Annotated in this window: 53 protein-coding genes, 1 other RNA gene and 2 pseudogenes (1 of these 56 cut by a window edge); 36 read left to right on the top strand and 20 right to left on the bottom strand. The window is 60.1% G+C overall.

Annotated features, from left to right (window positions below; translation table 11 throughout):
• On the bottom strand, positions 1–441 hold the start of the coding sequence (locus tag KGA83_RS06635; RefSeq protein ID WP_223529180.1) for an NADPH:quinone oxidoreductase family protein. Its footprint begins 537 nt before the window's first position; only the first 441 of its 978 coding nucleotides appear in the window; it begins with the start codon at positions 439–441; the stop codon falls past the left edge of the window.
• A gap of 150 nt (positions 442–591) precedes the next feature.
• Between KGA83_RS06635 and KGA83_RS06630 the strand changes: the two genes are divergently transcribed.
• On the top strand, positions 592–999 hold the full coding sequence (locus KGA83_RS06630; RefSeq protein ID WP_108217164.1) for a flagellar basal body-associated protein FliL: 408 nt from the start codon (positions 592–594) through the stop codon (positions 997–999).
• Positions 1,000–1,098: 99 nt separating this feature from the next.
• Here KGA83_RS06630 and KGA83_RS06625 read toward each other — a convergent pair whose 3' ends face one another.
• Positions 1,099–1,548 carry an EVE domain-containing protein gene (locus tag KGA83_RS06625; protein WP_108217163.1) on the bottom strand — a complete coding sequence of 150 codons (450 nt, stop codon included), beginning with the start codon at positions 1,546–1,548 and terminating at the stop codon, positions 1,099–1,101.
• Positions 1,549–1,743: 195 nt separating this feature from the next.
• On the opposite strand from KGA83_RS06625, the gene KGA83_RS06620 reads away from it, so the two are divergent.
• Positions 1,744–1,899 carry a hypothetical protein gene (locus KGA83_RS06620; RefSeq protein WP_007978897.1) on the top strand — a complete coding sequence of 52 codons (156 nt, stop codon included), beginning with the start codon at positions 1,744–1,746 and terminating at the stop codon, positions 1,897–1,899.
• Positions 1,900–1,934: 35 nt separating this feature from the next.
• Here KGA83_RS06620 and KGA83_RS06615 read toward each other — a convergent pair whose 3' ends face one another.
• The 4 genes from KGA83_RS06615 to KGA83_RS06600 form a co-directional block, all read right to left on the bottom strand.
• The gene (locus tag KGA83_RS06615; protein ID WP_223529177.1) at positions 1,935–2,540 is read right to left on the bottom strand and encodes a 5-formyltetrahydrofolate cyclo-ligase; all 606 of its coding nucleotides are present in this window, start codon (positions 2,538–2,540) and stop codon (positions 1,935–1,937) included.
• An 87-nt stretch (positions 2,541–2,627) separates the two neighbouring features.
• A non-coding RNA gene (gene ssrS / locus KGA83_RS06610) (6S RNA) lies at positions 2,628–2,806 on the bottom strand.
• Positions 2,807–2,836: 30 nt separating this feature from the next.
• Positions 2,837–3,154, bottom strand: a complete 318-nt coding sequence (locus tag KGA83_RS06605) for a cell division protein ZapA (RefSeq protein ID WP_039765346.1) — start codon at positions 3,152–3,154, stop codon at positions 2,837–2,839.
• Positions 3,151–3,360 carry a TIGR02449 family protein gene (locus KGA83_RS06600; RefSeq protein ID WP_007982902.1) on the bottom strand — a complete coding sequence of 70 codons (210 nt, stop codon included), beginning with the start codon at positions 3,358–3,360 and terminating at the stop codon, positions 3,151–3,153. Before KGA83_RS06600 ends, KGA83_RS06605 begins: the two co-directional genes overlap by 4 nt.
• 194 nt (positions 3,361–3,554) lie before the next feature.
• Here KGA83_RS06600 and KGA83_RS06590 point away from each other — a divergent pair, with 194 nt between their 5' ends.
• From KGA83_RS06590 to gcvH, 9 genes and pseudogenes are all read left to right on the top strand, one after another.
• Positions 3,555–4,112 (top strand): YecA family protein, encoded by a 558-nt coding sequence (locus KGA83_RS06590; protein ID WP_108217162.1) that lies wholly within the window; start codon positions 3,555–3,557, stop codon positions 4,110–4,112.
• A gap of 27 nt (positions 4,113–4,139) precedes the next feature.
• A complete protein-coding gene (gene pepP, locus KGA83_RS06585; protein ID WP_223529174.1) occupies positions 4,140–5,474 on the top strand; it encodes a Xaa-Pro aminopeptidase in 1,335 nt (444 codons plus the stop codon).
• Complete coding sequence (ubiH, locus tag KGA83_RS06580; RefSeq protein ID WP_108217160.1) at positions 5,471–6,658, top strand: 2-octaprenyl-6-methoxyphenyl hydroxylase; 1,188 nt, start codon at positions 5,471–5,473, stop codon at positions 6,656–6,658. Before pepP ends, ubiH begins: the two co-directional genes overlap by 4 nt.
• 38 nt (positions 6,659–6,696) lie before the next feature.
• Positions 6,697–6,807 (top strand): annotated as a pseudogene (locus KGA83_RS06575) (tetrameric acyl-CoA thioesterase); the annotation flags it as partial.
• Between the two features lie 9 nt (positions 6,808–6,816).
• Complete coding sequence (locus tag KGA83_RS06570; protein ID WP_177413316.1) at positions 6,817–8,034, top strand: 2-octaprenyl-3-methyl-6-methoxy-1,4-benzoquinol hydroxylase; 1,218 nt, start codon at positions 6,817–6,819, stop codon at positions 8,032–8,034.
• Positions 8,035–8,254: 220 nt separating this feature from the next.
• A complete protein-coding gene (locus KGA83_RS06565; RefSeq protein WP_108217158.1) occupies positions 8,255–9,259 on the top strand; it encodes an extracellular solute-binding protein in 1,005 nt (334 codons plus the stop codon).
• A 138-nt stretch (positions 9,260–9,397) separates the two neighbouring features.
• Positions 9,398–11,014: an ABC transporter permease gene (locus tag KGA83_RS06560; protein ID WP_108217157.1), complete on the top strand. Its 1,617-nt coding sequence runs from the start codon at positions 9,398–9,400 to the stop codon at positions 11,012–11,014.
• Between the two features lie 155 nt (positions 11,015–11,169).
• Complete coding sequence (gcvT, locus tag KGA83_RS06555; RefSeq protein WP_108217156.1) at positions 11,170–12,252, top strand: glycine cleavage system aminomethyltransferase GcvT; 1,083 nt, start codon at positions 11,170–11,172, stop codon at positions 12,250–12,252.
• A 49-nt stretch (positions 12,253–12,301) separates the two neighbouring features.
• Complete coding sequence (gene gcvH / locus KGA83_RS06550; protein ID WP_108217155.1) at positions 12,302–12,685, top strand: glycine cleavage system protein GcvH; 384 nt, start codon at positions 12,302–12,304, stop codon at positions 12,683–12,685.
• A 107-nt stretch (positions 12,686–12,792) separates the two neighbouring features.
• On the opposite strand, the gene KGA83_RS06545 is transcribed toward gcvH, so the two are convergent.
• The gene (locus KGA83_RS06545) at positions 12,793–13,932 is read right to left on the bottom strand and encodes a DegT/DnrJ/EryC1/StrS family aminotransferase (protein ID WP_108217154.1); all 1,140 of its coding nucleotides are present in this window, start codon (positions 13,930–13,932) and stop codon (positions 12,793–12,795) included.
• A 154-nt stretch (positions 13,933–14,086) separates the two neighbouring features.
• On the opposite strand from KGA83_RS06545, the gene gcvP reads away from it, so the two are divergent.
• Positions 14,087–16,960, top strand: a complete 2,874-nt coding sequence (gene gcvP, locus KGA83_RS06540) for an aminomethyl-transferring glycine dehydrogenase (protein ID WP_223529171.1) — start codon at positions 14,087–14,089, stop codon at positions 16,958–16,960.
• A 133-nt stretch (positions 16,961–17,093) separates the two neighbouring features.
• Here the strand turns inward: gcvP and KGA83_RS06535 are convergent, their stop codons facing one another.
• The 5 genes from KGA83_RS06535 to KGA83_RS06515 all read right to left on the bottom strand — a co-directional run bounded on the left by KGA83_RS06535 (position 17,094) and on the right by KGA83_RS06515 (position 21,157).
• A complete protein-coding gene (locus KGA83_RS06535; RefSeq protein WP_108217152.1) occupies positions 17,094–17,411 on the bottom strand; it encodes a DUF2388 domain-containing protein in 318 nt (105 codons plus the stop codon).
• Positions 17,412–17,480: 69 nt separating this feature from the next.
• Positions 17,481–17,930 carry an NfeD family protein gene (locus KGA83_RS06530; RefSeq protein ID WP_108217151.1) on the bottom strand — a complete coding sequence of 150 codons (450 nt, stop codon included), beginning with the start codon at positions 17,928–17,930 and terminating at the stop codon, positions 17,481–17,483.
• 8 nt (positions 17,931–17,938) lie between these two features.
• Complete coding sequence (locus KGA83_RS06525; protein ID WP_108217150.1) at positions 17,939–18,859, bottom strand: SPFH domain-containing protein; 921 nt, start codon at positions 18,857–18,859, stop codon at positions 17,939–17,941.
• Positions 18,860–18,943: 84 nt separating this feature from the next.
• A complete protein-coding gene (locus KGA83_RS06520; protein WP_223529168.1) occupies positions 18,944–20,728 on the bottom strand; it encodes a GspE/PulE family protein in 1,785 nt (594 codons plus the stop codon).
• A 90-nt stretch (positions 20,729–20,818) separates the two neighbouring features.
• Complete coding sequence (locus KGA83_RS06515) at positions 20,819–21,157, bottom strand: hypothetical protein (protein ID WP_108217148.1); 339 nt, start codon at positions 21,155–21,157, stop codon at positions 20,819–20,821.
• A gap of 126 nt (positions 21,158–21,283) precedes the next feature.
• On the opposite strand from KGA83_RS06515, the gene KGA83_RS06510 reads away from it, so the two are divergent.
• Positions 21,284–21,754, top strand: a complete 471-nt coding sequence (locus KGA83_RS06510; protein ID WP_108217147.1) for an Lrp/AsnC family transcriptional regulator — start codon at positions 21,284–21,286, stop codon at positions 21,752–21,754.
• A gap of 87 nt (positions 21,755–21,841) precedes the next feature.
• On the opposite strand, the gene KGA83_RS06505 is transcribed toward KGA83_RS06510, so the two are convergent.
• On the bottom strand, positions 21,842–23,209 hold the full coding sequence (locus tag KGA83_RS06505; RefSeq protein ID WP_223529166.1) for an inorganic triphosphatase: 1,368 nt from the start codon (positions 23,207–23,209) through the stop codon (positions 21,842–21,844).
• Positions 23,210–23,366: 157 nt separating this feature from the next.
• On the opposite strand from KGA83_RS06505, the gene argE reads away from it, so the two are divergent.
• Both argE and argA read left to right on the top strand, forming a co-directional pair.
• Positions 23,367–24,533, top strand: coding sequence for an acetylornithine deacetylase (gene argE, locus KGA83_RS06500; protein WP_108217145.1), 1,167 nt, complete (start codon positions 23,367–23,369; stop codon positions 24,531–24,533).
• 263 nt (positions 24,534–24,796) lie between these two features.
• Positions 24,797–26,095 carry an amino-acid N-acetyltransferase gene (gene argA / locus KGA83_RS06495; RefSeq protein ID WP_108217144.1) on the top strand — a complete coding sequence of 433 codons (1,299 nt, stop codon included), beginning with the start codon at positions 24,797–24,799 and terminating at the stop codon, positions 26,093–26,095.
• Between the two features lie 111 nt (positions 26,096–26,206).
• On the opposite strand, the pseudogene tauA reads toward argA, so the two are convergent.
• Positions 26,207–26,431: pseudogene (tauA, locus tag KGA83_RS06490) on the bottom strand (taurine ABC transporter substrate-binding protein); the annotation flags it as partial.
• Between the two features lie 432 nt (positions 26,432–26,863).
• Between tauA and KGA83_RS06485 the strand changes: the two are divergent.
• The 10 genes from KGA83_RS06485 to KGA83_RS06440 all read left to right on the top strand — a co-directional run bounded on the left by KGA83_RS06485 (position 26,864) and on the right by KGA83_RS06440 (position 36,613).
• Positions 26,864–28,204, top strand: coding sequence for an OprD family outer membrane porin (locus tag KGA83_RS06485; protein ID WP_108217142.1), 1,341 nt, complete (start codon positions 26,864–26,866; stop codon positions 28,202–28,204).
• 412 nt (positions 28,205–28,616) lie between these two features.
• Positions 28,617–29,960 carry an OprD family porin gene (locus KGA83_RS06480; RefSeq protein ID WP_223529163.1) on the top strand — a complete coding sequence of 448 codons (1,344 nt, stop codon included), beginning with the start codon at positions 28,617–28,619 and terminating at the stop codon, positions 29,958–29,960.
• A 292-nt stretch (positions 29,961–30,252) separates the two neighbouring features.
• A complete protein-coding gene (locus KGA83_RS06475; protein WP_223529154.1) occupies positions 30,253–30,891 on the top strand; it encodes a peroxiredoxin in 639 nt (212 codons plus the stop codon).
• 282 nt (positions 30,892–31,173) lie between these two features.
• The gene (gene ssuE / locus KGA83_RS06470) at positions 31,174–31,767 is read left to right on the top strand and encodes an NADPH-dependent FMN reductase (protein ID WP_223529151.1); all 594 of its coding nucleotides are present in this window, start codon (positions 31,174–31,176) and stop codon (positions 31,765–31,767) included.
• 91 nt (positions 31,768–31,858) lie between these two features.
• Positions 31,859–32,851, top strand: a complete 993-nt coding sequence (locus KGA83_RS06465) for a sulfonate ABC transporter substrate-binding protein (protein WP_223529148.1) — start codon at positions 31,859–31,861, stop codon at positions 32,849–32,851.
• A 25-nt stretch (positions 32,852–32,876) separates the two neighbouring features.
• On the top strand, positions 32,877–34,025 hold the full coding sequence (ssuD, locus tag KGA83_RS06460) for an FMNH2-dependent alkanesulfonate monooxygenase (protein WP_108217137.1): 1,149 nt from the start codon (positions 32,877–32,879) through the stop codon (positions 34,023–34,025).
• 9 nt (positions 34,026–34,034) lie between these two features.
• Positions 34,035–34,817 carry an aliphatic sulfonate ABC transporter permease SsuC gene (gene ssuC, locus KGA83_RS06455; RefSeq protein WP_223529145.1) on the top strand — a complete coding sequence of 261 codons (783 nt, stop codon included), beginning with the start codon at positions 34,035–34,037 and terminating at the stop codon, positions 34,815–34,817.
• Positions 34,814–35,620, top strand: coding sequence for an aliphatic sulfonates ABC transporter ATP-binding protein (gene ssuB, locus KGA83_RS06450; protein WP_223529143.1), 807 nt, complete (start codon positions 34,814–34,816; stop codon positions 35,618–35,620). Before ssuC ends, ssuB begins: the two co-directional genes overlap by 4 nt.
• 33 nt (positions 35,621–35,653) lie before the next feature.
• Positions 35,654–35,869, top strand: a complete 216-nt coding sequence (locus tag KGA83_RS06445) for a molybdopterin-binding protein (RefSeq protein WP_007967989.1) — start codon at positions 35,654–35,656, stop codon at positions 35,867–35,869.
• A gap of 126 nt (positions 35,870–35,995) precedes the next feature.
• Positions 35,996–36,613: an LpxA family transferase gene (locus KGA83_RS06440; protein ID WP_108217134.1), complete on the top strand. Its 618-nt coding sequence runs from the start codon at positions 35,996–35,998 to the stop codon at positions 36,611–36,613.
• A 4-nt stretch (positions 36,614–36,617) separates the two neighbouring features.
• Here KGA83_RS06440 and KGA83_RS06435 read toward each other — a convergent pair whose 3' ends face one another.
• Positions 36,618–37,256 (bottom strand): TetR/AcrR family transcriptional regulator, encoded by a 639-nt coding sequence (locus KGA83_RS06435; protein ID WP_108217133.1) that lies wholly within the window; start codon positions 37,254–37,256, stop codon positions 36,618–36,620.
• 200 nt (positions 37,257–37,456) lie between these two features.
• Positions 37,457–38,833 carry a glutamine synthetase family protein gene (locus KGA83_RS06430; RefSeq protein ID WP_218431613.1) on the bottom strand — a complete coding sequence of 459 codons (1,377 nt, stop codon included), beginning with the start codon at positions 38,831–38,833 and terminating at the stop codon, positions 37,457–37,459.
• A gap of 667 nt (positions 38,834–39,500) precedes the next feature.
• On the opposite strand from KGA83_RS06430, the gene KGA83_RS06425 reads away from it, so the two are divergent.
• The 7 genes from KGA83_RS06425 (at position 39,501) to KGA83_RS06395 (ending at position 47,902) form a co-directional block, all read left to right on the top strand.
• Positions 39,501–40,859, top strand: a complete 1,359-nt coding sequence (locus tag KGA83_RS06425; protein WP_108217130.1) for a glutamine synthetase family protein — start codon at positions 39,501–39,503, stop codon at positions 40,857–40,859.
• Between the two features lie 59 nt (positions 40,860–40,918).
• The gene (locus KGA83_RS06420; protein ID WP_108217129.1) at positions 40,919–42,283 is read left to right on the top strand and encodes an aspartate aminotransferase family protein; all 1,365 of its coding nucleotides are present in this window, start codon (positions 40,919–40,921) and stop codon (positions 42,281–42,283) included.
• 171 nt (positions 42,284–42,454) lie between these two features.
• Positions 42,455–43,564, top strand: coding sequence for a polyamine ABC transporter substrate-binding protein (locus tag KGA83_RS06415; RefSeq protein WP_108217128.1), 1,110 nt, complete (start codon positions 42,455–42,457; stop codon positions 43,562–43,564).
• Between the two features lie 243 nt (positions 43,565–43,807).
• Entirely contained in the window at positions 43,808–44,905 is a 1,098-nt protein-coding gene (locus tag KGA83_RS06410) for a polyamine ABC transporter substrate-binding protein (RefSeq protein ID WP_108217126.1), read from the top strand.
• A 50-nt stretch (positions 44,906–44,955) separates the two neighbouring features.
• The gene (locus tag KGA83_RS06405; RefSeq protein ID WP_108217125.1) at positions 44,956–46,098 is read left to right on the top strand and encodes an ABC transporter ATP-binding protein; all 1,143 of its coding nucleotides are present in this window, start codon (positions 44,956–44,958) and stop codon (positions 46,096–46,098) included.
• Between the two features lie 35 nt (positions 46,099–46,133).
• Complete coding sequence (locus tag KGA83_RS06400; protein ID WP_256594946.1) at positions 46,134–47,015, top strand: ABC transporter permease subunit; 882 nt, start codon at positions 46,134–46,136, stop codon at positions 47,013–47,015.
• A complete protein-coding gene (locus KGA83_RS06395) occupies positions 47,012–47,902 on the top strand; it encodes an ABC transporter permease subunit (protein ID WP_108217123.1) in 891 nt (296 codons plus the stop codon). Before KGA83_RS06400 ends, KGA83_RS06395 begins: the two co-directional genes overlap by 4 nt.
• Positions 47,903–47,954: 52 nt before the next feature.
• On the opposite strand, the gene KGA83_RS06390 is transcribed toward KGA83_RS06395, so the two are convergent.
• Positions 47,955–48,596 (bottom strand): HD domain-containing protein, encoded by a 642-nt coding sequence (locus KGA83_RS06390; protein WP_108217122.1) that lies wholly within the window; start codon positions 48,594–48,596, stop codon positions 47,955–47,957.
• 289 nt (positions 48,597–48,885) lie between these two features.
• On the opposite strand from KGA83_RS06390, the gene KGA83_RS06385 reads away from it, so the two are divergent.
• On the top strand, positions 48,886–49,851 hold the full coding sequence (locus KGA83_RS06385; protein WP_108217121.1) for a GlxA family transcriptional regulator: 966 nt from the start codon (positions 48,886–48,888) through the stop codon (positions 49,849–49,851).
• 145 nt (positions 49,852–49,996) lie between these two features.
• On the opposite strand, the gene KGA83_RS06380 is transcribed toward KGA83_RS06385, so the two are convergent.
• Together KGA83_RS06380 and KGA83_RS06375 are read right to left on the bottom strand one after the other, a co-directional pair.
• Positions 49,997–52,396, bottom strand: a complete 2,400-nt coding sequence (locus tag KGA83_RS06380) for a penicillin acylase family protein (RefSeq protein ID WP_223529140.1) — start codon at positions 52,394–52,396, stop codon at positions 49,997–49,999.
• Between the two features lie 103 nt (positions 52,397–52,499).
• The gene (locus tag KGA83_RS06375) at positions 52,500–53,081 is read right to left on the bottom strand and encodes a DUF6436 domain-containing protein (protein ID WP_108217119.1); all 582 of its coding nucleotides are present in this window, start codon (positions 53,079–53,081) and stop codon (positions 52,500–52,502) included.
• A gap of 96 nt (positions 53,082–53,177) precedes the next feature.
• Between KGA83_RS06375 and KGA83_RS06370 the strand changes: the two genes are divergently transcribed.
• Complete coding sequence (locus KGA83_RS06370) at positions 53,178–54,125, top strand: alpha/beta hydrolase (RefSeq protein WP_108217118.1); 948 nt, start codon at positions 53,178–53,180, stop codon at positions 54,123–54,125.
• A gap of 47 nt (positions 54,126–54,172) precedes the next feature.
• On the opposite strand, the gene KGA83_RS06365 is transcribed toward KGA83_RS06370, so the two are convergent.
• The gene (locus tag KGA83_RS06365) at positions 54,173–54,925 is read right to left on the bottom strand and encodes a DUF2059 domain-containing protein (protein WP_108217117.1); all 753 of its coding nucleotides are present in this window, start codon (positions 54,923–54,925) and stop codon (positions 54,173–54,175) included.
• Positions 54,926–55,033: 108 nt separating this feature from the next.
• Between KGA83_RS06365 and KGA83_RS06360 the strand changes: the two genes are divergently transcribed.
• Together KGA83_RS06360 and KGA83_RS06355 are read left to right on the top strand one after the other, a co-directional pair.
• Positions 55,034–55,666: a 2OG-Fe(II) oxygenase gene (locus KGA83_RS06360; RefSeq protein ID WP_223529137.1), complete on the top strand. Its 633-nt coding sequence runs from the start codon at positions 55,034–55,036 to the stop codon at positions 55,664–55,666.
• A gap of 2 nt (positions 55,667–55,668) precedes the next feature.
• A partial coding sequence (locus KGA83_RS06355; RefSeq protein ID WP_223529361.1) for a 2-thiouracil desulfurase family protein occupies positions 55,669–55,825 on the top strand: 157 nt, incomplete at its 3' end.

Raw genomic sequence — 55,825 nt, 5'->3', positions numbered from 1 at the left:
GCCAAGCACCAGCAGGGTTTCGCCAGGTTGCAGGTTGCCGCGCTGCTTGAGGGCGTGCATCGAGGTGCCGTAGGTCATGCTGAAGGCGGCGGCAGTGTTGAAGTCCATGGACGGCGGGATCGGCAACACGTTGTAGCCCGGCACGGCGACCTGTTCGGCAAAGCTGCCCCAGCCGGTCAGGGCCATGACCCGATCACCGACTTTCAAGTGGCTGACCTTTTCGCCCACGGCGCTGACCACACCGGACGCTTCGCCACCCGGAGAGAACGGGAAGGGCGGCTTGAACTGGTATTTGCCCTCGATGATCAACGTGTCGGGGAAGTTGACCCCGGCGGCGTGCACGTCCAGCAGGATTTCATTCTTCTTCGCGACAGGACTGGCGACGTCTTCCAGCACCAGCGATTCGGCAGGGCCGAAGGCTTTGCACAGCACGGCTTTCATCAGGGCTATTCCTTTGGGAGTGATGGCCGATAAGTGTAGGTGTGTGAGTTGATGGGTCAACGAGCATGCCTGGCCCTGATAGTCAGCCATAAGCTTGTGCTGGCGTGACGGGTCGTTATTCCAGGCCGCAAACCGGATAAGGAGCGAATTTTGAAAGCGTGGATCATTTTGATGCTGGCCCTGTCTTTGCCTGTGACAGCAGTGGCCGAAGAAGCCAAAGAGGATGCAGCCCCGAAGGTCAGTTACATCACCCTGAGCCCGCCGTTCGTGGGTAACTACGGGCTGGACGGCACGCCGAAACTGAAGGTCTACAAGGCCGATGTGGCGTTGCGGGTGACCGGTGACGAGGCGGCAAAAGCGGTGAAGGCCAATGAGCCTTTGATCCGCAATCAATTGGTCGCGCTGTTCGCCCAGCAGACTACCGAGACGATGAACAACGTCGAGGCCAAGGAAAAGCTGCGTCAGGAAGCGCTGAAGCAGACCCAGCAAGTGATGAACGACGAAACCGGTAAGCCGGTGGTTGAGGATCTGTTGTTCAACAACCTGATCATCCAGTAATGCTGGATTCTGTAGGAGCTGGCTTGTCGGGTCGCCGCATCGCAGCGATAGCGCCCTCAAGACCGCCATCGCCGGCAAGCCGGCTCCTACAGAGGCATCTCAACGCAGTGCAATCACCGCCGCCCACTGCTCCGGGGTCACCGGCATCACCGACAGCCGCGAACCTTTCTGCACCAGCGGCAACTCGGCCAGCGCCGTCTGCTGCTTCAGGTAATCCAGTTTCAGCACCCGGGCAAAGGTCTCGACATGCGCGACATCGATCGCGCTCCAGGCATTTTTGTCCGGGGTGGCCTTCGGGTCAAAATAATGGCTCTGCGGCTCCAGTGCCGTCGGGTCCGAATACGCGGCTTCGACAATTTTTCCGATTCCGGCAATACCAGGCTCGGGGCAGCTGGAATGATAGAAAAAGAACTCGTCCCCCACGGCCATAGCCCGCAGGAAATTGCGTGCCTGATAGTTGCGAACCCCGTCCCAGCGCGCTTTGCCGAGCTTTTCCAGTCCTTTGATCGAGAGTTCGTCGGGCTCGGATTTCATCAGCCAATAGGCCATGTCTGTTGCTCCTTGCGAGGTGATTGAGCAGCTTGTCGGCGATTTTATGACAAACCGACAGTCGGTTGACGTCAGCATTTGCGCAGCGGTTCACGTTGTCGCAAAATGCCGGCCTTTAAAGCTTGACGCTGCTGCACGGCCTACAAACGGAAACCGCTGCTGTCATCGTGTAGATATGCCTTTGGGGGGTAATCGATGAAACGCAAACCGGATTTACTATGGATTCTGGTCATTTTGTTTGGCCTTGGCGTCGTGACCACTGGCTATGCCCAAAGCCTGTGGGCCAGCAAGACCGATGCACCAGTCGAGCTCGCCCAATTGCAGCAACAGTCGACAGCCTTCAAACGCTGATCCTGTTGCCTCGGCGTCGCTGATCGAAGTGGCGCCTACCCTGCGTAATACCAGGCCTTGTCCGTCACCGTTCCTTGCAGCGGCACATCCCAGCTTGCCTGAGCCAATCGCTCCACCTTCTGACATTCATGGGCAAGCCCCAACAGCGTCGGCTTGCGCCAGTCGTTTCGTCGCGCCAGATAGGCCAGGCTCCGATCATAGAAACCGCCGCCCATCCCCAGGCGTCCGCCGACATCGTCAAACCCCACCAAGGGCAACAACACCAGGTCCAGTGCCCAGATCTTGCGTTGCCGGGCGAGGTTGGCCGGTGGCTCGAGAATACGAAAGCGGTTGGGTTTGAGCTTTTCCCCGGGCCGGATGCGCTGGAACACCATTTTGGTTCGCGGCCAGGCGCTCAGGACCGGCAGATAGGTGGCCTTGCCTCGACGCTGTGCGGCACGCAGCAACAGGCGCGGATCGATTTCACCGTCGGTCGGCAGGTAGAGCGAGATGTGTTTGGCGCGGCGGAACAGCGGTTGCTGGGCCAATTGCTTGTACAGCCCGCGAGCGGCCTGGCGCTGCTGGCTGGGGGTCAGTGCGCGGCGGGCCTTGCGCAGCATGCGTCGAAGTTGCGGGCGGGGGAGCAGCGCAGGTTCGGTCATGTATTCGGGCTTCAACAATGCGGATACGTGAAGCGTACCCGTAAAAACGCCAATGCCGGTATCAAAACCGGCATTGGACTGGAAATCAGGCTCCCCGAATGTGCCGCTGTCGACTTAGCCCTTGAACCCGAAAGTTCAAGGTGGAAGATGCAGTAGGCTTTAAGGCTTTCCGTCTAGCGGACATGCACACCAGCCCAACGTGCAACCTCCAGGGTATAGCAAATCGGCTCAGGGACATCGCCAACTGGCAAGCACCCCAGGGAGTGAGGGGATTATACCGCAAGCGGCGGCGCGAATCAGCCCTTGGTGACGTCCGGATCGGTGGCGAGCACCAGATCGACGCGATCGAGCAGGTCACGCACCTGTTCGCGGGTCGAGCCGCTGGCCTGGATATCCGGGCGTTCTTCCTTGTGCAGCAGGTCGTGGGTGATGTTCAGCGCTGCCATCACGGCGATACGGTCGGCGCCGATGACTTTGCCGCTGCTGCGGATCTCGCGCATTTTGCCGTCCAGATAACGGGCTGCGCTGATCAGATTACTGCGCTCTTCCTGAGGGCAGATGATCGAATACTCTTTGTCGAGGATCTGCACGGTGACGCTATTGCTTGAACTCATGAGTCTTGCTCCAGGGCCTTGAGGCGCGAAATCATCGATTCGACCTTACGCCGGGCGATTTCGTTTTTTTCAATGAGGTGCGCGCGTTCTTCGCGCCAGGTCTTTTCCTGAGCTAGTAAGAGTCCGTTTTGACTCTTTAGTTGCTCGACTCGGGTAATCAGCAGCTCGAGTCTGGCCATCAGCGCTTGCAGGTCGGTGTCTTCCATTGTCTTCACTGTCTGATGGGTGTTGGACTGTAGGAGCGAGCTTGCTCGCGATGAACATGAGAACGCCGCGGGGTGTCAGGTACCCAGCGTTATCGTTGACGACCATCGCGAGCGAGCTCGCTCCTACAGGGGTAGTCGATGTAGGATACAAGGCCTTCATTCTAGACATAGCGCCGTCTGGCGCCTAGCTGCCCATGACCATTCAGAATTCCCCGTACCAAGCCTTCGCCACCCTGCTGACTTCCAGCGGTCACAACGTCTCGCCAGCTGAGCTGCACGGCCTGTTGCTCGGCCGCAGCTGCGCCGGCGCCGGTTTCGACGCCGAAGGCTGGCTGATCGACGCCGCCGAACTGCTCGAAACCGAGCCGCAGGACAACGTTCGCAACGCCCTGATCGGCCTGCAAGAGATGGTCAAGGGCGAGCTCACCGGCGATGACGTGACCGTCGTTCTGTTGCTGCCGACCGACGACGCCCCACTCACCGAGCGTGCCGCCGCACTGGGCCAGTGGTGCCAGGGTTTCCTCAGCGGTTTCGGCCTGAATTGCCGTGACAGCAGCATGCTGAGCACCGAGGCCACCGAAGTGCTGCAGGATCTGGCGGCCATTTCCCAGGTGCAAGACGCGCTGGAAGAGTCCGAAGACGGCGAGAGCGACTATATGGAAGTCATGGAGTACCTGCGCGTCGCACCGCTGCTGCTGTTCTCCGAGACCAAAAAAGACGTGCCGGCCGCCGCCAAACCGTCTCTGCACTAATCGTTTGCCAGGGAACGCCATCTGCCCATGATCCACATCCCGAAATCGGAATACAGCCGTCGCCGCAAGGCCCTGATGGCGCAGATGGAACCCAACAGCATCGCCATCCTGCCCGCCGCCGCGGTGGCCATTCGCAACCGCGACGTCGAGCACGTTTACCGTCAGGACAGCGACTTCCAGTACCTCAGCGGTTTTCCCGAGCCGCAGGCGGTGCTGGTGTTGATGCCGGGGCGTGTGCATGGCGAATACATTCTGTTCTGTCGTGAACGCAACGCCGAGCGCGAGCTGTGGGATGGCCTGCGTGCCGGGCAGGAAGGCGCGATCCGCGATTTCGGCGCCGACGACGCCTTTCCGATCACCGATATCGACGACATCCTGCCGGGCCTGATCGAAGGCCGTGACCGGGTGTATTCGGCCATGGGCAGCAACCCTGAGTTCGACCGCCACCTGATGGAGTGGATCAATGTGATCCGCTCCAAGGCCAACCTCGGTGCCCAGCCGCCGAACGAATTCGTTGCCCTGGATCATCTGCTGCACGACATGCGCCTGTATAAATCGGCGGCAGAAGTGAAAGTGATGCGCGAGGCGGCGCGGATTTCCGCCCTGGCGCACGTGCGGGCAATGCAGGCCTGTCGCGCCGGGTTGCACGAATTCAGCCTGGAAGCCGAGCTCGATTACGAATTCCGCAAGGGCGGGGCGAAGATGCCGGCCTATGGGTCGATCGTCGCGGCGGGGCGCAACAGTTGCATCCTGCATTACCAGCAGAATGACGCGCTGCTCAAGGACGGTGATCTGGTGCTGATCGACGCCGGTTGCGAGATCGACTGCTACGCCAGCGACATCACCCGGACCTTTCCGGTCAGCGGCAAGTATTCAGCGGAACAGAAAGCGATTTACGAATTGGTGCTGGCTTCCCAGGAGGCTGCCTTTGCCGAAATCGCCCCGAACAAACACTGGAATCAGGCGCATGAGGCCACGGTCCGGGTCATCACGGCCGGGCTGGTCAAGCTGGGGCTGCTGCGGGGCGACGTCGAAGAACTGATCGCCAGCGAAGCCTACAAAGCGTTTTACATGCACCGCGCCGGCCATTGGCTGGGCCTGGATGTGCATGACGTCGGCGAATACAAGGTCGGCGGCGAATGGCGCGTGCTGGAAGTCGGCATGGCGCTGACCGTGGAGCCGGGGATCTATATCGCTGCGGACAATCAGAGCGTGGCGAAGAAATGGCGCGGCATTGGCGTGCGCATCGAGGACGACGTAGTGGTCACCAAAACCGGCTGTGAAATATTGACGAACGGCGTGCCGAAAACCGTCGCCGAGATCGAGGCCCTGATGGCCGCCGCGCGGACACAAGCGGCATGAGTCGAGTCAATCTGGCAATCATCGGTGGCGGGCTGGTCGGTGCGAGTCTGGCGCTGGCCCTGCAAGCTGGAGCCAAGGCCCGGGGCTGGAAGATCGTGCTGATCGAACCGTTCGCCCCCGGCGACACGTATCAACCGAGTTACGACGCCCGTTCTTCGGCGTTGTCCTTCGGCTCCCGGCAAATTTATCAACGGCTGGGCGTCTGGCAGGAAGTCTCCCGCCGCGCCGAGCCGATCAAGCAGATTCATGTTTCCGACCGTGGGCGCTTCTCGACGGCGCGGTTGTCGGCGATGGAAGAGGGCGTTCCTGCGCTGGGTTATGTCGTTGAAAACGCCTGGCTCGGCCAATGCCTGTGGCAAGGCCTGGACAAGGACGTGATCAGTTGGCGCTGCCCGGCGGAAGTCACTCGCATGGAGCCGCTGACCGACGGCTACCGCCTGACCCTCAATGATGAAACCACCCTGGAATGCGACCTCGCGGTGCTCGCCGATGGTGGCCGCTCCGGCCTGCGCGAGCAATTGGGGATCGGCATCCGCAAGCGTCCGTACAACCAGAGCGCGCTGATCGCCAACATCACCCCGAGCGAAGCCCACAACGGCATGGCTTTCGAGCGTTTCACCGACGAAGGCCCGATGGCGTTGCTGCCACTGCCGGAAAACCGCTGCGCACTGGTCTGGACCCGCCTGGGCATGGACGCGCAACGCCTGGCGGCCCTCGATGAGCGCAGCTTCCTCAGTGAATTGCAGGGCGTATTCGGTTATCGCCTCGGCGCGTTGAAGCAGGTCGGTGCGCGGCATCTGTATCCGCTGACACTGGTTGAGGCTGAAGAACAGGTGCGCTCGCATTTGGCGATTCTCGGCAACGCGGCACACAGCCTGCATCCGATTGCCGGCCAAGGGTTCAATCTGTCCTTGCGCGATGCCCAGGCCCTGGCCGATGCCTTGCTCGCCAGCGAAAAACCGTTGGGCGACTTCGCCACGTTGCAGGCCTATCGCGAACACCAGCGTCTCGATCAGGACCTCACCGTGGGTTTCTCCGATCAGGTCACGCGCCTGTTCGGCAGTACCCAGCCGCTGGTATCCCTGGGGCGCAACATCGGACTGCTCGGCCTCGACCTGTTGCCACCGGCCAAACGCTGGTTTGCCCGACAGGCGATGGGTCTGGGTACGCGACCGGATGCGTAACGGGTCGATCCGCCGGTTCGGCAAGGCGCGATTGATAAAAATACCTGCCGCAATTGCAGGTCGACATTCATGACGACGCCGGCCACTTGGTGGCGCGGGTCGGGAAAACCCTTTATGTGCGGCTCAAGCCGCAAGAGAGACAGGCTTAAAGCATGGAAATGCGCGCAGATCTGCTGATTGTCGGGGCCGGAATGGTCGGCAGCGCCCTGGCGCTGGCGTTGCAGGACAGCGGGCTGGAAGTCCTGCTGCTGGACGGCAGCCCCATGAGTGTCAAACCGTTCAACGCTCAGGCTGCTTTTGAGCCGCGGGTGAGCGCCCTGTCGGCCGCGAGCCAGCGGATTCTCGAACGCCTGGGCGTCTGGGATGGCATCGCCGGGCGGCGCAGCAGCCCCTACACCGACATGCAGGTCTGGGATGGCAGTGGCACTGGGCAAATCCATTTTTCGGCGGCCAGCGTGCATGCCGAGGTGCTGGGGCATATCGTCGAAAACCGCGTGGTCCAGGATGCCTTGCTCGAGCGCCTGCACGACTGCGACCTGGGGTTGCTGGCCAATGCGCGACTGGAACAGATGCGCCACTCCGGCGATGACTGGCTGCTGACCCTGGCCGATGGCCGCACCCTGCGTGCTCCACTGGTGATCGCAGCGGATGGCGCCAACTCGGCGGTGCGGCGCCTGGCCGGGGTCGCGACCCGCGAATGGGATTATCTGCACCATGCCATCGTCACCAGCGTACGTTGCACCAAACCGCATCAAATGACGGCCTGGCAGCGCTTCACCGACAACGGTCCGTTGGCGTTTCTGCCCCTTGAGCGCGATGGCCAACAGGATTGGTGTTCGATCGTCTGGTCGACCACGCCCGGCGAAGCCGAACGCCTGATGGCGATGGATGACCAGGGTTTCTGCAAGGAACTGGAGCGCGCCTTTGAAGGTCGACTCGGCGAAGTACTGAGCGCCGACCCGCGCCTGTGTGTGCCCCTGCGCCAGCGACATGCCAAGCGTTATGTGGCGCAAGGCCTGGCGTTGATCGGCGACGCGGCCCACACCATTCACCCGTTGGCCGGGCAGGGGGTGAATCTCGGGTTCCTCGATGCCGCCGTGCTGGCCGAAGTGTTGCTGCAAGCGGCAACACGAGGCGAACGTCTGGCGGATGTGAAAGTCCTCAGTCGTTACGAGCGTCGGCGCATGCCTCACAACCTGGCACTTATGGCGGCGATGGAAGGCTTCGAGCGCTTGTTCCAGGCCGATCCGTTGCCGGTGCGCTGGTTGCGTAATACCGGGTTGAAAATGGTTGAGAAGATGCCGGAAGCCAAGGCTTTGTTCGTGCGTGAAGCGCTGGGGTTGACCGGAGATTTGCCGGCGCTCGCCAAGGCCTGACTTCTATATTGAGGCTGATGGCCTCTTCGCGAGCAGGCTCGCTCCCACCTTGGAATGCATTTCAAATGTGGGAGAGAGCCTGCTCGCGAAGACGGCGGCACATTCGCCCTCAATTTCTGCCTGTGCAACATCCGGTAACTCCTCCACAGCCAGGTTCGATTGAGAAGCTAAATGTGAGTCCTTATCATTTGTCCTCATTTTCAATCGAGGGACCGCTCCCATGTTGGCACCAAAGCGTCTACTGACCGCACTGGCCCTGACCCTGATCGGCAGCACCGCCGCCCAGGCTGCTGACGAGGTGGTGGTCTACTCCTCGCGTATCGACGAGCTGATCAAGCCAGTCTTCGATGCCTACACCGCCAAGACCGGCGTGAAGGTGAAGTTCATCACTGACAAGGAAGCGCCACTGATGCAGCGGCTCAAGGCCGAGGGTGCGAATACGCCGGCCGACCTGCTGCTGACCGTCGATGCCGGCAACCTCTGGCAAGCCGAGCAGATGGGCATCCTCCAGCCGTTCACCTCGAAAACCATCGACACCAACATTCCGCTGCAGTACCGGGCAGCCTCTCATGCCTGGACTGGCCTGAGCCTGCGAGCGCGGACCATCGCCTACTCCACTGACCGGGTGAAGCCGGGCGAACTGACCACCTACGAAGCGCTGGCCGACAAGCAATGGGAAGGCCGCCTGTGCCTGCGCACGGCGAAGAAGGTCTACAACCAGTCCCTGACCGCGACCATGATCGAAGTGCACGGCGCCGAGAAGACCGAGGAAATCCTCAAGGGCTGGGTCAGGAACCTGTCCACTGACGTGTTCTCCGACGACACCGCCGTGCTGGAAGCGATCAACGCCGGCCAGTGCGACGTTGGTATCGTCAACACCTACTACTACGGCCGCCTGCACAAGCAGAAGCCAGATCTGCCGGTGAAACTGTTCTGGCCGAACCAGGCTGACCGTGGCGTACACGTCAACCTGTCTGGTATCGGCCTGACACAACACGCGCCGCACCCGGAAGCGGCCAAGGCCCTGGTGGAGTGGATGACCACCCCTGAAGCGCAGAAAATCTTTGCCGACGTGAACCAGGAGTTCCCGGCGAACCCTGCGGTTGCTCCTTCTGAGGAAGTGGCGGCCTGGGGCAAGTTCATTGCCGATACCTTGCCGGTGGAAATTGCCGGCAAGCGCCAGGCTGAGGCGATTCGTATGATGGATCGGGCTGGCTGGAACTGAGCCTGCTGTTTTAAAGGTCAAAAGATCGCAGCCTTCGGCAGCTCCTACAGGTTGATCACCAACCCCATGTAGGAGCTGCCGAAGGCTGCGATCTTTTTGTGCTTTCTCTACACTTCAAAATTTCGCGAGAGCTTTTCCTTGGCCCATCCCGCCCAACGCCGCTGGTATCCCGTCGTCTTCGCCATTGCTGCGCTGGTCCTGTTGCCCCTGAGCGTCCTGCTGCTTTCCTGGCAAACCATCGACACTCAAATCTGGTCCCACTTGTGGGACACGCAGATGCCGCGCCTGCTGGGCAATACCCTGACGCTGGTGCTCGGTGTCGGTGCGGGTGTCACCCTGCTGGGCGTCAGCCTCGCCTGGCTGACCAGCCTCTGTGAATTCCCCGGCAGGCGCTGGCTCGATTGGGCGCTGATGCTGCCCTTCGCGATACCGGCCTACGTGCTGGCGTTCGTGTTTGTCGGCCTGCTGGATTTCGCCGGGCCCGTGCAAAGCCTGCTGCGCGAATGGTTCGGTAGTGGTCTGCGACTGCCGCGCGTGCGCTCCACGGGCGGGGTGATTGTGGTGCTGGTACTGGTTTTCTATCCCTATGTATATCTGCTGGCCCGCACGGCCTTCCTCGCCCAGGGCAAAGGCTTGATGGAAGCCGCGCGGGTCCTTGGCCAATCGCCCTGGCAAGCGTTCTGGCGGGTGGCAATGCCCATGGCGCGGCCGGCCATCGGTGCGGGCGTGGCATTGGCGTTGATGGAAACCCTGGCGGACTTCGGCGCAGTGTCGGTGTTCAACTTCGATACCTTCACCACCGCCATCTACAAGACCTGGTACGGTTTCTTCAGCCTGTCTTCCGCCGCGCAACTGGCCAGCCTGTTGCTGCTGGTGGTAATGCTCCTGCTCTACGGCGAGCGGCGTGCCCGTGGGGCGAACCGGGCGAGCAACGAACGACCACGGGTCAAGGCGCTATACCACCTGCGAGGTGTCAAGGCACTGGCAGCCGTGACATGGTGCGGGCTGGTATTTGCCTGTGCCTTTGTCATTCCAATGCTGCAACTGATGGTGTGGTTCTGGCAGCGTGGGCGCTTCGATCTCGACGAGCGCTACACCGGGTTGATCGTTCATACCTTGTATTTGGGGGCGATGGCGGCGTTGATCACCGTCAGCGTTGCCTTGTTACTGGCATTTGCCCGACGACTGGCGCCCACCCGGGTCATTCGCTCCGGGGTCAGTCTGGCCAACCTGGGTTACGCCTTGCCCGGTTCGGTGCTGGCGGTGTCGATCATGCTGGCGTTCAGTTACCTGGATCGCGAACTGGTGATCCCGCTTTCGAGCTGGCTCGGTGGCGTGGGCAAGCCGCTGCTGCTGGGCAGTCTGTCAGCGTTGTTGCTGGCCTATCTGGTGCGCTTCATTGCGGTGGCCTACGGGCCTCTGGAAAGCAGCCTGGCACGTATACGGCCATCTTTGCCCGAAGCGGCACGTAGCCTGGGCGTCAGTGGGCCACGACTGTTTTTCAAAGTGTATCTACCGTTGTTGTTACCCGGCACGCTGAGCGCCGCGCTGCTGGTGTTCGTCGATGTGCTCAAGGAAATGCCCGCAACCTTGCTGATGCGCCCGTTTGGCTGGGACACGCTGGCAGTGCGAATCTTCGAAATGACCAGCGAAGGCGAATGGGCGCGGGCGTCTTTGCCGGCATTGACCCTGGTGTTGGTCGGGCTGTTACCGGTCATCGGATTGATTCGGCGTTCAGCACATCGAAACAGCTAGGTGTCAGTCCTACACCTTGCGGCTACAATGCGCGGCATTCGGTGCGGTCCGTCTGACAGACCAGGCAGCTGAAATCGGCTGAAGGCCCTTGTTTCAAGGCATTCAGTCCGTGCAGCACCTGCCCGCACCTTCGCCACGCCCGGAAGGAGAAACCCATGGGACAGCGTACGCCTCTGTATGACCTTCATCTCGCACTTGGCGCGAAGATGGTCGATTTTGGCGGTTGGGACATGCCTCTGCATTATGGATCGCAGGTCGAGGAGCACCACCAGGTACGCCGCGATTGCGGTGTCTTCGATGTATCCCACATGACCGTGATCGACGTCGGCGGCGCCCAGGCCAAAGCCTGGCTCCAGCATTTGCTGGCCAATGATGTCGAACGCCTGCACAGCCCCGGCCGTGCGTTGTACAGCACCATGCTCAACGAGCAAGGCGGGATCGTCGACGACATGATCGTCTACCGTCTCGATGCGGGTTATCGCCTGGTGGTCAACGCCTCCACCCGCGATCAGGACATAGCCTGGATGCAAGCGCATCTCGACGGTTTCGACGTACAACTCAGCGAACGTTCCGAGTTGGCGATGCTGGCCATCCAGGGCCCTCATGCCCGGCAAAAAATTGCCGAGCTGGTCAACCAGTCCCGCGGCAACCTGATCCAGCTCCTCAAGCCCTTCGAAGGCCTGTCCGATGGTGACTGGTTCATCGCGCGTACCGGTTATACCGGCGAAGACGGCCTGGAAATCATTCTGCCGGCCGATCAGGCGCCAGGCTTTTTCAACGATCTGGTCGGTGCCGGGATTTCTCCCATAGGCCTTGGCGCGCGGGATACCTTGCGGGTCGAAGCCGGCATGAACCTTTACGGTCAGGACATCCAGCAAGATGTTTCACCATTGGCCTCCAATATGACCTGGACCATCGCCTGGGAGCCTGCCACTCGGCAGTTCATCGGGCGCAAGGCCCTGGAAGCCGAAAAGGCCGCCGGTGTGCAGTACAAACTGGTCGGTCTGGTCCTTGAGGAGCGCGGGGTTTTGCGTGCTCATCAGGTGGTCCGTATCGCCGATGTTGGCGAAGGGGAGATCACCAGTGGTAGTTTCTCTCCTACGCTAAGCAAGTCGATTGCACTGGCGCGCGTGCCGATGGCTACTGCCGACCGCGCTGAAGTGGAAATCCGTGGCAAGTGGTACCCGGTCCGGGTGGTCAAACCGACCTTCGTACGTCACGGCAAAACCTTGATCTAACCTTTTCTGGCGGGCATGCCCGCCGACCCTTTTCCTGAGGACACAGAACATGAGCGATATCCCTGCCGAACTGCGTTTTGCCGAAAGTCACGAATGGGCACGTCTGGAAGCCGATGGCACCGTCACCGTGGGCATCAGCGATCACGCGCAGGAAGCGCTGGGTGATGTGGTGTTCGTCGAGCTGACTGAAGTCGGCAACGTGTTTGCTGCCGGTGATCAGTCGGGTGTCGTTGAATCGGTCAAAGCCGCTTCCGACATCTACTCCCCGATTGCCGGTGAAGTGATCGCGGTCAACGAAGAACTGAGCGCTTCACCGGAACTGCTCAACAGCGACCCGTACGGCGCGTGGATCTTCAAGCTCAAGCCAGGCAACGCTGCAGACCTGGAAAAACTGCTGGATGCCGCCGGCTACAAGGCTGCCATCGGCGAGTAATGCTCGCCCCGTAGGAGCTGCCGAAGGCTGCGATCTTCTAGACTGCTTTTTAAAATCAAAAGATCGCAGCCTTCGGCAGCTCCTACAAAGGCCGAATCAAGGCTGAGTCAAGATCGCAAGACGGCCTTCACGGCCGCCACCGAACGCTCGACATCGGCTTTGCTCATCGCCGTGAACATCGGCAGCGAGACAATCAGCCGACCGACCCGTTCGGCGACCGGGAACATGCCTGCCTTGAATCCGCGCTCGCGGTAAAGGCTCAACAGGTGAATCGGCGGGTAGTGATAGCCGATCCCGACACCCAATGCCTGCATCTGCTCCATGAAAGTCGCCCGCGCCGGTTTGCCGTCCGTTCGTTCCGGTAATACCAGCTGGAACAAATGCCAATTGCTTTGGGTGAAGTCCGCCGGAGGCAATTGCGCACCGTACTGCGCTTCGAAATCCTCGCCAAAGCAGGCGAAATAGTGCCGGGCGAGGTCACGGCGATGAGCGGTAATGGTTTCGATATGAGCAAATTGCCCCAGGCCAATGGCCGCGGCGACGTCGGTCATGTTGAATTTGCCACCCAGCACGTCGACGTCCAGGCCATCGAAGCCGTTGCGGGTAACGCCCTGCAGCCGGTACTTCTCTGCCAGCCGTACTTCTTCGGCCGTATTGAGCACCAGGCAACCGCCCTCTGAGGAGGTGACGTTTTTGTTCGCCTGGAAGCTGAAGGACACGAAATCACCGGTCGAGCCAATACGCTGGCCGTTCCAGCTGGAGCCCAGCGCCTGGGCTGCATCTTCGACGATCCGCAGGCCGTGCTTTTTCGCCAGGGCGTACAACCGCGTCATGTCCACCGGCAACCCGGCGAGGTACACCGGGATGATGGCTTTGGTGCGGGGGGTAATTGCCGCTTCCAGTTGATCCAGATCGATGTTGCGGGTCACCGGGTCGATGTCGGCAAACACCGGGGTGGCGCCGACTTCCAGGATGACGTTGGCGGTGGCCACCCAGGAAATCGGCGTAGTGATCACTTCATCGCCCGGCCCGACCCCGGCAATGCGCAAGGCGATTTCCATGGTGCAGGTGCCGGAATTGAAGGTGCGTACCGGGCGCCCGCCGAAATACTCCGAAAGTTGCGCTTCGAAGGCCTGGACCTTGGGGCCGCTGGTGATCCAGCCTGAGCGCAATACGTCGCCGACAGCGGCAATCGTGGCTTCATCGATGGTGGGTTTGGAAAACGGCAGGAAAGGCAGTTGGCTCATGGATACAGTCACCCGATCAGCGGACATTAGGTAGGCGTCGGACATGATGATCCGGATTGGCTGACGGCGCCACGTCATCCACGCGGATATCGACTGCTATGCTGGTTTGACCGTGTTGCATCGACGTTGAGCGCCAGTCAAGAGAGAGCCCGTCATGTCCAAGATGCCGTCCCTGAGCCAGTTACGCGACCCCAATACCTTTCTGCGCCGCCACCTCGGACCCGATGCCGCCGAGCAACAGGCAATGCTCGACAGCCTCGGTCTGGGCAGCCGGGTTGAATTGATCGAGCAAACGGTGCCGCCGGGCATCCGCCTCAACCGGGCGCTGGACCTGCCCCCGGCACTCGATGAGGAGGCCGCACTGGCCAAGCTGCGAGGTTATGCCGAGCAGAATCAGGTCTGGACCAGCCTGATCGGCATGGGCTACCACGGCACCCTCACACCAGCGGTCATTGTGCGTAACGTGCTGGAAAATCCCGGTTGGTACACCGCGTATACACCCTATCAACCGGAGATCGCCCAAGGGCGGCTCGAGGCGCTGCTGAACTTCCAGCAACTGACCATCGATCTGACCGGTCTGGAACTGGCCAACGCCTCACTGCTCGATGAAGCCACCGCCGCGGCGGAGGCCATGGCTCTGGCCAAGCGGGTCGCCAAGTCCAAAAGCAACCTGTTCTTTGTCGACGAAAACTGCCACCCGCAAACCATTTCCGTGGTGCAGACCCGCGCTGAAGGTTTCGGCTTCGAGTTGATCGTCGATGCTGTGGATAACTTGAAGCAACACCAGGTGTTCGGCGCGCTGCTGCAATACCCCGACACCCACGGCGAGATCCACGACCTGCGGCCGATGATCGATCACCTGCACGCGCAACAGGCCCTGGCCTGTGTCGCCACGGATTTGCTGAGCCTGTTGTTGCTGACCCCGCCAGGTGAACTGGGCGCCGATGTGGTGTTCGGCTCGTCCCAGCGATTTGGCGTGCCTATGGGTTATGGCGGGCCGCACGCGGCATTTTTTGCCAGCCGCGACGAATACAAGCGAGCGATTCCCGGGCGGATCATCGGTGTTTCAAAAGATGCGCGGGGCAACACCGCCCTGCGCATGGCCCTGCAAACCCGCGAGCAACACATCCGCCGGGAGAAGGCCAACTCCAATATCTGCACGGCCCAGGTGCTGCTGGCCAATATCGCCAGTTTCTATGCGGTCTACCACGGCCCGGAAGGGCTCAAGCGGATCGCCCAGCGGGTTCATCGGCTGACCTGCATCCTTGCCGCCGGGCTTGAGCGCAACGGTATCACCCGGCTCAACCGGCACTTCTTCGACACCCTGACACTGGAGGTTGGCGGAGCCCAGACCGCGATCATCGAAAGTGCCCGGGCCGCACAGATCAACCTGCGCATTCTCGGGCGCGGCCAACTGGGCTTGAGCCTCGACGAGGCCTGTGACGAAGGCACCGTGGCGAAGCTGTTCGACGTGTTCCTGGGGGCCGATCACGGGCTCAGCATCGAGGACCTGGATGCCGAAGTCTTGCCTGGCGGAATTCCCGAAGGGCTGGCGCGAACCTCGCCTTATCTGCGCCATCCGGTGTTCAGCGCCCATCACAGCGAAACCGAGATGCTGCGCTACCTCAAGCAACTGGAAAACAAGGACCTGGCGCTCAACCAATCGATGATCCCGCTGGGCTCCTGCACCATGAAGCTCAACGCTACCAGCGAGATGATCCCGATCACCTGGCCGCAGTTCGCCAACCTGCACCCGTTCGTGCCCAAGGAACAGGCCGCCGGTTACGGGCTGATGATCGAAGAACTGGAACGCTGGCTGTGCGCGATCACCGGTTTCGATGCGGTCTGCATGCAGCCCAACTCCGGCGCCCAGGGCGAATACGCCGGGCTGCTGGCGATCCGCAAATATCATGAGAGCCGTCAACAGGGTGAGCGCGACATTTGCCTGATTCCTTCGTCGGCTCACGGCACCAATCCTGCGTCGGCGCAAATGGCCGGGATGCGCGTGGTGATCGTCGAGTGTGACGAGGCGGGCAACGTCGACCTCGATGACCTCAAGGAAAAAGCCGCGCAGGCGGCAGATAAACTTGCCTGCCTGATGGCGACCTATCCTTCGACCCATGGTGTGTATGAGGAAGGTATCAGCGAAATCTGTGAAGTGATCCACCAGCACGGCGGTCAGGTGTACATGGATGGCGCCAACCTCAACGCTCAGGTCGGGCTGGCGCGGCCGGCCGATATTGGCGCCGATGTCTCGCACATGAACCTGCACAAGACCTTCTGTATTCCCCATGGTGGCGGTGGGCCGGGCATGGGGCCGATCGGGGTACGGGCGCATCTGGCGCCGTTCGTGGCCAACCATCCGGTGGTGCCGATCGATGGACCGCACCCGCAAAATGGCGCCGTCAGTGCAGCGCCCTGGGGCAGCGCAAGCATTCTGCCGATCAGTTGGATGTACATCGCCATGATGGGGCCGCAATTGGCGGATGCCAGCGAAGTGGCGATCCTGGCTGCGAATTACCTGGCGCGGCATTTGTCCGGTGCCTTCCCGGTGCTCTACACCGGGCGCAACGAGCGAGTGGCGCACGAATGTATTCTCGACCTGCGGCCGCTCAAGGTGTTGACCGGTATCACCGAAGAGGACGTCGCCAAGCGCCTGATGGACTACGGCTTCCATGCCCCGACCATGTCGTTTCCGGTACCGGGGACGCTGATGGTCGAGCCGACCGAAAGTGAATCGAAGGCGGAACTGGACCGGTTCATCGGGGCGATGCTGAGCATCCGCGCGGAAATCAACGAGGTGCAGAACGGTAACTGGCCGGCTGAAGAAAACCCGTTGAAAGGTGCGCCGCATACGTTGGCCGATATCACTGGCGTGTGGGAGCGGCCGTACAGCATTGTGCAAGCGGTGACGCCGGACGCGCACACCAAGGCTCACAAGTATTGGCCGGTAGTGAACCGGGTGGACAATGTGTATGGGGACCGGAACCTGTTTTGTGCGTGTGTGCCGGTGGATGAATACCGCTGACATTTCAGGGTGCACATAACCCCCTGTGGGAGCGAGCCTGCTCGCTCCCACAGGGGTATCAGTGAGCATGGGATTTGTGTTCGCAAGGCAAAAAAATGCCGCCCCGTTGAGCGGCATTTTTCATTCGCTACGCTTACTCCGAAGCCAGGGCATTCTTCGCCAGGATGGCGTTCGCCAGTTCCATGTCCGTGGCTTGCAGGCCAGGGTTTTCAGCGCGGACTTTCTGCATGGCCGCTTCCAGGTACGGACCGCGGATACCGCCATCACTGGCGACGAAGCTGCTGGCATCGTCCTGGGCCGCGACGACCAGCTTGTTATCCTTGGATGTCAGATAGCTCGAACCGGTGGTTGCACCGGACGTAAGAATGTTACGCCAAAAAGTATCGGCCATCGCCGAACCGACAGGCAGGGACAACAGCGCGACGGTAGCGACAGCAAGTTTGAAACGCATGACAGGGTGACTCCACTGGGTTGACTACGCCGTTGGATTGCCAACCCCCCTATCGAGTTCCGTGGCTGCCTATTCCGCTGCTTCGACCAGCAGGATCGCGCCTTGCTGGCCGACCACCCGCACGCGGCTGCCAATGGCAGTGTCCGGCCCGCGGGCCATCCACACGCCGTCGGCTACCTTGATTTTGCCGCGACCGTTGACAATCGCTTCATGCACCACGAAGGTTTTGCCGATCAGTTCCTGGCCGCGCAGATTCAGGTGCGGCTGATCGCTCGGGCGCGCCGCCGTGCGCTGACGCCGCCACCAGTAAAACGCGGTGGCGATCGACAGCAGGCCGAACAATAGAAACTGCCATTCCCAGGACAGGCCCGGCAGGAAGAAGGTCAAGACGCCCACGATCGCTGCCGCCATGCCGATCCACAACAGGTAGCCGCCGGCGCCGAACACTTCAAGAATCAACAGCACCGTGCCCAGCGCCAACCAGTCCCAGAACGAAAGGTGCTGCAAAAATGCCCACATGGCGCGCCTCAGGCTTTCTTGTTATCGAAAGTGGCCTTGACGATTTCGCCAATGCCGCCCACCGCACCGATCATCGAACTGGCCTCTAGCGGCATCAGGATCACTTTGCTGTTGTTGGCCGAAGACAACTTGCCCAGCGCATCGATGTACTTCTGCGCCACGAAATAGTTGATCGCCTGCACGTTGCCGCTGGCGATGGCTTCGGACACCACTTTGGTCGCCTGGGCTTCTGCCGCGGCTTGCCGCTCGCGGGCTTCGGCCTCCAGGAAGGCGGCCTGGCGACTGCCTTCGGCTTCGAGAATCTGCGCCTGCTTCTTGCCTTCGGCGGTCAGGATCGCTGCGGCACGCAGGCCTTCGGCCTCGAGGATCTGGGCACGCTTGATCCGTTCGGCTTTCATCTGCCCCGACATCGCCGCCATCAGGTCGGCGGGCGGGCTGATGTCCTTGATCTCGATCCGGGTGATCTTGATGCCCCACGGCGCGGTTGCTTCATCGACGGTGCGCAGCAGTTTTTCGTTGATGCCGTCACGCTGGCTGAGCATGGCGTCGAGTTCCATCGAACCGAGCACCGTACGGATGTTGGTTTGCAGCAGGTTGCGGATGGCATGTTCGAGGTTGTTCACCTCGTAGGCCGCCTGGGCCGTATTGACCACCTGGAAGAAACACACGGCGTCGATTTGCACCGTGGCGTTGTCGGAGGTGATGACTTCCTGCGGCGGAATATCCAGCACGCTTTCCATCACATTCATCTTGCGGCCGATGCGGTCCATGACCGGAATGATGACGTTCAACCCCGGCTTGAGCGTGTTGGTGTAGCGCCCGAAACGTTCGACGGTCCATTCAAAGCCCTGGGGCACGACCTTGAAACCCATGAACAGAATGGCGACCACCAGGCCGACAAAAAGCAAAAGCACACTACCGATCTGCATAACGATTCCTTGTTGATGTGTGGATCTGTGGAGTTGCAATGGCTGGAGTGTAGCGGTGCCGATGCCGGATAAGTACAGCCGGGCTCAGCTCTGCTCGCTCTGGGGTGTTACGCGCAGAACCTCCTCGATGGTCGTCAACCCGGCGGCGACCTTTTGCGCCCCCGACAGGCGCAGGCTGCGCATGCCTTCCTTGAACGCCTGGCGCCGAACGGCCAGCAGATCGGTGTCGGGACTGATCAGCGCTTTGAGGCTGTCGCTGAGCTGCATGATTTCGTAGACCCCGGCGCGACCGTGATAACCGGTGTCGCGGCATTCCACGCAACCGATGGCACGCTGGGCATTGGCCGGCAATGGTGCTTGCCAGGGCCGGGTCAGGGTTTGCCAGTCGTCTTCGCCCAGCGTCAGCGGCGCCTTGCAGTGCGGGCACAGAGTTCGCACCAGGCGCTGGGCCATGATGCCGAGCACCGTGGCCTTGATCAGGTAGTGCGGTACGCCGAGCTCCAGCAGGCGGCTGATGGCGCTGGGCGCATCGTTGGTGTGCAGGGTCGACAGCACCAGGTGCCCGGTGAGTGCAGCCTGGATCGCCATCTCCGCGGTTTCGAGGTCGCGGATCTCGCCAATCATGATGATGTCCGGGTCTTGCCGCATCAGCGCGCGCACGCCGGCGGCAAAGGTCAGGTCGATGTTGTGCTGGACCTGCATCTGGTTGAACGCCGGCTCGACCATTTCAATCGGGTCTTCGATGGTGCAGAGGTTGACCTCCGACGTCGCCAGTTTTTTCAGGGTGGTGTAGAGGGTAGTGGTCTTGCCCGAACCCGTCGGCCCGGTGACGAGGATGATGCCGTGGGGCTGGCGGGTCATGTCCTGCCAGCGGCGCAGGTCGTCGGCGGAAAAACCAAGCTGGTCGAAGTCCTTTAGCAGGACTTCCGGGTCGAAGATCCGCATGACCATTTTTTCGCCGAAGGCCGTGGGCAGTGTCGATAAACGCAGTTCGACTTCGCCGCCGTCCGGGGTCTTGGTTTTCACTCGGCCGTCCTGGGGTTTGCGTTTCTCCGCGACGTTCATGCGCCCCAGGGTTTTCAGGCGACTGACGATGGCCACGGTGACCTGGGGCGGGAATTGATAGACGTTGTGCAGCACGCCGTCGATGCGAAAGCGCACCGTGCCTTGCTCGCGCCGGGGTTCGATGTGGATGTCGCTGGCGCGTTGCTGGAACGCGTACTGGAACAACCAGTCGACGATGTTGACGATGTGTGCGTCGTTGGCGTCCGGCTCCTGGTCGCTGGCGCCGAGGTTGAGCAGTTGTTCGAAATTGCCGAGGGTACTGACTTGCGGATCGGCGCTGTTCGCCCCGGTGACCGACTTGGCCAGGCGGAAGAATTCGACGCTCAAGCGCTGGATGTCCACCGGGTTGGCCACCACGCGCTTGATCGGCAATTTGAGCACGTGGGTCAAGTCAGCCTCCCAGCTGCTGACATAAGGCTGGGCGCTGGCCACGGTCACCGCATCGCGGTCGATCGCTACCGCGAGGATCTTGTGGCGCTGGGCGAAGGCATAGGACATCAGCGGGGTCACGGCCGCGACGTTGATTTTCAACGGATCGATGCGCAGGTAAGGTTGACCGGCCTGCCGGGACAGCCACAGGGTCAGGCTTTCGAGGTCCAGCGTTTTGCCGGGGCGGCTGAGATCGTCCAGCTGTTGGCTGGCGATGAACTCCAGCGGATGCATCTGGCCATGGGTGGCGTTGCGGCGGCGGGCATTGAGCGCGTGTTCGGCCGAATCCTGGCTGATAAAGCCTTGGGCGACGAGTTCGCGCAGCACATCATTGAGATCCAGCCAGCGGTCCTGAAGGGCGATATGTACGGACATGCGGGCTCCTTTTGAACGACAGTGCGCAAAGGATAGCCGTGGCCCGGCTGACCGCTGGGCCACTACCCGACGAAGCCGTTTCGGAGTTTTTCAACCCGCCGCTTGAACCGCTTCGGTCCAGGCAGAATCAGCTTCTTGCAGCTTCACCGAGCAGACGCTGATCAGGTTACGAAGTTTTTCCGCAATCACTTGCGCACGGTGCCAGCTCAAACCGTCGATGACGATCTCGATGGCCAGCCAGTCGTCCTGGCGCTGCGCGTTGACCTGTTCCGGGGTGAGCAATTGCAAGGCGAACAAATTGAGGGCGCGACACAGCAGGTCCGGCTCTGCTTCGGCCTGCATTTGATAGCGAACCCGGCGGTGGGCGTTGCCGACGTTCCAGACATCGGCGCGGGCAGGTGGGGTGTTCACGGCTTCGAGATACGGCATGGTCTGGCTCCAAAATCATTGGAGAAATGTTTACATCCTATGCCGGGTATTTCTTCTCTATGATTGGCTTTATTACAGAAATGAAGAATCAATCAATTCACTTGTTACTCGGTTAATGGATTTTTTATGCAAAGCGAGCTGGACAGCTACGACCGCAAGATCCTCGCCTTGCTGCAAGAGGATGCCTCGCTTTCCAGCGCACAGATCGCCGAGCAGGTGGGGCTCTCGCAGTCGCCGTGCTGGCGGCGGATTCAGCGGATGAAAGAGGAGGGCATCATTCGCGGCCAGGTAACCTTGCTCGACCGCAAGAAAATCGGCCTGAACACGCAGATCTTCGCGCAGGTGAAACTCAATGCCCACGGGCGTTCGAACTTCACCGAATTCACCGAGGCGATTCGCGGCTTTCCGGAGGTGCTGGAGTGTCATGTGCTGATGGGGGCAGTGGATTTCTTGTTGCGGATTGTCACGGCGGACATCGAGGCCTACGAGCGCTTCTTCTTTGAGAAGCTGTCGATGGTGCCGGGGATTCAGGAGGTCAATTCGATCGTGGCGTTGTCGGAAATCAAGTCGACGACCAGTTTGCCGGTGGTGCGATAAAGCAAAAAAGATCGCAGCCTGCGGCAGCTCCTACATTCGGATGGAGTACACCCGTAGGAGCTGGCGAAGCCTGCGATCTTTTCAGGATTACAAACGCAACAGCATCTTCCAGGCACGGTTCTGATACACCGCAATCGCCTGCTGCTTGCGCGCATCCAGGACTTCGTCGGTGATCGATTCGTTGGCCAGTTGCGCCAGTTTGTTCAGCTCGCCGTACAGGCGATCCATTTCCGGGATCTCCAGCACGTTACGCGCATGGTGCAGCCAGACCTGGATGCGTTCGATGCGCGGCAGTTGTTCGGCCAGGTCTTCCGGTTGTTGCTGGTAGCGCTGCAATTGCAACGAAGTGGCTTCCTCGCCCAGCAGGCGCGGCAACCAGCTGCCCAGTTGCGCAGCGCCCTGGCGATTGCCACGGGTGTTGCGGTCGGCGGCCCAGGTGCGGGCCAGCAGCCAGCGCGAGGTGGTCAGGGAGAACAGGCCCCAGCGCGGGTCTTCGAGTTCTTCGAGGAACTGCTCGGGTGCGGCTTTGCGCACGTCTTCATCTTCCAGGCCGGCCTGGACCAGCGGGCGCCAGTCTTCCAGCAAGGCATCGAGGGCGATACGCAGGTCGTGGGTCGACTGACGCGGAGCGGCCTGGCCCAGGCTACTGATCAGCGCGCGCATTTCCGCGAGGTTTTCGACCCAGTCCTGCAACAGGCGCCAGTGACCATTGAAGCGATACTGTTCGGCCAAACGCTGGCTGCTGCCCAGCAAATGCCAGCTCAGCGCGGCGAACGCGTCGTCCAGCGGCGTTTCGGCGGTGATCTGCGGCGCCGGCAGGCTCAACGAGTAACTGTGGGCGTCGTACAGGCGATAACCGCGCTCGGCCTTGCTGATGTCGCACGGCATCAAAGCCAGTTTCTCGGCCAGCTCGGCGGCCAGTTCCAGCAACGCAGCCGGCTCGCCTTCGCGCAGTTCCAGTTCCAGCTCGCAGATTTCTTCTTTCTGCTTGCCGACCACGACGTGACCCAGGTCCAGCGCGGCTTCGATGACCACTTTGGTCTTGCCGCGGCCCCAGGCGATTTCCGCCCGTTCGCGGACGAAGTCGGTGGTGAAGATCGGCTTCAGGGTTTTCTTGTCAAGCTCGGCCAGTTCCTCGGGCCAGCATTCGCCGTCGAGTTTCTTCAGGTCGAGCTTGGCTTTGGGCAGGTTCCAGTCGTACTCGTTACGTACCGACAAACCGGCGACGCTCTGGCCGCGGGTCTTGAGGGTCTGAATCACGTCGTCGCCATCCTTGCGCAGGCGCAGTGCGACTTTGGCCCGGGCCAGGTCGCGCTCGGGCGTGTCGAAGTACTGGTTCATCAACTCACGGCGTTCCCAGCCACTTTTGTTGCGTTTTTTCAGTAATGGGTGCTCGCGCAGAGCGGCGAGGGTTTCGCGGCTGACGCGGAGTTTGATTTCGGTTTCTTTCTGCATGGCCGGAAAATCCAGGATCGGGAGCGCAGCCGGGGGAATGTGTGGCTGCCAAGGTCGTGCAGTGTACAGGACTCAAGGTTAGTGCGCGCCGAGACGGTTTATTCCTGTCATCGGTTGGTTCTATGATGGACTTCAATTCGGGTGCCGGGAGTCAGCGATGCCATTGCCGTCGATGAAAGAACAATTCGCTGCGTTGATCGCTGCACCGTCGGTCAGTTGTACCCAACCCAGTCTCGATCAAAGCAACGGCCCGGTCATCGACCTGCTGGCGGCGTGGCTCGGTGAGCTGGGTTTTACCTGCGAGATCCAGCAAGTCAGCCCGGGCAAGTTCAACCTGCTGGCCAGTTTCGGTTCCGGTCCCGGCGGTCTGGTGCTGGCCGGGCACAGCGACACCGTGCCGTTCGACGGTGCGCTGTGGCAAACCGACCCGTTGAAGCTGACTGAAGTCGACGGTCGCTGGGTCGGCCTGGGCAGTTGCGACATGAAGGGTTTTTTCGCCCTGGCGATCGAGGCGGTCAAACCGCTGCTCGACCAACCGTTCAAACAGCCGTTGCTGATTCTCGCCACCTGCGATGAAGAAAGCTCGATGTCCGGCGCCCGCGCGCTGGCCGAAGCGGGGCGACCGCTGGGGCGGGCGGCGGTGATTGGCGAGCCGACCGGGCTCAAGCCGATCCGCATGCACAAAGGCATCATGATGGAGCGCATCGACATCCTCGGGCAGAGCGGTCATTCCTCTGACCCGCGCCTGGGCCATAGCGCTCTGGAAGCCATGCACGATGCCATCGGTGAATTGCGTGGCCTGCGCTTGTTATGGCAGCGCGAATTCCGCAATCCTCAATTCGGCGTGCCGACACCAACGATGAATTTCGGCTGTATCCATGGCGGCGACAACCCCAACCGCATCTGCGGCCAGTGTTCGCTGGAATTCGATTTGCGGCCGTTACCCGGCATGGACCCCAAAGTCCTGCGCGCCGAGATCCTGCAGAAGCTCAAGCCGGTTGCCGAGCGGCATCAGGTCAAGATCGATTACGCGCCGCTGTTCCCCGAAGTGCCGCCGTTCGAGCAGGCCGAGGACGCCGAGTTGGTGCGCCTTGCCGAAAAGCTCACCGGTCACAGCGCCGAAGCAGTGGCGTTCGGCACCGAAGCACCTTATCTTCAGCGCCTTGGCTGTGAAACGCTGGTGCTTGGCCCGGGTGATATCGCCTGCGCCCATCAGCCGGGGGAATACCTCGAAATGTCACGTTTGCAGCCTACGGTGCATCTATTAAGGCAACTGATCGAACACTATTGCCTGACCCCGGCCCAAACTGCGCAAGACCTGTAGGAGCGAGCTTGCTCGCGATGGACTTCAACGATTACGCGATCTTTCTGAATGGACGCGTCGTCCTTGGGTTCATCGCGAGCAAGCTCGCTCCTGCACAGGGTCTGTGATTTGCCTGACAAGCCGTATAAATTGCCGGTACCCAAACCCGTATTCATGAGGAGAGCGCGCGTGTTGCCAAGCCTGTTCCGACGATAACCATCAGCCCGCTGTGCGTTTTCAGTTTCGCCCTTTTTTCGGCTGCTATTTATTACAGGCCCAGGTTCATGCCCGAATACGTCAATTGGCTTCGTCACGCTTCGCCTTACATCAACGCCCACCGCGATTGTACTTTTGTCGTCATGCTGCCCGGCGACGGCGTTGAACACCCGAACTTCGGCAATATCGTCCACGACCTGGTGCTGTTGCACAGCCTGGGTGTGCGTCTGGTGCTGGTTCACGGTTCCCGCCCGCAAATCGAAGCGCGCCTCGCTGCCCGTGGCCTGACCCCGCATTACCACCACGGCCTGCGCATTACCGATGCCGCGACCCTGGAGTGCGTGATCGACGCGGTCGGCCAGTTGCGCATTGCCATTGAGGCTCGCCTGTCGATGGACATGGCTTCGTCACCGATGCAGGGCTCACGCCTGCGGGTGGCCAGCGGCAACCTGGTGACGGCACGCCCGATCGGCGTGCTCGAAGGCGTCGACTATCACCACACCGGCGAAGTGCGCCGGGTCGACCGCAAGGGCATCAACCGTCTGCTGGACGAGCGCTCCATCGTGTTGCTGTCGCCGCTGGGCTATTCGCCGACCGGGGAGATTTTCAACCTCGCTTGCGAAGACGTCGCCACGCGCGCGGCCATCGATCTGGGCGCGGACAAGCTGCTGCTGTTCGGCGCTGACCTGGGCCTGATCGACGAACACGGGCGCCTGGTGCGTGAACTGCGTCCGCAGCAAGTGCCAGCGCATCTGCAACGGCTGGGCAGCAACTATCAGGCAGAATTGCTCGATGCCGCGGCCGAAGCTTGCCGTGGCGGCGTGGCTCGTAGCCATATCGTCAGTTACGCCGAAGACGGTGCACTTTTGACCGAGCTGTTCACCCGCGACGGTGGCGGCACCCTGGTCGCCCAGGAACAGTTCGAAGTGGTGCGCGAAGCGGCCATTGAAGACGTCGGTGGTTTGCTGGACTTGATCAGTCCGCTGGAAGAGCAGGGCATCCTGGTGCGCCGTTCCCGTGAGGTGCTGGAGCGCGAAATCGAGCAGTTCAGTGTGGTTGAACGCGAAGGCATGATCATCGCCTGTGCGGCGCTGTACCAAATCGCCGATTCGGACGCGGGCGAGCTGGCGTGCCTGGCGGTGAATCCGGAGTACCGCCATGGCGGTCGCGGCGATGAACTGCTGGAACGCATTGAAAACCGCGCGCGGGCTCAGGGGTTGAAAACCTTGTTCGTCCTCACCACCCGCACCGCGCACTGGTTCCGCGAACGTGGTTTCGAACCCAGCAGCGTCGACCGGCTACCGTCGGCGCGGGCGTCGCTGTACAACTATCAGCGTAATTCGAAAATCTTCGAAAAAGCCCTGTAACGCTCTGGCTTTTGTGGCGAGGGAGCTTGCTCCCGCTGGGTCGCGTAGCGGCCCCAACTGGGAGTCCTTCGGACTCCAACGGGAGCAAGCTCCCTCGCCACAGAGTTCGCGTTACTGCTGCACCAACCTCGCACTGACATGCGGCGAATACTCCGGCAGCACCGTCTCGACCTTCCCTTGTTCCTTCAAGAATTTCGCTGTCTCGCCAATCTCCTTGGCCGTGCCGCCATTCAGCAGCGCAGTACTCTGTTGCACCCTGGCATCCGGAAAAGCGGAACCGGCCACGACCTGCGGATGTTTGTCGACGTAATCCTTGCGCGTGACCCAGACCTCAAAGTGAAAGAAAACGCGAACGATACACAAACTGTAACAATTGATCCGGATAGTGCGCGTTTGGACGTCATGGGACCGCCTTTCGGTAAAAGATTTGTTTCCGAATTGCGTAAGAAACTAATCGATCTAAAAAAGCAAAAATAAATACCGTTTAGGAATTGGCTTGTGAGCCAAACCCTCTATTCTGTGGTAGTTGGGGAGTGGGGAGCTAAATTCCTAAACGGTATTAGAAAAGAAGTAGTCAATTCTTTTCAGGTTTATGACGAATTCATGACCCTGCAAGGACCAAAAAACCGGGGATTAGACTATGGTCGTAGACACACATGGTTACGATTGACTTGTAGGTCACGCTTTGGCGCTAATCGCGCATCTTAGGATTTCGGGCATCGACTCGAGACCAGGAACACAAGAATTAGAATCGAGAGGAGCTACACAATGAACAAGTCCACCTTGGCTCTGGCCGTGACCGTTGGGGTATTGGCGCAGCAAGCAGGCGCCGCCGGTTTCCTGGAAGACAGCAAGGCTTCCATCAGCTCTCGCACCATGTATTACGACGCCGATATGCGTGAAGGTGCGAGCACTCCTGCCAACCGTCAGCGAGAAACCGCTGAGGGTCTCAAATTCGATTACCTGTCCGGTTTTACCCAGGGTACTGTCGGCTTCGGTATCGATGCCCAGGCACTCGTCGGCATCCACCTGGATGGTGGCAAGGGGCATCACCCGACCGGTAACAGCAACTCGTTCTTCCCTAGCGATGGCAATGAGGCGGCCGACGAGTGGAGCCGTCTGGATGGCAACGTCAAGGCGCGCTTCTCGAAGACCGAAGCTCACCTGGGTGGCGCCCTGGCACCTAACCTGCCGATCCTGATCGCGAACGACAGCCGTCTGCTGCCGCAGACCTTTGAAGGTGGCACCATCACCTCCAAAGAAATCGACAATGTGACCTTTAACTTTGGTCAACTGGAGCACGCGTCGGGTCGCGCCTCCTCGAACTCCACTGGCCTGTCTGTGGCTGGCGCTACTGAGGACAGCAACAAATTCCTCTACGGCGGTGCTGACTGGAAGGTCACCAAAGACCTCATGCTGCAGTACTACTATGCGAACCTGGAAGACTTCTACAAGCAGAACTTCCTCGGTCTGGTGCACGTCTACCCGATCGCGGCCAATCAGTCGTTCAAGACCGATATCCGTTATTTCGACAGCAGCTCCGACGGCAAGAACGGTGATCCGGGCTTCCAGTTCAACAACAACAATGGCTTCGCCAAGGAAAAGGGCGTGGTCGATAACAAGACCTGGAGCGCCATGTTCACCTATACCCTGGGTGGCAACGCATTCCTGATCGGGCATCAGCGTGTCAACGATGACGGCGGCTTCGTTTTCTTGAACCAAGGCAACCTTGTCGATAACAACGGTAATCCTGAAGGTGCCGGCGGCGCGAGCTTCTACTCGTTTACCGACGCCACGGTTGGTAGCTTCATCCGTGCCGGTGAAAACACCACGTTCGGTCAGTACTCCTATGACTTCGCCTCCCTGGGTGTACCAGGCTTGAAAGCTTCGATTGCTTACTTGAATGGCCAGGACATCAAGGCTACCAACGGTGTTGGTAAAGACCTGAGTGAACACGAGACCGACGCGCGCATTGATTACGTGATTCAAACGGGCGCACTCAAAGGGTTTGGTACGACGCTGCGTCACGGTACCTACCGTGGTAACACCAGCACCCTTGACCAAGACCAGACCCGTCTGATCTTCAACTACACCTACAGCTTCATGTAATAGCCGTAAGAAAAGAGCCCCGTCGATTGGCGGGGTTTTTTTTCGCGTTGAATTTTATATTCCATAATCAAAGGTTGTATTTCTTTTTTATTCTTTTTAGTTTTTTAATCCGCGCCTTAAAGTGCACCTGTCCGACACTCATCCATGAGCTCGGATTTGGCATTTTCCTCCCTCGACAATTGATCAGTTACAGGAATTGGCCTCGCTGCCGATACCTCGGATCTGTTGTGGGAAGCCATATTCCAAAACGGAATTAAAAAATATTAAAAACTCTTATTGGCTTTAAGGCCATGTATCCCGCGGCCCGCCAAATGACCGGTCTAGACGGTTTACCGCGAATTTATGCATTCAGGATCCCGGGCAATCGATTCGGGACCAGGAACATCAGAATTAGAAACGAGAGGAGCGAAACATGAACAAGTCCACCCTGGCCATGGCTGTGGCCGTCGGGGTATTGACCCAGCAGGCAAGCGCCGCGGGTTTTATCGAAGACAGCAAGGCAACATTGGGGCTGCGTAACTTCTACATCAACACCGATTACCGTGACGGCACCGGCCCGAACAAAAACGAAGAATGGGGCCAAGGCTTCGATCTGCGCTTCATCTCGGGTTACACCCAGGGTACCGTCGGCTTCGGTATCGATGCGATCGGCCTGTTGGGCGTCAAGCTGGATTCGGGCGGCGGTACCAACGGCGCCACGGCGACCTCTTACGGCGGTACGGTTTTCCCGAGCAAATCCAACGGCGAGGCAGTTGATGATTTTTCCAGCCTGGGCCTGACCGCCAAAGCCAAGGTTTCCCAGACCGAACTGAAGCTGGGCACCCTGCAGCCGAAAAATCCGGTGATCGTGACCAACGATGGTCGTTTGCTGCCGCAAACCTGGCAGGGTGGCCAGATCGCTTCCGCCGAGATCAAGGACCTGTCGCTGGTCGGTGGCCAGATCGAAGCCGTCAAAGGCCGTAACTCCAGCAACAATGAGCAGATGTCGATTTCGGGCGCGAACACTCGCGGCACCAAATTCCGCGACAGCAACAAGTTCATCTATGCCGGTGGCGACTACAAGATCACCAAGGACCTGACTGCCCAGTACTACTACGGCAATCTGGAAGAGTTCTACAAACAACACTTCCTGGGTCTGGTACACAACTGGGCTATCGGCCCTGGCGTGTTGAAATCGGACTTGCGTTACTTCAACAGTTCCGACGACGGTGCCAACGGTCACGACCCTCTGTTCTTCACCACTGGCAACTACAGCGGTGCAGCCAACGGTAAAGGCAAGGTCGACAACAACCTGTACAGCGGCTTGTTCCTGTACTCCGTTGCCGGTCACACCTTCGGCGCCGGTTACCAGGTCAGCAACGGCAGTAGCGACTTCCCTTGGCTGAACCAGGGTGACGGTTCGTCGAACTACACCATCACCGATTCGCAAATCCAGAAGTTCGCCCGTGCCGGCGAGAAAACCTGGCTAGCACGCTACTCGTTCGACTTCGCCAGGGTCGGTGTACCTGGCCTGACGGCGGGCCTGGTGTACCTGCATGGTGACAACATCGATACCGTTAACGCCAAGGGTGGCGAGGCGGCCAATGGTGCTTCCGAGTGGGAGCGCGATCTGAACGTGGCTTACGTCGTTCAGGAAGGTCCGCTGAAAAACCTGGGCCTGGCATGGAAAAACGCTACCTGGCGCACTGACCTGCCGAACACGCGTTCGCAGGACGAAAACCGCGTGATCCTCAGCTACTCGATTCCGCTGTTGTAATAGCGCTCGCGTAACCGAGACAAAAAAAGCCCCGCCCGGTATTGCACCTGGCGGGGCTTTTACATTTTCAAGACGGGTTCACCCCCGTAATCCCGCCTTGAAGTTCCCTCTTTGCAGCAACTCAAGGCCTTCTCGAACCTTGTGGACGATGTTCGGCGGCTTGTGCGTGCACGTCCAGTGAACAGATTTTTAATATTTCTTTATGATCTAAATAAATCGATATTTATTCTTTTTAATAGATAAAAAACACAGGCACAGTTGAGCCCATCAAGCATTCACAAGGAGCAGCACCATGGGCCTCAGACTTGGCGATATCGCCCCCGATTTCGAACAGAACTCCAGCGCCGGCATCATCCGTTTTCATCAGTGGCTGGGCGATAGCTGGGGCGTGCTGTTTTCCCATCCGGCGGATTTCACGCCAGTGTGCACCACCGAATTGGGCTTCACCGCCAGACTCAAGGATGAATTCGTGGGGCGCGGCGTCAAGGCGATCGCACTGTCCGTTGACCCTGTCGAGTCGCATCACAAGTGGATCGAGGACATCAACGAGACGCAGAACACCGTGGTCAACTTTCCGATCCTGGATGACGCCGACCGCAAGGTCTCGGACCTCTACGACCTGATCCATCCCAACGCCAACGACACCTTGACCGTGCGCTCGCTGTTCGTGATCGACCCGAACAAAAAGGTCCGGTTGACCATCACCTACCCGGCGAGCACCGGGCGCAATTTCAACGAAATCCTGCGGGTGATCGATTCGTTGCAACTCACCGACAACTACAAGGTGGCCACGCCGGCCAACTGGCAGGACGGTGATGAGGTGGTGATCGTGCCGTCGCTCAAGGATGAGGATGAAATCAGGCAGCGTTTTCCCAAGGGCTATCGGGCGGTCAAGCCTTACTTGCGCCTGACGCCGCAGCCGAACCGTTGAAGGTCAAAAGATCGCAGCCTGCGGCAGCTCCTACGTGCATACGCCGATCCCTGTAGGAGCTGCCGCAGGCTGCGATCTTTTCAAGGCACCCACAAAGCAGGGGATTTCAGGCCGTTTCGACGGCCTTTTTTTTGTCTGGAGGAATCTGCTCTGCATATTTCTTTAATGCATAACCAAATGAATAAATATGATTTATGGATATATAAATCAGCTGTTAAGGTCACTCCATCGAAGCGAGGTCGCAAACCGCGAATCGCCAGCACCGTGCAAGGAATCGTCTGAATGTTGGTTGTCTCACTCGGTGGCAGTCCCAGCCAGCGCTCTCGTTCCGGGGTGCTGCTGGATCGCTCCCGGCAATGGTTACAAGAGCAGGGCGTGGAAGTGGTGAGTTATCAGGTACGGGACTTACCGGCCGAAGACCTGCTGCACGCACGCTTCGACAGCCCCAAGGTGATCGACCTGCTGCAACAGATTGAAAACGCCGATGGCCTGCTGATTGCCACACCGGTTTACAAGGCATCGTTTTCCGGTGCGCTGAAAGTCGTGCTGGACCTGCTGCCCGAACGCGCCTTGAGCCACAAGGTGGTTTTGCCAATGGCCACTGGCGGCAGCATCGCCCACATGCTGGCGGTGGATTACGCGCTCAAGCCGGTGCTGTCGGCCTTGAAGGCCCAGGAAATGCTGCAAGGCATTTTCGCAGTCGACAGCCAGATCGCTTACGGCGAAGGCAGTGCCCTGGCGCAACTGGCGCCGGAGCTGGAGCAACGTTTGTATGAAGCGCTGGAGCAATTTTCCGGAGCCATGGCGCGACGGCCCAGGCCGCTCGATCCAGGCCTGTTGAATGAACGTTTGTTGAGTGCTCGCTGGAGCATTTAAGCCTCACCGAAACAACTGAAGTACTGGCCTTACTCGCCCGCCAACGGGCAAGCAGGTGCAGCCAAAACCCAACTGCAAAAAGGAGAGCGCCATGCGCCCTGTCATTTTGCGTCGTGGTCTGGTCGCTCTGTTTGCTGCGGCCGCCTTCGGCGTTATTACTCAAGCTCAGGCGCTTTCTACCCAGGAAGGCGTACTACGAATCGGTTATCAGAAGTACGGCACGCTGGTGCTGCTCAAAGCCAAAGGCACCCTGGAAAAACGCCTCGCCGCCCAAGGCGTGGACGTGCAGTGGACGGAATTCCCCGGTGGCCCGCAACTGCTTGAAGGCTTGAACGTCGGCTCCATCGACTTCGGCGTCACCGGCGAAACGCCACCCGTGTTCGCTCAAGCGGCCGGCGCCGATTTGCTCTACGTCGCCTATGAACCGCCAGCGCCGCACAGTGAGGCGATCCTGGTGCCGAAGGACTCGCCGGTCAAATCGGTGGCGGATCTCAAGGGCAAGAAAGTCGTGCTCAACAAGGGCTCCAACGTGCACTACCTGCTGGTGCGTGCACTGGAAGACGCTGGCCTCAAATACACCGACATCCAGACCGTATTCCTGCCGCCGGCCGATGCCCGCGCCGCGTTCGAGCGTGGCAGCGTCGACGCCTGGGTGATCTGGGACCCGTACCAGGCCGCCGCCGAACAACAGCTGCAAGCGCGCACCCTGCGCGATGGCCAGGGCATCGTCGACAACCATCAGTTCTACCTGGCGACCAAACCTTATGCGCAGAAGAATCCCGAGGTGATCAAGACCCTGGTCGAAGAAGTGCGTGCGATCGGCGAGTGGTCCAAGGCTAACCCGCAAGAGGTGACCCAACAGGTTTCACCGCTGCTCGGCCTGCCAGCGGACATCACCCTGACCTCGGTGAAACGCCAGGGCTATGGCGCGCTGTTCCTCACCCCGGAAGTGGTCGCGGCGCAACAGAAAATTGCCGACAGCTTCTACCAGCTCAAGCTGATCCCCAAGCCGTTGAGCATCAAAGACGTGATCTGGACGCCGCCGGCTGTCGTGGCCCAAAGCTCGGTAACCAAAGCCCAATAATTCGATTCCCCAAGGAGACCACTCCATGAGCCTGAATATTTTCTGGTTCCTGCCTACCCACGGCGACGGCCATTACCTAGGCACCGCTGAAGGCGCACGTGCCGTCGATCACGGTTACTTGCAACAAGTCGCACAGGCAGCGGATCGCCTGGGGTTCGGCGGGGTACTGATCCCTACCGGCCGCTCGTGCGAAGACTCGTGGCTGGTGGCGGCATCGCTGATTCCGGTGACCCAGCGCTTGAAGTTTCTTGTCGCCCTGCGCCCCGGGATCATTTCCCCGACGGTGGCGGCGCGTCAGGCCGCGACCCTGGATCGACTGTCCGGCGGTCGTGCGTTGTTCAACCTGGTGACCGGCGGTGATCCGGAAGAGTTGGCGGGCGATGGTCTGTTTCTCAGCCACGAAGAACGCTATCAGGCCTCGGTGGAATTCACCCGCATCTGGCGTCGGGTGCTGGAAGGCGAAACCGTCGATTACGACGGCCAGCACATCAGCGTGAAAGGCGCGAAATTGCTCTATCCACCGGTCCAGCAGCCACGTCCGCCACTGTACTTCGGCGGCTCTTCGGATGCCGCGCAAGACCTGGCCGCCGAACAGGTGGAAATGGTCTTGACCTGGGGCGAGCCACCGGCCGCCGTGGCGGAAAAGATCGAACAGGTCCGCGCCAAGGCCGCCAAGCTTGGACGCACCGTGCGCTTCGGCATTCGCCTGCATGTGATCGTGCGTGAAAACAACGATGAAGCCTGGAAAGCCGCGGATCGGCTGATCTCCCATCTCGACGACGAGACTATCGCTCGTGCCCAGGCTTCGCTGGCGCGTTTCGATTCGGTCGGTCAGCAACGCATGGCCGCATTGCATGGCGGCAACCGCGACAACCTGGAAGTCAGTCCTAACCTGTGGGCCGGCGTCGGCCTGGTGCGCGGCGGTGCCGGTACGGCGCTGGTAGGCGATGGTCCGACCGTGGCGGCTCGTGTGAAGGAATACGCGGACCTGGGCATCGACACCTTTATATTTTCCGGATACCCACACCTGGAAGAGTCGTACCGGGTGGCCGAGTTGCTGTTCCCGCACCTCGATGTCGAGCGTCCTGAACTGCCAAAAAGTGCCGGCTACGTCAGCCCGTTCGGCGAGATGGTCGCCAACGACATTCTGCCCAAAGCCGCGTCCCAGAGCTGAGGCGCGATCATGAAGAAAATCATCCACAGCCTGGCGCCCTGGGCGTTGCCGTTGTTACTGCTGGCGGTCTGGCAGTTGAGTGTGTCGGCGGGTTGGTTGTCGACACGGATTCTGCCGGCGCCGATCGCCGTCATCGAAGCCGGCGTGAGCCTGGTGCGCAGCGGCGAAATCTGGACGCACCTGGCCATCAGCGGCTGGCGTGCCGCGCTGGGTTTCACCATTGGCGGCGGCATCGGTTTGACCCTGGGCTTTATCACCGGCCTGTCAAAGTGGGGCGAGCGTCTGCTCGACAGTTCGGTGCAGATGATCCGCAATGTGCCGCACCTGGCGCTGATTCCGCTGGTAATCCTGTGGTTCGGCATCGACGAGTCGGCGAAGATTTTCCTGGTGGCGCTGGGCACGTTGTTCCCGATTTACCTCAATACCTATCACGGCATCCGCAATGTCGATCCGGCGCTGGTGGAGATGTCGCGCAGTTATGGCTTGTCTGGTTTCGGTCTGTTCTGGCAGGTGATTCTGCCGGGGGCGCTGCCTTCGATTCTGGTCGGTGTGCGCTTCGCCCTGGGCTTCATGTGGTTGACGTTGATCGTGGCGGAAACCATCTCCGCGAGTTCCGGCATCGGCTATCTGGCCATGAATGCCCGGGAATTCTTGCAGACTGACGTGGTGGTGCTGGCGATTCTGTTGTACGCGGTGCTCGGCAAGCTGGCCGACCTCGCGGCCCGTGGACTTGAGCGTGTGTGGCTGCGCTGGCACCCGGCGTATCAGGTTGCCAAGGGAGGTGCGGCATGATCGCGGAGCAACCTCCACGCTTGCTGCGCGGTATTCCGCTGGCGGTGCGTAAGCTGCAAAAAACCTTTGGCTCGCGGCAGGTGCTGCGCGAGATCGACCTGCACATTCCGGCGGGCCAGTTTGTCGCCGTGGTCGGTCGCAGCGGCTGCGGCAAAAGTACCTTGCTGCGCTTGCTCGCCGGCCTCGATAAACCCTCGGGCGGTGAGCTGCTCGCCGGTGCCGCGCCATTGAGCGACGCGCGGGAAGACACGCGGCTGATGTTCCAGGAGGCGCGTTTGCTGCCCTGGAAAAAGATCATCGACAACGTCGGTCTGGGCCTCAAGGGCAACTGGCGGCCGCAAGCGCTTGAAGCTTTGGATGCGGTGGGCCTGGCCGATCGCGCCAATGAGTGGCCGGCAGCGTTGTCCGGTGGGCAGAAGCAACGCGTGGCTTTGGCCCGTGCGTTGATTCATCAGCCGCGCCTGCTGTTGCTCGACGAACCCTTGGGGGCGCTGGATGCCCTGACCCGAATTGAAATGCAGCAACTGATCGAACGGCTCTGGCAGCAGCACGGTTTCACGGTGTTGCTGGTGACCCATGACGTCAGCGAAGCCGTGGCGATTGCCGATCGGGTGATCCTGATCGAAGACGGTGAAGTCGGCCTCGACTTGCACGTGGACCTGCCGCGCCCCCGGGTCCGTGGATCCCATCGGCTGGCGGCGCTGGAAACCGAAGTCCTCAATCGCGTGCTGGCGCTGCCCGGCCAGCCGCCGGAACCCGAACCTGTTTCACCCTTGCCCACGCAATTGCGCTGGGCTCAATAACTCAAGTTTTATCCAACGACAGGAATCAACATCATGACAATCAAGGCCATCAACGTTCGCAACCAGTTCAAAGGCTCCATCAAGGAAATCGTCCTCGGTGACGTACTGTCGGAAATCGACGTGCAGACCGCGTCCGGCATCGTCACTTCGGTGATCACCACGCGCTCGGTGAAAGAGCTGGAACTGGCGGTCGGCAGTGAAGTGATCGCGTTTGTGAAATCCACCGAGGTGTCGATCGCCAAGTTGTAAGCCGTATGCGTAAACAACAACCCCGGAGGGTTTTAGCCCTTCGGGGTTGTTGTTGGCCTTGCTGGCGGTGGTAGAGTCCGGTGTGGATTTTTTTCGCAGCAAGGTTTGGCGCCAAGGAGATCAAAGATGACAGTCAGGATTTCGGATTACATTCATGGTATGGCCCTCTCGAAGCTTGCCCGATGGGCCGACCTGACGCCCTGGGAGCTGGTGAGCAATGCCCCCGAGCGTGTGCGCGAGCTACTCAAGCAGTTGCCGGATGATGATTACCTGGTATTGGATGATATTGCCGTCCACCGCACGGCGCAGGTCGAAGAGGGCGCCATTCTCAAGGCGCCGCTGATCATTGGCGCTGGCTGTTTTATCGCCGCCGGTGCTTATCTGCGTGGTGGTTGTTGGCTGGATGAGCATTGCATCATCGGCCCCGGCGCCGAGCTCAAGTCTTCCTTCGTGTTTGGCGGCAGCAAACTGGCGCACTTCAATTTTGTCGGTGATTCGGTATTGGGTGCCGGAGTCAATCTGGAAGCGGGCAGCATCGTTGCCAACTATCGCAACGAGCGTGCTGACAAAGCTGTGAACGTGCAGGTCGATGGCGTGCTGGTGCCGACCGGTTGCGACAAGTTTGGCGCGCTGCTGGGCGACGGATCGCGGCTCGGTGCCAACGCGGTCGTCGCTCCAGGCGGGTTGTTGCGACCAGGAACAGTGATTCGACGCCTGGCACTTTACGATTGCGAAGTGATTTAGTGCATCAGTCGCCGAGGGTGCGCTTGGGCAGGTAAGGCGGCAGGTACAACCCCAGGTAAGCATCAAACACCCGCATTCCTTCCTCCGCCATGCGCGGCGTGATCTGCCCGTGCTGTTGCACCGAGCGCGCATACACCCGGTCGCCCAGCTCCATGGCCAGGGCGAACACATCGACATCACTGGGTAATGTCGGCAGCTCGAAGTGATGGTCGAACAGCTTGTGCATCAGGTCGCCCAGTTCAATGTCGTGCTGGCGGTCGGCCTGGGTGACTTCGGTCAGGCCATGTTGGGTCAGAATAAGTTGGCGAGCGGCGGCGTCCTCTGCGTAGATGTCGAGCATGCGTTGTTCAACCAGTCGCGACAGATCGCGCCAGCCATTCAAGGCCAGGTGATCGATGGGGGCTTGCAGGCAGGCGCGGAAGGCCGCATGGACATCGGCGGTCAAGGCTTCGAGCAGGGCAGGCACGCTGGCGAAGAAGTGGTAGACCGAGGAGGGCGGGATCTCCGCGCGCTCGGCGACGCTGTAGATCGACAGGCTGGCCACGCCCTCGGTGGCCAACAGCGTGCGGGCCGCATCGAGAATCGAATCGATCCGGGCCTGGCTGCGTGCGCGGGGTTTGCGGGGGGTGGCTACGCGTGTCATTGAAGTCTCCTGCGGGGCAGTGGGCATTGTACGAGTCGGGTTGTGTGTTGTCTGCCCAGACGCCTTCGCTGGCAAGCCAGCTCCTACAATTGAATGCATTCCTCCTGTAGGAGCTGGCTTGCCAGCGAACCGCCGCAGGCGGCCATAAAAAAACGCCGCAGGCTATGAGGCCGGCGGCGTTTTTTTACTACTGCAACCGATTAAACGGTATGCAGGTACCAGTTGTACTCGAGGTCGGAGATGGAGTGTTCGAACTCCTCCAGCTCGCTCTCTTTACAGGCCACGAAAATATCGATGTATTTCGGATCGATGTACTTGGCCATGACTTCGCTGTCGTCCAGCTCGCGCAGTGCATCACGCAGGTTGTTCGGCAGGCTCTGCTCGTTCTGCTCGTAGCTGTTGCCTTCGACCGGAGCGCCAGGCTCGATCTTGTTGACCAGACCGTGGTGCACGCCTGCCAGGACCGACGCCATCAGCAGGTACGGGTTGGCATCGGCGCCGGCTACACGGTGTTCGATGCGCACCGAGTCTGGCGAACCGGTCGGTACGCGAATCGCCACGGTACGGTTATCCAGACCCCAGCACGGCGAGTTCGGCACGTAGAACTGTGCGCCGAAACGGCGGTACGAGTTGACGTTCGGGCAGAGGAAGGCCATCTGCGCCGGTAGGGTCTCGAGCACACCGCCGATCGCGTGACGCAGTGCGGCGTTCTGCTCGGGATCCTCACTGGCAAAAATATTCTTGCCGTCTTTGTCGAGAATCGAAATGTGGACGTGCAGACCATTGCCCGCCTGGCCCGGATACGGCTTGGCCATGAAGGTGGTGTCCATTTCATGGTCGTAGGCGATGTTCTTGATCAGGCGCTTGAGCAGGACCGCGTAGTCGCAGGCCTTGATCGGGTCGGCCACGTGGTGCAGGTTCACTTCGAACTGCGCCGGGGCACTTTCCTTGACGATGGCGTCGGCCGGGATGCCTTGCTCCTTGGCACCTTCGAGGATGTCCTGGAGGCAGTCGACGTATTCGTCGAGGTCGTCGATCAGGTAGACCTGTGTCGAGTGCGGACGTTTGCCGGAAACCGGCGAGCGAGGGGGTTGCGGACGACCGTTCACGTTCTCCTGGTCGATCAGGTAGAACTCCAGTTCGAACGCGGCGCAGATGGTCAGGCCCATTTCGTCGAACTTGCGTACCACATTGGCCAGCACTTCACGCGGGTCGGCGAAGAATGGCTCGCCTTCGAGTTCGTGCATGGTCATCAACAGTTGCGCGGTCGGGCGCTTCTGCCATGGCTCGTTGCATAGGGTATCGGGGATTGGATAGCAGATTCGGTCAGCATCACCGATGTCCAGGCCCAGACCAGTGCTTTCCACCGTCGAGCCATTGATATCCAGAGCAAATAGAGAGGCCGGCAGGTTGATGCCTTTCTCGTAAACCTTGTGGAGGCTGGTGCGTTCGATGCGCTTGCCGCGCACCACACCATTCATATCCGCAATCAGAAGGTCAACGTACAGAACCTCAGGATGTTCCTTAAGGAACGCGTTCGCTTCGTTAAGCTGAACGGCACGCGGGGGTACCGACATGATGCAACACCTTTGTTGTTAAAAATATCAATCATTGATCTTTTCAGATTCCAGTCAACCCGAACGGCATGCCGAAGTCAAGCGAGGCCTTTTTTGCCCTAAAAAAGCGCTCGCGTGGCTTTTTTGAGGCGATTTGGGGCGTTTTTATGCCCTTGGCCCCTGTGGCGCCCGCAGGCTTGAGCGGGCCGTGTTGTATTTTTTACGGGGGTGTTGTGTAAAAAAATGAACAAGGCTAAGCTCGAATCAAACCCATAACAGCAATAATACCGGGGTGCTTCATGTCTCGCCTGCCGATAATCGGCGTCACCGACTGCTCAAGACAGGTCGGTCGGCATGTTTATCACATCAGTGATGACACGCCCGTCCGTTCCGTGGCCTCAGCGGTTCCGGTGATCCTTGCGTCCCTGACGGTTCGACCGTCCCCGTCCGATATTCTGGACGGTCGCGATGGCACCCCCATTACGGTTACTCCATTCAATATAGAACCGATTCACACTAGCGGCCTGACCATCGTTCAGGGCACCGCTCGTGATTCTGCACGCCCGGCTTCTGCAGCCGAGTCGGCAGGCACGATAATCTGCCGCGCAAACGCTCTACAACGCGACGCCGATGCGTCAAACAATGCCTGACCTTAAAAGGGTCAGACAACTCAAGCCTAGAGGCATTTATGAGTAACAACCTCGACCAGCTCACCGATTGGTTGAAAAACCACAAGATCACAGAAGTCGAATGCATGATCGCCGACTTGACCGGGATTACCCGGGGCAAGATTTCGCCGACCAACAAATTCATCGCCGAAAAAGGCATGCGTCTGCCGGAAAGCGTGCTGTTGCAGACAGTGACCGGCGATTACGTCGAAGACGACATCTATTACGAACTGCTCGACCCGGCCGACATCGACATGATCTGCCGTCCCGACCAGAACGCGGTATACCTGGTGCCGTGGGCGATCGAGCCGACTGCCATCGTCATCCACGATACCTACGACAAGCAAGGCAACCCGATCGAGCTGTCGCCGCGCAACGTGCTCAAGAAAGTCCTGAAACTCTATACCGACAAAGGCTGGCAGCCGATCGTGGCGCCGGAAATGGAGTTTTACCTGACCAAGCGCAGTGACGACCCGGACTACCCGCTGCAGCCGCCGGTCGGTCGCTCTGGTCGTCCGGAAATCGGTCGTCAGTCGTTCTCCATTGAAGCGGCGAACGAATTCGATCCGCTGTTCGAAGACGTCTACGACTGGTGTGAACTGCAGGACCTTGACCTCGATACGCTGATCCACGAGGACGGCACGGCGCAGATGGAAATCAACTTCCGTCACGGCGATGCCCTGTCACTGGCCGACCAGATCCTGGTGTTCAAGCGCACCATGCGCGAGGCCGCGCTCAAGCACAACGTCGCAGCGACCTTCATGGCCAAGCCGATGACCGGCGAGCCGGGCAGTGCCATGCACTTGCACCAGAGCATCATCGACATCGAGACCGGCAAGAACATCTTCTCTAATGAAGACGGGACCATGAGCCAACTGTTCCTGCACCACATCGGTGGTCTGCAGAAACTCATTCCCGAGCTGTTGCCGCTGTTCGCCCCCAACGTCAACTCGTTCCGTCGCTTCCTGCCGGACACTTCGGCGCCAGTGAACGTGGAGTGGGGCGAAGAGAACCGCACCGTGGGTCTGCGGGTGCCGGATGCCGGACCGCAGAACCGTCGGGTGGAAAACCGCCTGCCGGGCGCCGATGCCAACCCGTACCTGGCGATTGCCGCGAGCCTGCTCTGCGGTTACATCGGCATGGTCGAAGGCCTGAACCCGAGTGCGCCGGTGGTGGGTCGTGGTTATGAACGCCGCAACCTGCGCCTGCCGCTGACCATCGAAGACGCGCTGGAACGCATGGAAAACAGCGCGACCATCGAGCGTTACCTGGGCAAAAATTTCATCACTGGCTACGTCGCGGTCAAGCGGGCCGAGCATGAAAACTTCAAGCGCGTGATCAGTTCGTGGGAAAGGGAATTCCTGCTCTTTGCCGTCTGATACGCCGGGCGTCGCCGCTGCCTGGCGGCGCCTTCACCTGATTTTTTTAGGAGATTCACATGACCAGCAACAATCCGCAAACCCGTGAATGGCAAACCCTGAGCAATGACCACCACCTTGCTCCGTTCAGCGACTTCAAGCAGCTGAAAGAGAAAGGCCCGCGGATCATCACCAATGCCAAGGGCGTTTACCTCTGGGACAGTGAAGGCAACAAGATCCTCGACGGTATGGCCGGCCTGTGGTGTGTCGCGATTGGTTATGGTCGTGATGAACTGGCCGATGCCGCCAGTAAACAGATGCGCGAACTGCCTTACTACAACCTGTTCTTCCAGACCGCGCATCCGCCGGTACTGGAGCTGGCCAAGGCTATCGCCGACATCGCGCCGCAAGGCATGAACCATGTGTTCTTCACCGGTTCCGGCTCTGAAGGCAACGACACCATGTTGCGTATGGTTCGTCACTACTGGGCGATCAAGGGCCAGCCGAAAAAGAAAGTCATCATCAGCCGCAAGAACGGCTATCACGGTTCCACCGTGGCTGGCGCGAGCCTGGGTGGCATGACGTACATGCACGAACAGGGCGACTTGCCGATCCCGGGCATCGTCCACATTGCCCAGCCGTACTGGTTCGCCGAAGGCGGCGACATGACTCCGGAAGAATTCGGTATCTGGGCGGCCAACCAGCTGGAAGAAAAGATTCTGGAAGTCGGCGTCGACAACGTCGGTGCCTTTATTGCCGAGCCGATCCAGGGCGCCGGTGGCGTGATCATTCCGCCAGCGACTTACTGGCCGCGCATCAAGGAAATCCTCGCCAAGTACGACATCCTGTTCGTGGCGGACGAAGTGATTTGCGGTTTCGGTCGTACCGGCGAGTGGTTCGGCAGCGATTTCTACGGCCTCAAGCCAGACATGATGACCATCGCCAAGGGCCTGACCTCGGGCTACATCCCGATGGGCGGCTTGATCGTGCGTGACGAAGTGGTGGACGTGCTCAACGAGGGCGGTGACTTCAACCACGGTTTCACCTACTCCGGGCACCCGGTGGCGGCGGCTGTGGGGCTGGAAAACATCCGTATCCTGCGCGACGAAAAAATTGTCGAGCGCGTGAAGTCAGAAACGGCACCGTATTTGCAAAAGCGTCTGCGGGAACTGAACGATCACCCGCTGGTGGGTGAAGTTCGTGGGGTCGGGCTGTTGGGGGCCATCGAACTGGTCCAGGACAAGGCCACTCGCAAGCGATACGAGGGCAAGGGCGTCGGCATGATCTGCCGTCAGTTCTGCTTCGACAACGGCCTGATCATGCGCGCAGTCGGCGACACCATGATCATCGCTCCGCCACTGGTGATCACGCCGGCGGAAATCGATGAACTGGTAACCAAGGCTCGTAAGTGCCTTGACCTGACCCTGAGTGCATTGCAGGGCTAAGTGCTAGGCTCTGAGCGAGGGAGCTGCGGCGCTCTCGCTCAAAGCTGTCACAAAGGCCGGTCTTTTCTTGAAAGACCGCCTCGGATCTTGCCAGACTAGCCGCAGTTCCAGTTGTCAGGGTTCTGCCGCTGAACAAAGTGGTTCAAAAAAGAAAAATTTGGAGCATGACGCATGAAGGCATTAGGTAAAAAGCTTGCTGGCAAGACACTTCTCGCCCTGTCCGTCGCGGGCATGATGGCGGGTGCGGTTCAGGCGGACGACAAGGTGTTGCACGTCTACAACTGGTCCGACTACATCGCTGCGGACACCATCGCGAACTTCGAGAAAGAGTCTGGGATCAAGGTCGTTTACGACGTATTCGACAGCAACGAGACCCTGGAAGCCAAACTGCTGGCGGGCAAGTCCGGCTACGACGTGGTCGTGCCATCGAACAACTTCCTGGCCAAGCAGATCAAGGCCGGCGTATATCAAGAGCTGGACCGGTCCAAGCTGCCTAACTGGAAAAACCTGAACCAGGATCTGCTCAAGGCCGTATCGGTCAGTGACCCTGGTAACAAGCACGCCTTCCCGTACATGTGGGGCTCGATCGGCATCGGTTACAACCCGGAGAAGGTCAAGGCCGCGTTGGGCGTCGATACCATCGACTCCTGGGACGTGCTGCTCAAACCGGAAAACATTGCCAAGCTCAAGGGTTGCGGTGTGAGTTTCCTCGATTCGCCGACCGAAATGATCCCGGTCGCGCTGCACTACCTGGGCCTGCCAACCGACAGCCAGAAGAAAGAAGACATCAAGAAAGCCGAGGATCTGTTCCTCAAGATTCGTCCTTCGATCACCTACTTCCACTCGTCCAAGTACATCTCGGACCTGGCCAACGGCAACATCTGTGTAGCGGTTGGCTACTCGGGTGACGTTCAGCAGGCCAAGTCCCGTGCCGCAGAGGCGGGTGACAAGGTCAAAGTCAGCTACGCCATTCCGAAAGAAGGCGCTGGCACCTTCTACGACATGGTCGCGATTCCCAAGGATGCCGAGAACGTTCAGGGCGCCTACAAGTTCATGACGTTCCTGCAGAAGCCTGAAGTCATGGCCGGTATCACCAACGCCGTACGCTTCCCGAACGGTAACGCCGCTGCAACAGCTCTGGTCGACAAAGACATCACCAGCGATCCAGGCATCTACCCGCCAGCCGATGTGCTGGCCAAGTTGTATGCCATCGCCGACCTGCCAGCGGCGACTCAGCGGGAATTGACCCGCAGCTGGACCAAGATCAAATCCGGTAAATAAGTAATTAGCCTGTAGGAGCGAGCCTGCTCGCGATGAACCTGAGAGCGCCGCGGGGTGTCAGGCACCCATCGTTATCGTTGACGACCATCGCGAGCAGGCTCGCTCCCACAGGTGCAACTGTATAAAAATTTTGCTGGAACGGTTTTTCGAGGGTAAGTTGCGCGCCGGTTTTGTTGCCGGGCAACCACGGTTGTCATGTAGCGCGGGGCAACTTGGGCCCAACTAATTTCAGAGGACCTCCACTTGCCTGTTTTTTCTTTCTTGCGCAAAGCCATGCTGGTCGGCGCCGGGCTGACGATTGCTGTCAGTGTCCAGGCCGCCGGCACCGTGCATATTTATAACTGGTCGGACTACATCGGTGAGACCACCCTGGCCGACTTCCAGAAAGAGACCGGTATCAAGCCGGTTTATGACGTCTTCGATTCCAACGAAACCCTGGAAGGCAAGTTGTTGGCCGGGCGTACCGGTTATGACGTGGTCGTGCCGTCGAACCACTTCCTCGGCAAACAGATCAAGGCCGGGGCATTCCAGAAGCTCGACAGGTCGCAGCTGCCGAATTATTCGAACCTCGACCCGGTGCTGCTCAAGCGCCTGGAACAGAACGATCCGGGCAATCTGTACGCCGTGCCGTACCTGTGGGGCACCAATGGCATTGGCTACAACGTCGACAAGGTCAAGGCTGTGCTGGGCGTCGACACCATTGATTCCTGGGGCGTGCTGTTCGAGCCGCAGAACATCAAGAAGCTGCAAAGCTGTGGTGTAGCCTTCCTCGACTCCGCCGATGAAATGATGCCGACAGTGCTCAACTACATGGGCCTGAATGCCAACAGCACCGATCCCAAGGACTACGAAAAGGCCACCGCCAAGTTGCTTGCAGTGCGACCTTACGTGACCTACTTCCACTCTTCGAAATACATCGCGGATCTGGCCAACGGCGATATCTGCGTGGCGATCGGTTTCTCCGGCGACATCTTCCAGGCGAAGAATCGCGCCGAAGAAGCCAAGAAAGGCGTGAACATCGCCTATTCGATCCCGAAAGAGGGCGGCGCGCTCTGGTTCGACATGCTGGCGATTCCGAAGGACTCGGCCAACGTGAAGCAGGCCAATGCCTTCATCAACTATTTGCTCAAGCCTGAGGTGATTGCCCAGGTCAGTGATTACGTCGGCTATGCCAACCCAAACCCTAAGTCGGACAAACTGATGGAACAGTCCATTCGCACCGACGAAGCGGTTTATCCACCGCAAGCGGTGCTCGACAAGACCTACGTGTCCATCGAGCTGCCGCCGAATATTCAACGTTTGATGACCCGCAGCTGGACCAAGGTCAAGTCGGGTAAATAGTTTCAAGGCTCACCTTGAGCGAACTGAAAATTTTGTTGGGAGTTTCGTAAATGGCAGTTGCCTCCGGCGCCTATAAGAAAGCCCTCGAGGGCGACCAGTCACCTAAACAGGTACTGGTCAAAATCGACCGGGTCACGAAGAAGTTCGACGAGACGATTGCCGTGGACGATGTGTCCCTGGAAATCAAGAAAGGCGAAATTTTCGCTCTGCTCGGCGGCTCGGGATCGGGCAAATCCACGTTGCTGCGCATGCTCGCAGGTTTCGAACGGCCCACGGAGGGGCGCATTTTCCTCGATGGCGTAGACATCACTGACATGCCGCCCTACGAGCGGCCGATCAACATGATGTTCCAGTCCTACGCCTTGTTTCCGCACATGACGGTGGCGCAGAACATCGCCTTCGGCCTCAAGCAGGACAAGTTGCCGGCCGCTGAAGTCGATGCGCGGGTGGCCGACATGCTCAAGCTGGTACAGATGAGCCAGTACGCCAAGCGCAAGCCGCATCAGTTGTCCGGCGGCCAGCGTCAGCGTGTGGCCCTGGCCCGTTCCCTGGCCAAGCGTCCGAAATTGCTGCTGCTCGACGAACCGATGGGCGCACTGGACAAAAAGCTGCGTTCGCAGATGCAGCTGGAGCTGGTCGAGATCATCGAGCGCGTCGGCGTGACCTGCGTCATGGTGACCCACGACCAGGAAGAGGCCATGACCATGGCCGAGCGCATCGCGATCATGCACCTGGGCTGGATCGCCCAGATCGGCAGCCCGATCGACATCTACGAAACCCCGACCAGCCGCCTGGTCTGCGAATTCATCGGTAACGTGAACATCTTCGAAGGCGAAGTGATCGACGATGCCGAGGGCCACGCGATCATTACCTGCAAGGACATGGACCACCAGATCTACGTGGGCCACGGCATCAGCACCTCGGTGCAGGACAAGTCGGTCACCTACGCGATCCGTCCGGAAAAACTGCTGGTCACCGCCGAAAAGCCGACCTGCGAGTACAACTGGTCGAGCGGCAAGGTGCATGACATCGCCTACCTCGGTGGCCACTCGGTGTTCTACGTCGAACTGCCAAGCGGTAAGCTGGTGCAGTCGTTCGTGGCCAACGCCGAACGTCGCGGGCAGCGTCCGACCTGGGGTGATCAGGTCTACGTGTACTGGGAAGACGACAGCGGCGTGGTGCTTCGCTCATGAACATGCGCAAATTCAAACGCCGTCTCAATCGAATAATTCCCGGTGGCCGTCAGGTGGTCATCGGCATCCCATTCATCTGGCTGTTTCTGTTCTTCATGCTGCCGTTCTTCATCGTCCTGAAGATCAGTTTCGCCGAAGCAGACGTGGCCATTCCGCCGTACACCGAAATCTACAGCTACGCCGAGCAGAAGCTGCAGTTGCTGCTTAACCTGGGCAACTACTCGATGCTGGCCGGTGACGAGCTGTACATCGCCGCTTACCTCGGCTCGTTGAAGATGGCATTGTTCAGCACCATCCTCTGCCTGTTGATCGGCTACCCGATGGCCTATGGCATCTCCGTCGCCCGCAAGGAAATGCAAACGGTGCTGGTGCTGCTGATCATGATGCCGACCTGGACCGCGATCCTGATCCGCGTTTATGCGTGGATGGGCATCCTCAGCAACAACGGCCTGCTCAACGGTTTCCTGATGAGCATGGGCTGGATCAACGAACCGCTACAGATCCTCAACACCAACCTGGCGGTCTACATCGGCGTGGTTTACTCCTACCTGCCGTTCATGATCCTGCCGCTGTACGCCAACTTGGTGAAGCACGACCAGAGCCTGCTGGAAGCCGCATCCGACCTGGGTTCGAGCACCTTCAACAGTTTCTGGAAAATCACCGTGCCGCTATCCAAGAACGGCATCATCGCAGGCTGCATGCTGGTGTTCATCCCGGTGGTGGGCGAATTCGTGATCCCGGAACTGCTGGGCGGTCCGGAAACACTGATGATCGGTAAAGTGCTCTGGCAGGAGTTCTTCAACAACCGTGACTGGCCGGTGGCGTCTGCCCTGGCGGTGGTGATGCTGGCGATCCTGATTGTTCCGATCATTCTGTTCAACCGTAGTCAGGCCAAAGAAATGGAGGGCAAGGAATGAAGCGCTTCCGTTTCTCAAGTTTCATGCTGATAGCGGGTTTGCTATTCATCTACGCGCCGATGCTGATCCTGGTGATCTACTCGTTCAACGCCTCCAAACTGGTAACGGTGTGGGGTGGCTGGTCGATCAAGTGGTACGTCGGCCTGCTCGACAACAGCCAGTTGATGGGCTCGGTGGTGCGCTCGCTGGAAATCGCCTGCTACACGGCGGTGGCGGCGGTGGCACTGGGTACATTGGCGGCGTTCGTCCTGACGCGCATTACGCGCTTCAAGGGCCGCACCCTGTTCGGTGGCCTGGTCACCGCGCCACTGGTCATGCCTGAGGTGATCACCGGTCTGTCGCTGTTGCTGCTGTTCGTGGCCATGGCGCAGATGATCGGCTGGCCGCAGGAGCGCGGCATCGTCACCATCTGGATCGCCCACACCACGTTCTGCGCGGCTTATGTGGCGGTGGTGGTCTCGGCGCGTTTGCGCGAGCTGGACCTGTCCATCGAAGAGGCGGCCATGGACCTGGGCGCGAAGCCGTGGAAGGTGTTCTTCCTGATCACCATCCCGATGATCGCCCCATCGCTGGCAGCGGGCGGCATGATGTCGTTCGCGCTGTCGCTGGATGACCTGGTGCTGGCGAGCTTCGTGTCGGGTCCGGGTTCCACGACCCTGCCGATGGAAGTGTTCTCGGCGGTGCGTCTGGGGGTGAAGCCAGAGATCAACGCCGTGGCCAGCTTGATCCTGCTGGCAGTGTCGATCGTGACCTTCATGGTCTGGTTCTTCAGCCGTCGTGCCGAAGAAAGCCGCAAGCGTGCGATCCAGCAAGCGATCGAAGAAGCGGCAGCCGATTCGTGGAAGCAGCCGGACGTGCGTCGCGCACAGGCACCGGAAGCGGCTTGAGCCTGAAGTCGGGTTGGCCCTTGTGGCCAACCCGATCCCTCCTACGCGGTTTTTATGCAGTCCAGGGTGATTGGCGGATGACCTCGACGAAGTTCATCGGCTTGAACCCCGGCTCCTGATCCGCCAGCACATCGGTCTTCACATTACCGAACGTGGTCTGTGGACGATGGCGCAAACCATCGGCAAACGCGCAGATGATGCACTCCTTGAATCCCTCGCCCCGTGGATGCGCATGCACCACCGCTTCGCGCTGCACGCTGGAAAACGCCGCGTAGTCCATGCCCAGCACGTCCATCTCGACGCCCGCCGTGACCAGCGCCACAGTAGGCCGCAAGTGCTGAGGCACGCCCGGTGTGGTGTGCAGGGCAATCGAGAGCCAGACCTGTTCGATGTCGTCATCGTTCAATCCGTAAGGCTTGAGAAATGCGGCTGCCGCATTGGCTCCATCGACTTCGAAGCGTTCATTGTCACTGCGATGACCCTGCACCAGGCCCAGGTCATGGAACATCGCGCCGACGTACAGCAACTCCGGGTTGTAGGCCAATCGCTTGCGCTCACCGCTCAGTGCGCCGAACAGGAACACCCGGCGTGAGTGGTGGTAGAGCAGGTCGGACTCGATGTCGCGGATGTATTCGGTGGTGGCCTTGGCCAGCGCGCTGTCCGGGATCCTGATGCCGGCGATGGTGGTGCTCATGGAGTTTTCCTCTTCGTGATGAGGGTTTCAGTCTGTTCCGGCCCCCGAAACCGGACAATCGATCCATGGCTGCGATCCCGGCCAATGAGCGTGCATATCGCGCCAACCTCGCTTGTTGCTTGTGGATTGGCTAGGGTGCACGCAGTCTCTGTAGGAGCGAGCCTGCTCGCGATGGACGTCAACGATGGCGGGGGCTGCCTGGATGAGCGCGGCGCTCTTGTGTACATCGCGAGCAAGCTCGCTCCTACAGGGGATGGTGCAATCAGATCCCTGGAGGGCGATTCACGTCATGAGTAAAACCGTAGCTATCGTGGTGTTCGCCGGCGTCCAGTCACTGGATGTCACCGGGCCCATGGATGTGTTTTCCGAGGCCAATCGTTTCCTTGCCCCGCAGGATCACTATCGTCTTGAGGTGATCGGCGTCGAGCGCGGAATGATGGCGTGCTCCAACGGTTTGGCACTCAATGCCCATCGGCATTTCAGCGAAGCGCTGGAGGCTTATGACCTGCTGCTGGTGGCTGGGGGGCCGCAGTTGCCGTTCATGAGTTTCGGCGCGGCATTCGACACCTGGCTACGCGATGCCTGCGCGCGGGCCAAGCGCTTTGGCTCGATCTGCAATGGCGCGTTTATACTCGCTCGGGCGGGGTTGCTGGAGGGGCGCACGGTCACCACGCACTGGCAGGACACATCGGATCTGGCGGCGCTGTGCCCCTCGTCCCGGGTGGAAGCGGATCGACTGTATGTTGAGGACGGGGAGCTGTTCACCTCGGCCGGGGTCACTGCGGGCATCGATCTGTCCCTGTACCTGCTGGGCCGGGATCACGGGCCGGAAGTGGCGTTGAATGTCGCCAAGCGGTTGGTGGTGTTCACCCAGCGTTCGGGCGGGCAATCGCAATTCAGCCCGTTCCTTGTGCCCCACGCCGAACCGGATTCGGCGGTGGCGATGGTCCAGCATTACGTGCTGGCCAACCTGACGGGAGATTTGACCATCGCCGACCTGGCCAATGCCGCCAATATGAGTGCACGCAACTTCTCCCGGGTGTTCGCCAGGGAAGCGAAAATCACCCCGGCCGAGTTTGTCGAGCGTGCACGGGTCGATGCGGCGCGGGTGATGCTCGAAAGCACCCGCGCGCCGCTCAAGACCGTGGCCTATCAATGCGGTTTCCGCGATGCCCAGCATATGCGCAGTGTGTTCAATCGCAGGCTGGGGGTAACGCCGCAGCAGTTCAGACTGAATTTTGCGGCGATGGTTTGAGCAGAGATTGTTGTTGTCTGTCAGGGCCCCATCGCGAGCAGGCTCGCTCCCACAGGTTTTTCTGGTGTTCACAAAATTTGTGTTCGACAGAGATCCCTGTGGGAGCGAGCCTGCTCGCGATGGGGCCAGCCCTGTCAGTAAAGTTCTACTGCGCAACTCGCGCCGGCAACAGCTTCAAGGTGCTGCGGGTATTGGCCGTGACTTCTTCGTCATTGAGATGTGCCTGGAAGTACATCCCCTCGATGTAGGCCTCGGCCTGATCCTCATAGTGACTGTCGAACAGTACGCCGCTCTGGCCGACCGGGTTGACGGTCAGGCTGTGGGCCGGGTCGGCGAAGTCGATCAGGCGCCGGGTCGAAGGGCCGTAGGTGACAGGCCACGGAGCCGGGCCGATCTTCGCCGAGAGGTTGTTCGGCACTTCATGGGTGCCGGGTGCGGCGAAGGGGCCGACGTTGAAGACCAGGTCCAGCGGCTTTTGCTGCCCCAGTGGATGGCTATGGGTCAGCGTGTGCGCGTTGCCCCACTGCCATTGCGCGGAGTCTGCACCGAGGGCGGTCTTGAGGTGCGCGAGGCTGGCTTGCCAGGCCGCCTTGACCGTGTCGGCACGGGTTTCCTTGCCGAGTGTGCCGCGGTTGTCCCACCACGGTGAATCGGCGCTGGCGGCCAGGCGGGGTAACGCGGCGTCGATCACCCGGGTCGAGAGCAGCGTTTCGAAGAAGTCGTTGCCCAGCTCATCGTGCATCGTCGCGTCAGCCAGGTTGAACAGGAACTGGTTGAACAGCGTGGCGCTGATCGAGTCGAGCGGGTAATCGCCTTTCCACTGGACGAGTTGCTCCACCAGTTTGAGTTCGGCGGGATCGCTCACCACTTCACGCAACACCGGCAACAGCGGTGCCAACAGGCGCGGGCCATAGGCGGTGGTGGTGCCCAGTTGCAGCTGCTGGCTGTTTTCCAGGTTCCATTTGAGCGCTTTGTCGCTGAGCTGACGATTGAGTTGCTGACCTCGATCGGCAAGGTTGTAGTAGCCGGGAATCTCCATGCCGGTCGGTGACACCGGCTGGAAGTTGGCCGAGACGATGTAGCCCCGCGCCGGGTTTTCTTCCTGGGGGTTGGCGCTGAACGGGTAGAAGCCATCCTTGTCCGCCTCGGCGGTGCTGCCGTCGAGGATGAACCACGGGCGAACCCCCACCGGGTGCTTGGGCAATTGCGCCGCCGCCCACCAGCCGATGTCACCCTTGGCATTGGCCCAGACAACGTTCAGGCCCGGGGCCTGGATTTTCGCCGCGGCACCGCGGGCCTTGGCCAGGGTGTCGGCACGATTGAGCTGATAGAAACCCTCGAGTATCGGGTTCTGGCTTTCGAGAAACGCCCACCACATCGCAATCGGTGTCTTGCCGACGCCGCTGCCCAGAGCATCGTTGACGATCGGGCCGTGGGGCGATTGACGCAACACCAGGGTGACTGGCGCCTGGCCCTTGACCGCGATCTGCTGCTCGCTGGTCGTCATGTCCACCCACTTGCCGCGATACCAGACCTGATTGGGGTTGTCCGGGTTGACCTTCTCGGCGATCAGGTCGAGGTCATCGTTCTGGAACATGGTGATGCTCCAGCCGAAGTCGTGGTTCATGCCCAGGGAGGCGAACGGCATCAGGGCCTGATAGTGGCCGTAGAGTTCAAAGCCCGGCGCCGAGAGCTGCGCTTCGTACCACACCGACGGCGCGGAAAAACGGATATGCGGATCACCCGCCAGCAGCGGCTTGCCGCTTTGGGTCCGGCTGCCCGCGACGACCCAGGCGTTGCTGCCCTCGAACTGTGGCAGGCCGTTGTCGGCCAGGGCTTGTTCGCTCAGGCGGGCGAGGGCGTTGAGGTCTTTCCAGTCGGCGCTGGCCAATGAGGGGGCGGTCCCGTTGAGCATGCCTTTTGGCTGCCAGTCGAGATCGAAGATGTTCAGGTATTCAGGCCCCAGTTGATCGCGCACGAATGTCAGCAAGGGTTCGGTACGAAATGCCGCGGCAAAACTGTAGGCCATGTACCCGGCAATGCTGATGGTGTCCTGGGCCGTGAATGGGCGTTTTGGAATGCCCAGCACGTCGAACTCCACGGGTTTTGCGTGGCTGTCCTGATACTGGTTGATGCCGTCCAGATAGGCTTGCATGGCGATGAAGGAGGGCGACTGCTTGTCGAGGTTCGCGAAGTAGGTTTCGGCGCGTTCGCGAATGCGCAGGCTGCGCATCAGTTTGTCGGTGTCGAGCAGTTTCGGCCCGAGCACTTCAGCCAGTTCGCCACGGGCCAGGCGACGCAAGACCTCCATCTGGAACAGGCGGTCCTGGGCATGGACGTAGCCGAGGGCACGGTATAGGTCGGTTTCGTTGTCGGCACGGATATGCGGGACGCCGCGCTCGTCGTAGCGCACGGTGACAGAGCCTTGCAGATGTTGCAGTTCCACCATGCCCTGGCGTGACGGCTGCTTGCTGTATAGGTACCAGCCGGCCCCGGCGGCCAGCATGACGATCAGCAGAGCGAGAGCGGTCAGGCTGCGTTTCATGGTGACTCCTTGTTGTTATTGTGATTCCTGGTGCCACTGTGTAGCACGACGCGCCAGTCTGACGCATCGCCCGTAGGAGGGATTCGTATTACCAGGTCTTTGCCTACTTCGCGGGATCGACAGGCCACGGGCAGTAACACCCCACAGCCAATGTGTGCGTGGCACTCACCGCACGGCCTTCATCGAGCGCCTGCAGAATCGGCTCGATAAAGCTGTTGCTGGAATTACAGGTCAGGCCTTCGCTGTAGGGGCCGAAGTACGCCAGTTTGCCGCTGCGATCCCAGATCGCCACGGCCGGGCTGGCGGGGACTTGTTCGGAGCCGGGCAGGATGTCGATGGATTTGAGGCTGCTCAAGGTACCCGGCAATTGGCCGTGGCTACCGGGTTTTTGCACGACATAGAATTCCACGCCATGGGGTACATAGCGCTCGACCAGTTCGGTCAGGTGTTGCTGATTGCCGACATTGCACGGGCAGGCCGGGTCCCAGAAATGCACCAGGCGGATGGCGCCAGGGCCGGCGAGGGATTCGGGAAGGCGCAGCGGATCCCCCGAAAACATCGCGGTGTGCTCGCTGAACGTGCGCAGGTAACGCCCCTGGAACCAGTCGTAGGCCGCCCACAACACGCCGGCACACACCACGGCGAGCAGGCAGGCAAACAGGGTGGCGCGAAAGGGCGGGCGCATCGGTTCAATCCTCGAAGGTCGGCTAGCTTGCCATGCTTGCCGCGACAGATGAATATCGCAGGCCTATAAAGTCCGTTTCACGTTCTGGAATCGTCCATGCCGGCTACTTTCGACCCTGATCTTCTACGCGCCAGCTTGCTGCCTCTGGCAGCCGGGCAGCCGTTGTCAGCACAGGCGCAAGCTTACCAGCGATTCTACGGGCTGGATTTTGCGCAGCGTCAGGTGCGCAGTGGCCTTGGGCGGTTCGAGGTCGATGGTTATGAGCTGGTCAGCCAGTTCTGGTGGCCCGAGCGGGCGAAGGCGACGCTGTTTGTCATCCACGGCTTTTACGATCACACCGGGCTCTACCGGCATGTGATCGAGTGGGCGCTGGACCAGGGCTTTGCGGTGATTGCCTGCGACTTGCCGGGACACGGCTTGTCCAGTGGCGAACGGGCGAGCATCAAGGATTTCGCCGAGTATCAGGACGCGTTGCAAGGGTTGTTCGGCGAAGCGCAATCCCTCGACTTGCCGCAACCGTGGCACCTGTGCGGGCAGAGTACCGGCGGGGCGATCGTGATCGATCATGTGTTGAATGCGGGGGTGAGTAGCCCGGCGCAGGGTCAGGTGATTCTGCTGTCGCCGCTGGTGCGGCCGCGGGCGTGGGGTTGGTCGCAACTGAGTTACTACCTGCTCAAGCCTTTCGTCAAAGCCATCGCCCGGCGTTTCAGCGAGAACTCCAACGACCCGGCGTTTTTGCCGTTCCTGCAAGCAGATCCGTTGCAGCCGCTTCGCCTGCCGACAGCCTGGGTGGGCGCATTGGCACGCTGGATCAAGCGTATCGAAGCCGCACCCACGAGCACGCGGCGGCCGCTGATCGTGCAGGGTCAGGCCGACATGACAGTGGATTGGGAGCACAACCTTGACGTTTTGCGGGGCAAGTTTGATCGGCCGCAGGTGCTGATGCTGCCCGAGGCACGGCATCATCTGGCGAATGAAACGTTGGTGATGCGGCAGGAGTATTTCGGGTTTTTGACCCGGCGGATAAAAGGCCGGAACTCCTAGCGACAGTGAGGGCCTGCTCGCGAAAGCGATCTATCTGGCACCGAAATTCATTGGGTCAGGTTCGAATTGCTCTGCCCCACCGCCAACCCCGCCCGAATCGCAGCCAATGCGGCCTGATAATAAGCCTGGCCTTCCGCCGATTCGGCAAAGGTCGCGAACTCTTCCAGCTCGTCGTCCGACAGGTCGCGATAGACATACAACAGCGTGTTGTTGATATCGCTGCCGATCTGGTCCATCAGGCGCTGGCGTTGTCCGTTCAGCATGCCCTGTGCCTGACCGGCACCGAGCAGCCCGGGAATCATCGAGCTCAAGCTATCGGCGGCGACGCCAGCAATCGCCAGGCTGACTTCCGCGCCGGCCTCGCGGGCGGGCAGGGCTTGTGCCAAATGGCCGATGATCAGCAGACGGCTGTCGCTGGCCTGCATTTTCGGTAGACCCTTGGCGTTTTTTGCCAGTTGGTCGCGACGGGTCGCCAGCAGCTCGGCGGCGACGATTTTCTTGCCCAGGGGCGATTGGAAAAACGTCAGCGCGGGTTTGGGGTTGGCGAGCTTATTGCGCAATTGCGCTTCGGCACGCTGGTCCACGGCCTGGGCGGAAAAACGCTGATTGCTGTTATTGACCAGTGCCTGAAACACCGCTGGAGGCAGGCTGCCCTGATAGCGTTGCTGAGCAGCCGAGAGGGCGTCGTTGAAATGCGCGCGTTGTTCCGGCCAGCCGGCGACCTTGTACAACTGGTCGTGACCGTCTGCCCAGGCGGGCAATACGCAGAACATCAGCAGTGATAAAAGCAAACGGCGCATAGGGACTCCACTCAGCAGGCGACTATTCTCCGTGCGGCATCCGTACTTGTCGAGAATTCGTATCAGCCCGCTGCGCGGCTCTGTCGGATTTGCGGGTACAGGAATACTATGCGCGGCATGCAAATATCCTCTGATCACCCGCTGCTGTTACGAATCGTCGACGATCTGGCCGAGCACGGTTGGTCGCAGCAGAATATTTTCCTGCCTCTGGATCTGACCCAGGCGCTGGCGGCCGAGTGTCGCAAGCGTGCTGTCGAGGGTGAACTGGCTCCGGCCGCCGTGGGTCGTGGGCCGTCATCGGAGATCCGCGAAGGGATTCGTGGCGACCATATCCAGTGGATCGACCCCGGCCAGGCCGAGGCTTGCGACAGCTACCTGAGATTGATGGGCAGCCTGCGCGAGGCGATCAATCGCGGTCTGTTTCTCGGCCTGGAGGATTTCGAAAGCCATTTTGCGATGTACCCGCCCGGTGCCTTTTACTTGAAGCATGTCGACCGCTTTCGCGATGACGACCGGCGCATGGTTTCGGTGGTGGTTTACCTCAATGACGGCTGGCTTCCCGAGCACGGCGGCCAATTGCGCATGTACCTCGACAATGATCGCGTCCAAGACGTGCAGCCTATCGGCGGCTGCCTGGTGGTGTTTCTCTCCGCAGAGGTGCCCCACGAAGTCCTGCCCGCGACCCGGGATCGCCTGTCGCTGACCGGCTGGTTCCGCCGGCGCGGTAACGAGCCGTTCTGATCATGCAGAAAATTCTCGTCAGCCGCTGCCTGTTGGGCCACCGGGTTCGTTACGACGGCGGGGCCAGCGGGCCGTTCGATCAGCTTGCGCAGTGGCTTGATGAAGGTCGGGTCGTACCCTTGTGCCCAGAGGTCGCCGGCGGCTTGCCGACGCCACGGG

It is taken from the genome of Pseudomonas sp. GL-R-19 (genome assembly GCF_019956375.1).
GTDB lineage: Bacteria > Pseudomonadota > Gammaproteobacteria > Pseudomonadales > Pseudomonadaceae > Aquipseudomonas.
This window is presented reverse-complemented; position numbering and strand designations above follow the sequence as displayed.

What these genes read in the sequence shown, in the direction of transcription:
- KGA83_RS06480 (WP_223529163.1), top strand. Translation starts at nt 28,617, where the DNA reads ATGAACAAGTCCACCCTGGCCATGGCTGTGGCCGTCGGGGTATTGACC.
- pepP (WP_223529174.1), top strand. Translation starts at nt 4,140, where the DNA reads ATGATCCACATCCCGAAATCGGAATACAGCCGTCGCCGCAAGGCCCTG.
- KGA83_RS06570 (WP_177413316.1), top strand. Translation starts at nt 6,817, where the DNA reads ATGCGCGCAGATCTGCTGATTGTCGGGGCCGGAATGGTCGGCAGCGCC.
- ssuC (WP_223529145.1), top strand. Translation starts at nt 34,035, where the DNA reads ATGAAGAAAATCATCCACAGCCTGGCGCCCTGGGCGTTGCCGTTGTTA.
- KGA83_RS06375 (WP_108217119.1), bottom strand. Translation starts at nt 53,081, where the DNA reads ATGCGCCCGCCCTTTCGCGCCACCCTGTTTGCCTGCCTGCTCGCCGTG.
- KGA83_RS06605 (WP_039765346.1), bottom strand. Translation starts at nt 3,154, where the DNA reads ATGAGTTCAAGCAATAGCGTCACCGTGCAGATCCTCGACAAAGAGTAT.
- ssuE (WP_223529151.1), top strand. Translation starts at nt 31,174, where the DNA reads ATGTTGGTTGTCTCACTCGGTGGCAGTCCCAGCCAGCGCTCTCGTTCC.
- KGA83_RS06565 (WP_108217158.1), top strand. Translation starts at nt 8,255, where the DNA reads ATGTTGGCACCAAAGCGTCTACTGACCGCACTGGCCCTGACCCTGATC.
- KGA83_RS06520 (WP_223529168.1), bottom strand. Translation starts at nt 20,728, where the DNA reads ATGTCCGTACATATCGCCCTTCAGGACCGCTGGCTGGATCTCAATGAT.
- ssuD (WP_108217137.1), top strand. Translation starts at nt 32,877, where the DNA reads ATGAGCCTGAATATTTTCTGGTTCCTGCCTACCCACGGCGACGGCCAT.
- KGA83_RS06390 (WP_108217122.1), bottom strand. Translation starts at nt 48,596, where the DNA reads ATGAGCACCACCATCGCCGGCATCAGGATCCCGGACAGCGCGCTGGCC.
- KGA83_RS06530 (WP_108217151.1), bottom strand. Translation starts at nt 17,930, where the DNA reads ATGTGGGCATTTTTGCAGCACCTTTCGTTCTGGGACTGGTTGGCGCTG.
- KGA83_RS06625 (WP_108217163.1), bottom strand. Translation starts at nt 1,548, where the DNA reads ATGGCCTATTGGCTGATGAAATCCGAGCCCGACGAACTCTCGATCAAA.
- KGA83_RS06620 (WP_007978897.1), top strand. Translation starts at nt 1,744, where the DNA reads ATGAAACGCAAACCGGATTTACTATGGATTCTGGTCATTTTGTTTGGC.
- KGA83_RS06430 (WP_218431613.1), bottom strand. Translation starts at nt 38,833, where the DNA reads ATGTCGGTACCCCCGCGTGCCGTTCAGCTTAACGAAGCGAACGCGTTC.
- KGA83_RS06465 (WP_223529148.1), top strand. Translation starts at nt 31,859, where the DNA reads ATGCGCCCTGTCATTTTGCGTCGTGGTCTGGTCGCTCTGTTTGCTGCG.
- KGA83_RS06545 (WP_108217154.1), bottom strand. Translation starts at nt 13,932, where the DNA reads ATGAGCCAACTGCCTTTCCTGCCGTTTTCCAAACCCACCATCGATGAA.
- KGA83_RS06590 (WP_108217162.1), top strand. Translation starts at nt 3,555, where the DNA reads ATGACCATTCAGAATTCCCCGTACCAAGCCTTCGCCACCCTGCTGACT.
- KGA83_RS06440 (WP_108217134.1), top strand. Translation starts at nt 35,996, where the DNA reads ATGACAGTCAGGATTTCGGATTACATTCATGGTATGGCCCTCTCGAAG.
- KGA83_RS06370 (WP_108217118.1), top strand. Translation starts at nt 53,178, where the DNA reads ATGCCGGCTACTTTCGACCCTGATCTTCTACGCGCCAGCTTGCTGCCT.
- KGA83_RS06525 (WP_108217150.1), bottom strand. Translation starts at nt 18,859, where the DNA reads ATGCAGATCGGTAGTGTGCTTTTGCTTTTTGTCGGCCTGGTGGTCGCC.
- KGA83_RS06600 (WP_007982902.1), bottom strand. Translation starts at nt 3,360, where the DNA reads ATGGAAGACACCGACCTGCAAGCGCTGATGGCCAGACTCGAGCTGCTG.
- KGA83_RS06445 (WP_007967989.1), top strand. Translation starts at nt 35,654, where the DNA reads ATGACAATCAAGGCCATCAACGTTCGCAACCAGTTCAAAGGCTCCATC.
- argA (WP_108217144.1), top strand. Translation starts at nt 24,797, where the DNA reads ATGCCCGAATACGTCAATTGGCTTCGTCACGCTTCGCCTTACATCAAC.
- KGA83_RS06365 (WP_108217117.1), bottom strand. Translation starts at nt 54,925, where the DNA reads ATGCGCCGTTTGCTTTTATCACTGCTGATGTTCTGCGTATTGCCCGCC.
- KGA83_RS06485 (WP_108217142.1), top strand. Translation starts at nt 26,864, where the DNA reads ATGAACAAGTCCACCTTGGCTCTGGCCGTGACCGTTGGGGTATTGGCG.
- KGA83_RS06415 (WP_108217128.1), top strand. Translation starts at nt 42,455, where the DNA reads ATGAAGGCATTAGGTAAAAAGCTTGCTGGCAAGACACTTCTCGCCCTG.
- KGA83_RS06425 (WP_108217130.1), top strand. Translation starts at nt 39,501, where the DNA reads ATGAGTAACAACCTCGACCAGCTCACCGATTGGTTGAAAAACCACAAG.
- gcvP (WP_223529171.1), top strand. Translation starts at nt 14,087, where the DNA reads ATGTCCAAGATGCCGTCCCTGAGCCAGTTACGCGACCCCAATACCTTT.
- KGA83_RS06535 (WP_108217152.1), bottom strand. Translation starts at nt 17,411, where the DNA reads ATGCGTTTCAAACTTGCTGTCGCTACCGTCGCGCTGTTGTCCCTGCCT.
- KGA83_RS06435 (WP_108217133.1), bottom strand. Translation starts at nt 37,256, where the DNA reads ATGACACGCGTAGCCACCCCCCGCAAACCCCGCGCACGCAGCCAGGCC.
- KGA83_RS06475 (WP_223529154.1), top strand. Translation starts at nt 30,253, where the DNA reads ATGGGCCTCAGACTTGGCGATATCGCCCCCGATTTCGAACAGAACTCC.
- KGA83_RS06385 (WP_108217121.1), top strand. Translation starts at nt 48,886, where the DNA reads ATGAGTAAAACCGTAGCTATCGTGGTGTTCGCCGGCGTCCAGTCACTG.
- ubiH (WP_108217160.1), top strand. Translation starts at nt 5,471, where the DNA reads ATGAGTCGAGTCAATCTGGCAATCATCGGTGGCGGGCTGGTCGGTGCG.
- KGA83_RS06510 (WP_108217147.1), top strand. Translation starts at nt 21,284, where the DNA reads ATGCAAAGCGAGCTGGACAGCTACGACCGCAAGATCCTCGCCTTGCTG.
- gcvT (WP_108217156.1), top strand. Translation starts at nt 11,170, where the DNA reads ATGGGACAGCGTACGCCTCTGTATGACCTTCATCTCGCACTTGGCGCG.
- KGA83_RS06420 (WP_108217129.1), top strand. Translation starts at nt 40,919, where the DNA reads ATGACCAGCAACAATCCGCAAACCCGTGAATGGCAAACCCTGAGCAAT.
- argE (WP_108217145.1), top strand. Translation starts at nt 23,367, where the DNA reads ATGCCATTGCCGTCGATGAAAGAACAATTCGCTGCGTTGATCGCTGCA.
- KGA83_RS06615 (WP_223529177.1), bottom strand. Translation starts at nt 2,540, where the DNA reads ATGACCGAACCTGCGCTGCTCCCCCGCCCGCAACTTCGACGCATGCTG.
- gcvH (WP_108217155.1), top strand. Translation starts at nt 12,302, where the DNA reads ATGAGCGATATCCCTGCCGAACTGCGTTTTGCCGAAAGTCACGAATGG.
- KGA83_RS06515 (WP_108217148.1), bottom strand. Translation starts at nt 21,157, where the DNA reads ATGCCGTATCTCGAAGCCGTGAACACCCCACCTGCCCGCGCCGATGTC.
- KGA83_RS06405 (WP_108217125.1), top strand. Translation starts at nt 44,956, where the DNA reads ATGGCAGTTGCCTCCGGCGCCTATAAGAAAGCCCTCGAGGGCGACCAG.
- ssuB (WP_223529143.1), top strand. Translation starts at nt 34,814, where the DNA reads ATGATCGCGGAGCAACCTCCACGCTTGCTGCGCGGTATTCCGCTGGCG.
- KGA83_RS06395 (WP_108217123.1), top strand. Translation starts at nt 47,012, where the DNA reads ATGAAGCGCTTCCGTTTCTCAAGTTTCATGCTGATAGCGGGTTTGCTA.
- KGA83_RS06360 (WP_223529137.1), top strand. Translation starts at nt 55,034, where the DNA reads ATGCGCGGCATGCAAATATCCTCTGATCACCCGCTGCTGTTACGAATC.
- KGA83_RS06505 (WP_223529166.1), bottom strand. Translation starts at nt 23,209, where the DNA reads ATGCAGAAAGAAACCGAAATCAAACTCCGCGTCAGCCGCGAAACCCTC.
- KGA83_RS06380 (WP_223529140.1), bottom strand. Translation starts at nt 52,396, where the DNA reads ATGAAACGCAGCCTGACCGCTCTCGCTCTGCTGATCGTCATGCTGGCC.